Here is a 57,671-nt window from a genome sequence, read left to right on the forward strand (position 1 = left end):
GATTCATTGCGGCGGATGAGCGTCCGTTGCCGATAATGGATCAACAGCACCAGCGCCATAATCGCCAGTACAACATACCCAAATCGCGCGGTGCGGGTAGCATACCAAGGCGTGAACACCGACAAGCTAACTGTATGTATATCACTGAGTGGTTCACCATGCTGATTGGTAGCTTGATACTCCAACTCCGTGGCACCAAACGGCAAATGGTTTAAATAGATATCAAACGGCGGCGCGAGATGTTGCCACTCGCTCTGATTAAGCCGATAGCGCATGCCCACCATGCTGCCGAGTGGCGCGGCAGCAAAGCTCAATTGCACATCGTTGCCGTTGCCAAGTTCGGGCAAGTGTTCCAGATAGGGCACATTAAACACCGAGCTATTAGGCAAGGGTTTATCAGCATGACGAATATTGGCAATGAACGGTGTTACCGCAGTTTGTTCGGGCTGATATGCCGATGGCGTCACTTTGACCACACCGCACAGGCCACCAAAATAGAGATCGCCATTGGCCGCTTTATAGGTCGCTTCAGAATCAAATTCACTGCAGGGCAAGCCATCATCTTCATCGATAATATTCAGCGAGGCGATACAAGCCTGCTGCCCGACACCCTTGTCGCACAAACGTACCACAGCCAGCCCTTTATCTGTGCTTAACCACAGCCGCTGCTGTTCATCCTGCTCGATGCCGTAAATGATATTGGAGGGTAATCCCTGCTGCTCCGCAATTTGCCAGATTAGCTCACCCTCAGTAGAGAAATACTGTAAACCACCACCCCAACTGCCCAGCAAAAAGCCTTCTTTGTAGGTCTTTAATACAAAGGGATAGCGGTTGATGGGTTGATTGTCGTGGATGAAGGTTTCAGTTCCAGTGTTTGGATCGATGAACTTGATAGCAGCCGCTCCGACTTCAGCATGCAGGCCAAACAACCATCTCCCATTAATATTTGCAGCTGCTCTAACTGCTTGTTTCTGAATCAAGTTCCTTTCTAAAATGGGTTGTTCATTAGCAAGTGACCAATAATTAAGAAATCGATAGCCCAATTGCCAAATATGGTCTCCATCGGCATACAACCCGAAAGACTGCTTTTGATCCAATTGTTGCCAGTCGCCATCGGGGCTACGTCGCCATAACCCGTAATAACCTGATGCCCAGAGATATTGCTTCGAATCGATATAAAGACTGCGCCAAGCCGTTTGTCCCTTCTCAGGTGTAATATCCTCGATTAACTGACCACTATCTGAATCGAGGATATAGATTCCTTGATCTTGAGTTGCTACGACTAGGCGTTGCTCATCTAACTGAAGTGTCGAACGTGTTTCATCTGTGGGTAATTCGCTATTTCTTTTATCAAATAGCCTAAGATAAGGAGGCAATAGGCGTCCTTGAAGCAGACCACCTTGAGGCCTAACTAGCCATAATCGATTGTAGACATCCCAAGAGGTCGCATGCACGGCAGGACCATTGGGTTGGGATAAGCCGTTAGTCAATACATCCAGCAGTTCACCATTGCAGATTTGAACAAAACGCCCACTATTTAGGTATAACCACAGCGAATCGCTTGGGCCGAAATGGAAACTTCCACGCGATACTTTATTTGAGACACGCGTCCGCTTGGTGATAGCAAATTGTGAATTAAGTTCAAGCAAAAAAGTTTCGGAATAATCAGTAGCTAACGCATAAAGTACTGCATCTTTAATCTCGATATCTAAAATAGCAAATTGAGAAAGTCCCATAACTTGCTCAAGTTTAAAGTCATCGGGATTGAATCGATAAAAATTTCCCCCAGGCTTAAGGGGTAAGCGAGGATTGAAACTACTTATTGCAACGTATTGATTATTGAATTTAAGGGCACGTGAGATTCGCTTATCCCACGCATGGATGAGGAACAGTTTTAACAACATCGGGTCACGTTCTAACTGTCCATTCCGACTAATCCCCCAATAATCATCTTTATAATCAAATTTGTGTAATTCATTCCCGAGTGTAACAGGCAGTTTATCAATCATTTTAAACGTTTCACCGTTAGGCAAAACTGTTCGGAATGCTGGGAAATCTTTTTTATCAGGATCAACTGGATTTATAGCGTGAGTTATCTTGCCACTGGTCTTATCTATAAGCGATTTAGTTAAACTATCGTGTGAAATAAAGAAATAGTCATCCGATTCGTAGACGCGACTCGTAATAGGAAAGGCTAGTCCCTCTTTACTCCCTGGCTGATAACGTAAGTTGGAAGTGCGGTAACCATCGTAGAGCACAATGCCATTTTCGGTGCCAAGCCAGAGGCGGCCTTTGGTGTCCATGCTGACACCGAGGAGCTGAGCATGGGAGCTGATCCCGGGAATGTGGGGTTCGTCAAAGGTGAGACGGTCGGCAAAACAGGTTTCTAGCGCAAGGCAATGAAAAGCGAGCCAATACAGCAGTATTGCTAAGCCTATTCTTCTCATGCTTTTATCCTTTTAGCGCCTAAACTCCCTACGCCAAAACTGCCTGAAATTGACGGTCTTAACAAGTCTTTAACAGTGACAATCTAGCCAATATCACAGATCAAAATTTCACCTATCAGTGACAGCAAGGGTTATCAATTTTCGGCCCAAAAAAAATCCGGCCGAAGCCGGATTGTAAAGTGTTATTCAGGGCGCAATTTCAGCGCTCAACGCAGCTATTTACTGCGATGTTGGCTCGGTGATTTGCCGAACACAGGTTTAGCGCCGGGGCGTTGATTGCCGCGTTTGCTACTCCCGTTGGCAGGTTTGCCATTCGCGCTCGGCTTTCCACTTCCGCTCTGCTTGCCGTTTGTCCCAGGCTTGCCATTGCTCATCGCTTGGCTTGCGCCTGATGCTTTTCGCTTTTCGCCTTGTTTAGCATTGGCGCTTGGCTTAGCAACGCCTTTATCGAACTGATTGCTGCTAAAGCGGGTCAGGCCTTGCTGGCCTTTGCCAGCTTTGGCGCCGCTCTGGCGGGCAAATTGCTCTGCACGCCCTTCCGGCGGCACCAGATGTTGCGGGCCAGTACCAATCAAATCTTCGCGCTTCATCGCCACTAACGCTTCGCGGATCAACGACCAACCGGCAGGGTCGTGATAACGCAACAAGGCTTTGTGCAGGCGGCGTTGACGGCCTTTTTTGGCAATCGGTACTTCTTCACTGTCGTGCTTGACGTTACGCAGCGAGTTCAGCCCGGTGTGGTACATGGTGGTGGCGTTTGCCATCGGTGAGGGATAGAAGTTTTGCACTTGATCCAGCTTGAACTTTCGCTCTTTGAGCCACAGCGCAAGATTAAGCATATCCTCATCGGTGGTGCCGGGGTGCGCCGAGATAAAGTACGGGATCAAAAACTGCTCTTTACCAGCTTCTTTTGAATACTGGTCAAATAGCTCTTTGAAGCGGTCATAGGTACCCATGCCCGGCTTCATCATTTTCGACAGCGGCCCTTCTTCGGTGTGCTCTGGGGCAATCTTCAAATAGCCGCCAACGTGATGTTTTACCAACTCTTTCACGTAGCGCGGATCTTCAATCGCCAAGTCGTAGCGAACGCCAGAGGCGATCAGCACTTTTTTGATGCCGGGCACATCACGGGCAGCGCGATACAGGTCGATGGTGTGCTGATGGTCGGTATCTAAGTGACCACAAATAGCCGGGAATACACACGACAACCGCCGACAGGTTTTCTCTGCCTTTTCGCTTTTACAACCCAAACGATACATGTTGGCGGTTGGGCCGCCGAGATCGGAAATCACCCCTGTAAAGCCGGGCACTTTCGCTTGGATCTCTTTGATCTCTCGAATAATCGACTCTTGCGAGCGACTTTGAATAATGCGGCCTTCATGCTCTGTGATCGAGCAGAACGAACAGCCACCAAAGCAACCACGCATAATGTTAATCGAGGTTTTGATCATGTCATAAGCAGGGATTTTCTCCTTGCCATACACGGGATGCGGCACGCGCTGATACGGCAGATCAAACACGGCGTCCATCTCGTCCGTATTGAGGGGGAACGCTGGCGGGTTGACCCAAATCCCGCGATCGCCGTGCATCTGGAACAAAGCACGGGCACAGCCGGGGTTGGTTTCTTGATGCAACACGCGCGAAGCATGAGCGTAAAGGAAGCGGTCTTCACTCACGCGCTCAAACGCTGGCAGCAACACATAGGTTTTTTCCCATGGTCGCGGTTTTGGCGGTTGCACGCTAATAGGCTGCGGCGCGTCATTATCAAAAATCTTAGCATCGCTTGGGCCCGATAGGTTCTGGCAACCCACATCGTCAGCGCCATAAGGATTGGGGATTGGATCAATCTTATGCAGTTGGTCGATTTTACGTGAGTCCACCCCGCGCCATTCTGGCAGCGCTTCGCGGCGCAATACCGCCGTGCCGCGAATATTCTGCATCTCATCAATGCTGGCACCCCGTGCATACAGATGAGCCACTTCTGCCAAAGGTCGTTCTGCGTTGCCGTAAATCAGAATGTCGGCTTTGGCATCAAACAGCACGCTACGGCGTACTTTATCTTGCCAGTAATCGTAATGGGCGATACGGCGCAGACTGGCCTCAATGCCACCCAGCACCACAGGAATATCTTTGTAAGCTTCTTTACAGCGTTGGGTGTACACAGTCACGGCGCGATCTGGACGTTTGCCCCCCACGTTACCCGGCGTATAGGCGTCGTCATGGCGCAGTTTACGATCCGCGGTATAGCGGTTGATCATCGAATCCATGTTGCCCGCAGTCACTCCAAAAAACAGATTCGGGCGGCCCAGCTGCATAAAGTCTTCTTTACTGTGCCAGTCGGGTTGAGAAATGATGCCGACGCGGAATCCTTGCGCTTCTAATAGGCGGCCAATCACCGCCATACCAAAGCTAGGATGATCAACATACGCATCACCGGTCACCACGATGATGTCGCAACTGTCCCAGCCCAACTGCTGCATCTCTTTTTTAGACATCGGCAGGAATGGCGCTGGTTTCAAATCGTTACGATAGCGAGGATAGCGGAATAAACTGGATTCAACTTGCATGAAAAACTCAACCCGTAAAATCTGGTGGCTGACAACGCTTGTCAGGGGCGCGGAGTATAACAGCACCCACTGTTTCAGTGTGAACAATATTTAAGCAAATACCGAATTTTTACTCGCTATTAACCTATGCCGTTGTTCGCGGTTAATTCAGCGCCCACAAATAGAGATTAATCCCGCTGAGCAGCAGCAAAACCGCCCAAGTGGAGAGAATGCCCACCAAGCGGCCAAGGTGTACACCGCCCTCTGCTTTGACCATACCGTAAGCATGCAACAAGCGCCCGACCAGCCAGACGATGCCGAGAATATGCAGCCACATCGGCTCAAATTTTGCCACTTCTGCAAGTGCCAGCAGCAACAACACCATCGGCGCATATTCTACGTAATTGCCCTGCGCTCGAATCGCTGCGATTAAGGATGGTTGTTGGCCATCGCCAATGCCGACGTTCTTTTTTACCCGCACCAATACCACCAGCGCACTTAATCCCAGCAGCAATAAACCACTTAGCGCCGCATATAACCCTGAAACATAAAGCGTCATGTTGAAATCCTTCATTTATATCGCCGAGAAAGCGACAACATCACATTAAGTAAATTATATTTTTATGTCATTATTCCTTTTACAAAACATTGGCTTAAAATGCGCGCCGTAACCATATGGTTGCGGTTATTATTGGTCGCGAATAGCAGGGCTTATTGTGGATAATCAAGAATTTATCGAAAAACGGCGCTTTATCATTCAACTTGGTAAAGCGCTGCATAAATTTGGCACACCGGCTTATCGTTTAGAGACGCACCTGCAAACCGTGGCTAGAACTCTGGGGCTGGATGGCTATTTTTTAATTTCGCCCACCTCCATGACCTTTGTACTGCAGCACGACACCGACCAAGAATATAACCATGTAGCGCGGGTCAAACCGGGCGAACTGGACTTAGGCTCACTGGCACGTACCGATGAGTTAGTGGAAGAGTTGCGCACTGGCCAACGCACCCTCAGCGAAGCGATTGCCCGCTTAGAAGAGATCGCCAATAAACCCAATCCATACGGCCCATTGCTCACCCTTGGCGCCTTTGGCACTGCCGCCGCAGCCTTTGCCATGCTAATGGCCACCAGCTGGAATGATGTATTTTGGTCAGGCGTGATTGGCTTGTTAATTTATCCGTTGGCATTTGCCGCCGAACGCTCGAAACGCATGGCGGAATTGTTGGAACCCAGTGCCTCGTTTGTGGCGGGGATCTTGGCCTGCATCATCGCGCAGTTTGATGCCTCGATTAATATTCCGGTGGTGATTCTTTCAGGGGTGATTGTATTTGTGCCCGGTCTGGCGCTCACCCTCGGCTTAGCCGAACTCGCCGCCCGCGACTTGATGTCGGGCACCATGCGCATCATGGACGCCATCATGCTGCTGTTTAAGCTCTATTTTGGCGCGGTGCTTGGGGTGGCGATTGGCACAGCCATTCTAGGGCAATATCTGTTTATTGAGCCAATGCCACTGCCACGTTGGGCGAGTTGGTTGGCGGTGCCACTGTTGTCGGCGGCGCTGGTATTTATTTTTAAAGCGCGCCTTAAAGATGCACCGTGGGGGATTTTTGCCGGGGTACTGGCATTTTTCTCGGCCATGTTTGGCGGTATCTACCTTGGCGATTCCATCGGTATTTTCTTTGGTGCCTTTGTGGTGGGCATCTACGCTAACCTGTTTTCGCGCTGGACCAAATCGCCCGCCTCTATCGCGTTGCTGCAAGGGATTGTGATTTTGGTACCCGGCAGTAAAACCTACATGGGGCTGAATGCCTTTGTCTCCGGCGAAACCCTGCTAAACCAGCCACACCTAGGGCCTCAGCTGTTTTTAATTTTTATGTCATTGATTGCCGGATTAATTTTTTCCAACGTTGTGATTCCTCCGCGTTCAACCTTGTAGCATTTAATCAGCGATCCAATTAACATCTCCATTACAAAAAAGCGTCTATGATTCTATAAACGCGGAGAAATCCTGCATCCGCGTGTAGATGTTTGGAGGTGTGTATGGTTCGAAGCTGCCGAGTTGTACTGCTAATCATGGGGATGATTAGCTTTGCTGTAGTTGCAGCGCAAGCCCCCGCTAATCAGCAAACCGACGCTGCCAGCTACACCGTTGGTAAGATTATTGTGCAAAGCCATCCGATTTTTGATGAGTCGGCAAAGAACGCCATTTTCCTCCATAGCTGGGCCAACACCCTGCATATCAACACCAAAGAACACGTGATTCTCGATCGGCTTAGCTTCCACGAAGGCGACCTCGTTACCCGCAAACAGCTGGATGAAGCGCAACGGATTTTGCGTGCTGAACCCTATTTGCGCGATGCGGTGATCAGCATCGTCCCCGCCGATCCCAGCAGCGGCGCCAACAGCGATAGCGTAAATATTTTGGTGGAAACCTGGGATCAATGGTCATTGCTCCCCACCGTGGATTTTGGCCGTACCGGCGGTGAAAACAAATATTCGCTCGGCATCAAAGACGACAACATTCTCGGCCTCGGTATTCAATCGCAATTTGAGTATCAATCCGATGAAAACCGCAGCGGTTACCGCTTTAATCTGCGTTCCGCCGTACCTTGGGTGGAGCATGGTCAAGTGGCCGCCGACTTTCACAGCAATGACGATGGTAGCGCCGCCTATTTAGCCTTTAGAAAACCGTTTTACACCCTCAGCGGCGAAGACTCCTACGGCGTCAGCTACCTACGCAACGACCGCATCAACACCTTTCGCCAAAATGGCCGTAATATCAGCCAGTATCGTGAATATTTAAAGCAAGTTGGGCTATTTTGGGGCTTTAAGTTGGCCGAAGACGCCGACACCCATCAGCGACTGCTGTTTGGTATCAGCCAAGATTTTCACGAGTTTAGCGAAGAGCTTTACACCTTTATGCCGCTGCCCGAAGACCGTAAATTTGTCTATCCGTGGCTACAGTGGGAATACCTGCAAGATGAATTTGTGGTGATGCAGAATGTGCATCTGATTAATTTTAATGAAGATATCAACTTAGGCTGGCACCACACTGGCCGTATCGGGGTTGAAACCAACGACACCGATGGCTTGGGTTATCACTTGTGGTGGGACACATCGCGCGGTTACAGCAGCGAAAGCCAGTTGTTATTGCTCGACTTTGATATGCAACTCACCCAAGGCACTACTCAACCGGATTACCTGAAACTCGGGAGCGGCGCCGAATACTTCTATCGCTTCAGTCCAAAGTGGACCGCCTATAGCCGGTTACGGATGGTGACCAGCAAAAACCGTTATCTCGATTGGCCATTGGGGCTGGGCGATGACAACGGTGTGCGCGGCTACCCCAACGACTTTCAACTGGGCGATCATCAATGGGTGTTCAGTGCCGAAGTCCGCAACTACCCAAACATCAACCTCTACCAACTCGCTGAACTCGGTTGGGTGGCTTATGTCGATGTCGGCCGCGCATTTGGCGGCGAGTTAGCCCGTGACAATGAAATCAAAGGGATGATTGGTGCGGTCGGTATCGGCGCCCGAATTTACTCTTCCCGCTCCAGCTATGGCAACGTGGTGCATATCGATTTCAGTATGCCGTTTAGCAATAGCGACCACGTGGATGGCTGGGAATGGCGCTTTGAAGTGAAGCGTAATTTCTAACACATTTTTTGTGGCTGCAAATCCGCCGCGGCAGGTTTAGTATGGATAGACTCATCGTTAATCGTGCTCAACTTGCCGGGAGATTTCATTGTGTCCCACCTGTTTCAACCGATTGCGTTCGGCCCTCTGCAGCTGGACAACCGCATCATCATCGCACCTATGTGCATGTATTCCGCCGACAATGGCCTGGTGCAGCCGTGGCACTGGCAGCATTACGGTAACTTGTCGCAATCTGGTGCTGGGTTATTGATTTTAGAAGCCAGCGCCGTTGCCCCTGAAGGCCGTATATCCCATGCCGATATCGGGGTGTGGAATATCCATTGCCAAGATGCGCTGGGAAAATTACTGCAAGATATTCGCCGCGATTCCAACATGCCGGCGATTGTGCAAATCGGTCATGCTGGCCGCAAAGCCTCTTGCAGTCGCCCTTGGCAAGGCGGTACTCAGTTGCCACCGTCGAATATCCATGGCTGGAACACCCTCGCCCCGAGCGCGATTCCGTTTCAAAGCAGTGACGTGCCGCCGCGGGAGATCACCAAGCCGGAAATCAATGATCTGATCCATCAGTTTGTTGCTGGTGCGCAACGCGTACGTGCCGCCGGTTTTGATGGGATTGAAATCCACGCCGCCCACGGTTATCTGCTGCATCAGTTTTTATCGCCGATCAGTAATCATCGTAAAGATGAGTTTGGCGGCAGTTTAGAAAACCGTATGCGCTTGCTGCTCCGAGTATTCGATGCGATTAAAGAAACCCTACCGCATGACTTTATGGTAGGCGTACGCATCAGCGCCACCGACTGGATTGAAGGTGGATGGGATCTCGAACAAAGCGTCGAACTGGCGCAGCTGCTCGACAGTCGCGGTTGTCATTATCTGCATGTCTCCAGCGGAGGCTTGTCACCGGCGCAGCAAATTCCAGTAGGCCCCGACTATCAAGTGCCACTGGCGCAAGCGATTAAAGCCAAAGTGTCGATGCCGGTGATTGCGGTGGGCTTGATTACCGAACCTGAGCAAGCAGAGGCGATTATAGAGACCGGTGCTGCCGATGCCGTAGCGCTGGCGCGCGGTATTTTATACAACCCACGTTGGCCGTGGCATGCGGCAGCAGCGTTAGGTGCTGAGGTGAAGTGTGCGCCGCAGTATTTGCGGTGCCAACCACACGGGTTGAAATCACTTCTACATAAGTAACACTGGCCGATAAAACCGCATAAACACCCCGGTGTAAATCACCGTGGTGAGCGGCAGCAACTCATTCATTCCAGCGGCGTTAGCTTTCAGCGAGCGCCGCTTTTATTTGAGCACTCGTCAACTGTTGCAGATAACCCGCTTGCCGCTCCGGCGAGTTGAGTTCGTTATCGAGTGCGCTGCCCATCACCCCCATAGTAAACAGGTTGAAGTACAAACCACCGATGGCGCACCCAAGGATAGACGCCGGAATTTGCAAGCGCTCCCCAAAACATTGTTGCAAGCGCTCGCTAATAAACACCTCTAACTGCTGCCGAAGCAGACGATTGGCCAATGCCATGTCGCTTCCCAACTGATAAGCCATCGAGCGCCGAAACGCGCTGTTGCTGTTAAAAAAGCGCAGCATCTCCACCACATTGGCAGCAGGCTCCTTAGCCAACCAATCCTCAGCAGTATTTTTGCTGGCAAATAGCTGGCTAAACAGTTGCTCGTGACAGGCCATCAGCACATCTAATTTACGGTTAAAAATGCGATAAAAACTGGTACGGCCAACCTTGGCGGCTTTGGTTAATTCAGACACCGAAATATCACAGTAGTCTTTATTTTTTAATAGCTTGAGGAATTCACGCATCACGCGTTGTTTGATGGGATTGAGTGCTTCACTCAGTTCGCTAACATTGTGCATAACACATGGCGCTAAAGTAAGGTGATGTCACACCCTACCCACTCACTGGCAAATCAACAAGCAAGGCGGAACAAAAACTCTCTTTTGTTCCGTCCGGAACAGTTGCCACTGTTTGTCGCACGCCAACCGCTAGCGCACTGGCTATGATGACCCCCGCTAATCTCAAACGCGATGTTTTAGGAGTCATGATGAACGCTGCCCCAATAACTGTTGGTATTTTTCTCTATCCTGGCATGACGATGCTCGATGCTTATGCACCGCTGCAAATGCTGGCATTTGCCCAAGGTATCGAATGTTTTACCTTTGCCAAAACCGCCCTGCCACTGCCATGTGATGCTGGGGTAGATCTGCTCCCGAATTACAGTTTTGCAGATTGTCCTTCAATGGATATTCTTCTGGTCGCTGGCGGTGGCAACCCGTATCAAGCCATGCAGGATGAAACCACTTTGGCCTTTTTGCGCCAAGTGGGCAGCCAAGCACAATACATTACCTCGGTATGCACCGGCGCGTTGATCTTGGCCAGTGCCGGTTTGCTCAATGGCTATCAAACCACCTGCCATTGGGCCTACAAAGAGGTATTTAAACGCTTTGAACAGGTGGAAGTGGTGGATCAACGAGTGGTGATTGATCGCAATCATATCAGCGGAGGGGGCATTACTGCTGGGTTGGATTTTACACTGACACTGGTTGCCAAACTGCAAGGCGCCGCTGCCGCCCAAGTGCTGCAACTGCTACTAGAGTACGATCCACAGCCACCGTTTGATTGTGGTAACCCACGCTCAGCTGCACCTGAACTCGTCGCTGGCGTACAAGCTGAAGTGCACAAGTTAGCCGCAGAGCTATTTGCTTAAGGTAGTAACACCGAAATCGCCGTTTACCCGTTATAGCAAAGGCGGTTTTGGCACAATTTCAGCGCCTAAACTGTGGGTGTATTTGTCGGGCAGTCCAAGAATTTTCTTGAAGATACCGATTTCAATCGGCAACGATACCCCACTTCCAAATGTTGTGGATAAAATCCACAACATTCCAAATAGTTCCTATCACTTACCCCAATATTTCCTTTTTGAACAAAGACTCACAAAACCCCAGCAAACCGATTTACCTCTAATAGAGTATCATCAAAAATGCTGCTTTATTGCACAATCATGGAAGCATCATCATGACCAACACATGGAAATTACTCACACCATTGTTAGCGGGCGTAGCTGCAAGCACGCCACTGCTAAGTTCGGCCTGCGAGCCCGTGCCACAATTGGTAATGGATACCGTACAAGCTAAACATATCAGCTTAATTGGCGAATCCCACGGCACCAAGGAAACCCCGCAAGCCTTTTATAATCTGGTGTGCAACGTGTTGGAAAAGGCACCGAATGAACCGCTGACCGTCGGTTTTGAACTCTCAGCCATAAAAGACATAGAACTGACCGACCAAGCATCGCTGGATAGCTGGTTAACGGCCGATGATGAATGGGTGGCACCGCACGATGGCCGCAGCAGCGAAGCCATGTATCAGTTACTGAAACGTATGGTACAAACTAAACAAATCCACCCAAACTTGTCCATTTTGCTATTCAACGAGCCAACGGGGAACCGTGATAAGTTAATGGCAAATAACATCATTTCTGCGTATCACGGTCAAAAAATGTTACTACTCGCGGGTAACTTTCATACCCAACTCAAACAGACCGACAATCCAGATTTTGCCAACGCTCCAGCGCCCATGGGATCATATATTTTTACCCAATATCCACAGCAAACCACTAGCATCGTCATCTCTTACGGTGGTGGTACTCAATGGGCTTGGGGCGATGAAGGTAAAGGCGTTTATTCAGTAGGGAAAAGCAAATTAACGCAACCGCTTCAAGCTCGAATACTTAACGCGGCAGAAGCAGCTCGAACCGGCTATGACATGGCGTGGAATGTCGGCGAAGTCCATGCATCTTATCCACACATTCACACGGAAGCTGATGACTCGGCGCGGATGCCAACAAAGGGCTAACTCAGTCACTGCTGCCAAAATGATTGGAGCGGCAACGGTCGCTCACCCTGCTGATTGTCGATTTTGCCAATCGGCAACGCATTTAGCGTAGTTAGTTGCCGCTACGGTACTTGGGTTAGTTGGCTTGTATAGTCAACGGTTGCTGAGAAATCGAAGTAATCATCACCCCAAGATAGCGACCATCTTGTTGCTTAATCATGAGCGTACCGCCTCTCGATAATTTTTTAAATTCTGGGGTGGCTGAGAGACTGTCGAGCGCATCGGCCAGTTGCACTTGATCATTGTCTACCGACTCCAGAATCAAGCCGCACAATTTATTGGAACACTGAAACTCCCGTTGCAACAGTTCACCATGTTGATTGAAATAATCGTTAACACCATCCTGTAACCCAGCCTTTTTGGTCACGGCGTATTGCTCAGTCAGTTGCTGATCCAGATTGGTAATCAGCTGTTCTAATTGGGTGGCAGACATCTGGCTAAGCGCTTTTGCGCGTAAGGCATCGTTGCCTTGGCCGTTATCGGTAAGCAGCTCATCCAACGATTCAACGGCTTCTGGTGCTTGTTCGGGTTTATTCGCGACGACAGAGGCCGTTGATGCAGCAGCAACAGGAGCAGCACTTGGCTGGGGCGCAATAGCCGGAGCTGCGGCTGCGGGCGTCATCTCCGCGGCTACAGGTGCAGCAGGGAGAGACGCGTTAGTTGCTGTAGAGGTCATGCGACCTAGAAATAGCCCCACGAGCAACACTACCACCACAATAACGGCTAATAAGGCTTTATTCATCTGACATCCATTTGATTCAACGGCGGTTTATCTTTTTTGTAGCACTAATGAACTCCAATGAGTAGTGCTTTTTATGACCAATAGCAAGTAAAGCAGTATACATCTCATTGTAATCCAACCATTTTTGCTAGCGCTCCCTATCACGACATTCTTGGATTGGCGAGTTATTTCGCCGAGAAAAATAGCGTACATTTGTGACAACCAGCAAAAATTAATACGAAAAATCAGCCTGATAGACAAAAAAGCTAGACGCACAATGAGTGAGTTACAACAATACTTATCATCAAGCCAACCTGCTAATTAGCACCTCGTCATGAGCTGAATAATAGGCTGAACAGTTTTGTTGCAAAATATTGTTCAGGCGCCTTAAGTAACAGCTGAAGGGCACGACTTGTTCGTCTTTGTTGCTGTTGTTTGCCACCGACCGATGTAGCTAGCACTTTATTGCAATATGTAAAGGACGCATATGGATTACAAATTTGAGCAATGGAAGACCTATCTTGCCATCGATGACCACACCATCAGCACCCTGCAACAAAACTATTGGATTATCGAACAACATATCGATGAGATCGTTGACAAGCTCTACGACAAACTGACCTCTTTTGAGGGCACAAAACTGTTTTACGAACAGCCAGAAGCCATGATGCGTGCCAAACAACATCAAAAGCGCTACTGGAAAGAGTATGTTTTTAAAGGCAATTTAGACCAGAGTTATATCGACACCAGTAAGCGTATTGGTAGAACCCACCATAAGATTGGCGTTGATATGCATTTTTATACCGGTGCCTATAACATCATGATGCGCCATCTGGTACGTAAAGTACGCGAAGCTCTAGGCGACGATATCGAGCAAGAATTTCAATACTTGTCGGCACTGAATAAAGTCATCTTTATGGACATGGGGCTAACGACATCTGTCTATTACAACTCTGTTGCAAGTAACTTAGAAAAGCTAGCAACCGAACTCAATATGGCACTGGCTCGCGCTGGGGAATTTCGCGATAACGAAACAGGGCAACATATTCATCGTATGAGCCGTATGAGCGCTGAACTGGCAAAATGCATCGGCAAAGATAGCCAATGGTGCAACATGATCCTGCTCGCCAGCCCCTTACACGATGTCGGCAAGATTGGCATTCCAGATAATGTGCTGTTAAAACCAGGCAAACTGACAGAGCAAGAGTGGGTCTGCATGAAATCCCACCCTCAGATTGGTGGCGAGATTGTGCCACAAAACAATACCGAAGTGATTCAGATGGCACGCCGCATTGCCCTTACCCATCATGAACGCTGGGATGGCACGGGTTATCCGCTTGGGCTGTCTGGCGAGGCGATTCCGTTAGAAGGTCGAATTGCGGCAGTATGTGACGTGTTTGATGCGCTGTTGTCGGTAAGACCCTACAAAGCCGCTTGGTCTGTCGAAGACGCCGCAAACTACCTCAAACAAAACAGTGGTCAACACTTTGATCCTGAGTTAGTTGAGATATTTCTGGCGAATCTGCCACGAATGATGGAAATTCAGCATCAGTTTAAGGACGCAGATGAGGTAGATGAGTTCAACTTTGCCTAACGTGTCGCAAGAGCGTGAGCTGATTCCCTATAGAACCCAATAGCGAGCCAACCTCATTAGAAAAAATCCAAACTCAAGTTTGGATTTTTCATTTACATCCCCATGATATCAATGCCACTATCGGACTATCGACTTCCAAAAGGATCCTGAATGTTAAGCGTTTATGAAATGGAGCAACTGCTAAAGGTATTAGATGCCAATGCCGAAAAGGGGCTAAGCCTCGCGCAACTTGCTGCCACGACTGACATTCCCGTTTCTCGTCTGCAACAATTCACCAAAGCGCACCGCGAATACTTTGTGATTATGCCCGACAGTGACAGCTACCAACTTAACCGTTTTGGTCAGCTCAAAGGCAATATCGACGCCATGCTGCGTCACTATCAACAACGGCAAACCAAAAAGAAAACCAAACCGAGCAGCTGGATTTGGCTCGCAGTGATTTTTACCACCAGCATGACCTTGTTTACCGCACTGCATAACCAGTAGCCACGATGTTAGACGCGCATGTTAGCCAATGAAAAAAGCAGCTCAATGAGCTGCTTTTCTGTTTGAGCGGAGCGAGTGAATTAGCCGAGCACTTCTTCCAAGGCGCGCAAACACAAGGCAACATTCTCACGACGGGCGCCGTAACCCATCAAGCCGATACGCCATGCTTTGCCAGCTAAGTCACCAAGGCCTGCACCGATTTCAAGGTTGTAGTCATTCAGCAAGCGACTGCGCACCGCTACATCGTCCACGCCTTCAGGAATATAGACAGCATTCAGTTGCGGCAAGCGTGACGCTTCAGCCACTACAAACTTGATGCCGAATTTTTCTAAGCCCGCTTTTAGCAGTTGGTGCATCTGGCTATGGCGTTGCCATGCGTTTTCTAAGCCTTCATCGGCCAATTTGCGCAGTGACTCGTGCAGGGCGTATAAAGCGTTGACGGGTGCAGTGTGGTGATAGCTACGTTTGCCGTTGCCACTCCAATAACCCATCACCAACGATTGGTCAAGGAACCAGCTTTGTACAGGGGTTTTGCGCGCTTTCAGTTTCTCAACTGCCGCATCAGAGAACGACACTGGCGATAAACCCGGCACGCAGGATAAACATTTTTGGCTGCCAGAATAGATGGCATCAATGCCCCACTCGTCCACCAGCAGTTCAACACCGCCGAGGGAGGTCACTGCATCGACAATACTGAGGCAACCGTATTTTTTCGCCAGCGCACACAGGGTTTTGGCATCTGACAGCGCACCGGTTGAGGTTTCTGCGTGTACAAAGGCGAGGAATTTGGCATCTGGGTTGGCTTCGAGTGCTTGCTGCACGTCTTCGACATTCACAGGCTCGCCCCACGGGGTATCAACCACCACGGCAACACCGCCAATGCGTTCAACGTTTTGGCGCATACGCTCACCAAACACACCGTTGCGACACACAATCACTTTCTCACCGGGCTCGACCAAGTTAACAAAGCAGGTTTCCATCCCCGCACTGCCGGGCGCAGATACCGCAATGGTCATCTGGTTTTGGGTTTGAAATGCATATTGGATCAGCGCTTTTAGCTCATCCATCATACCGATAAACAGCGGGTCAAGGTGACCGACAGTTGGACGTGATTGCGCTGCAAGCACTTCAGGATAGATGTCTGAAGGGCCGGGTCCCATCAAAATACGACGAGGTGGATTAAACGCGTTAGTTTGCGGTGCGGCAATCATGCTGGGTCTCCTTGCTGCGTTATCGATACGAATGCTCATACGTGAGCGAAAAACTGAATTGACCATATCACAGATAGCTAATTAGCTCTGCTCGGCTTTTGGCTAACGCTGCACTTCTATTGGCAATGACAGCGTGCAGAAAATTAATCCCCCACGCCGGCGATAACCGCTCGCGGGGGAGATAGAGCGCACCATTTATGGGGCGCTATTTACGTGCAGTTACTTGTGTGCAGCTACTTATGTGCTAGGAACAGCTGATACGCAGGACTGTTGGTTTCGTCTTGATAACCAAAGCCGAGCTCGTCCAAGAAGGTGGCAAATGCGGCATCATCCGCCGCAGGCACTTCAAAGCCCGCCAGCACTTGGCCAAAGGCCGCGCCGTGGTTGCGATAGTGGAACAAACTGATATTCCACTTGCTTTGCAGTGTTTGCAGGAACTTCAGCAAGGCACCGGGATGCTCAGGAAACTCAAAGCTAAACAAACGTTCTTGCAGCGCCTCTGGTGGTAAGCCACCGACCATATAACGCACGTGCAATTTCGCGGTTTCATCTTCGGTAAGATCCTGCACAGCAAAGCCATTGCCCACTAAAGAACTAACTAATTCATCTAACTCTGGCTGACCTTGGTTGACCCGAATTCCGGCAAACACCACGGCGCGATCGCGGCCGCTAAAGCGGTAGTTAAACTCGGTAATTGAACGCTTGCCAAGGGTTTCGCAAAACTGCAAAAACGCGCCAGGACGTTCAGGAATCGTCACTGCCAATACCGCTTCTTTGTGTTCGCCGAGTTCGCAGCGCTCTGATACATAACGCAAACTGTGAAAGTTCACGTTGGCACCACTGAGAATGGCCGCCACTTTACGCTCTTCGCCTTGATGCTGGCTCATGTACTTTTTCAAGCCAGCAAGTGACAACGCACCTGCAGGTTCAGCAATCGCACGAGTATCTTCAAAAATATCTTTGATAGCAGCGCAGATTTCATCGGAGGTCACGGTAATGACTTCATCAACATAGTCTTTAGCCAACCGAAACGGTTCAGCGCCGATGCGTTTTACCGCCACGCCGTCAGCAAATAAGCCCACTTGTTCGAGCGTGACCGCTTCACCGGCTTCCATCGCCGCTTTTAAACAGGCAGCGTCGACCGGCTCCACCCCAACAATGGTGACTTCCGGCTTCACCGCTTTGTAGTAGGCTGCGATGCCAGCAATCAAACCACCACCACCCACAGGCACAAACACCACATCCAGATCGCGCTGCTGTTGCAACATCTCTTGGGCAATGGTGCCTTGACCAGCGATCACCGCTTCATCGTCAAACGGCGCGATATAGACACGGCCTTCATCACGTGCCAGCGACATGGCGTATTCATTCGCTTGGTCAAACGCTTGGCCGTGCAACACCACATTGCCGCCGAGGCGACGTACCGCATCGACTTTAATATCTGGCGTGGTGCTTGGCATTACAATCACCGCGCTGATGCCGCGGCTGGCCGCCGATAACGCCACCCCTTGTGCGTGGTTACCGGCCGAGGCACACACCACACCGCAGGCAGCTTCTTCAGCGCTTAACTCGGCAATGCGATTGTAAGCACCGCGCAGTTTGAACGAGTGCACTGGCTGCATATCTTCCCGCTTGAGGAACACATCGCAGCCGAGCCGTGCCGACAGTTTTTTGAGGTTAGACAGCGGCGTCACCTTCGCAACGTCATAGACGCTAGACAGCAAAATCCGCTGTAGATAGTAGTTGGCCAGTGACAGTTGCGACTGGGACGCGAGCGCTAACATATTAATCCTCCAACATGCTGCGATCGCGCACTGCGCCTTTATCTGCGCTAGTGGCCATTAGTGCATAGGCTTTCAATGCCATCGACACCGGGCGTTGACGTGAAACAGGTTTCCACGCTTGGGCGCCTTTGGCTTCCATCGCCGCGCGGCGGGCTGCCAGCTCTTCAGCGCTCACTTTCAGAGATATACCACGGGTTGGAATATCGATTTCGATGATATCGCCAGTTTCAATCAGACCAATTTCACCGCCCGCGGCGGCTTCTGGTGACACGTGACCGATTGACAAACCAGAGGTACCGCCAGAGAAACGGCCATCGGTGATCAGCGCACAAGCTTTACCTAAACCGCGTGATTTCAGGTAGCTGGTTGGGTACAACATCTCTTGCATGCCAGGGCCGCCTTTCGGGCCTTCGTAGCGGATCACCACCACGTCGCCTTCTACCACTTCGCCCCCCAAAATACCTGCTACTGAATCTTCTTGGCTTTCATAAACTCGCGCTTTACCGGTGAATTTCAAAATTGATTCATCCACGCCCGCTGTTTTTACAATACAGCCGTTGGCGGCGATATTACCGAACAACACTGCCAAACCACCTTCTTGACTGAAGGCATGTTCGCGGCTGCGGATACAACCACTTTCGCGGTTATCATCCAGCGTTTCCCAACGGCAATCTTGGCTAAAGGCCACGGTGGTTGGAATACCGGCCGGACCTGCGCGGAAGAATTCTTTCACTGCGGCATCTTCGGTCACCACCACATCATATTTAGCCAGTACATCCGCCAAAGTACCGCCGTTGGCGGCCACGTGTGGTACGTCAGTGTGCAGCAAACCGGCACGAGCTAACTCACCCAAAATACCCATCACGCCACCGGCGCGATGCACATCTTCCATATGGTACAGCGGCGTAGAAGGTGCCACTTTACACAGGTGCGGCACTTTGCGGCTCAATTGGTCGATGTTTGCCATGGTGAAATCAACTTCCGCTTCCTGCGCGGCAGCCAGCAAGTGCAGTACCGTGTTGGATGAACCGCCCATGGCGATATCCAATGTCATGGCGTTTTCAAAGGCTTTAAATGAAGCGATATTACGTGGCAATGCACTGGCATCATCTTGTTGGTAATAACGTTTTGCCAGCTCCATCACCCTACGACCTGCTTCTAAGAACAGCTCGCGACGATCTGCATGAGTCGCCACCAGCGAGCCGTTGCCCGGCAGTGACAGCCCCAAAGCTTCGGTCAAACAGTTCATTGAGTTGGCGGTAAACATGCCTGAGCACGAACCACAGGTTGGACAAGCGCTGCGTTCAATTTTTTCACTGTCTGCATCCGATACACGGTGATCCGCCGCAGCCACCATCGCATCCACCAAATCGAGTTTGATGATCTTGTCTGACAGCTTGGTTTTACCGGCTTCCATTGGGCCGCCAGAAACAAACACTACTGGAATGTTGAGCCGCAGCGCAGCCATCAGCATTCCCGGGGTGATTTTGTCGCAGTTAGAGATACACACCAGCGCATCGGCACAGTGGGCATTGACCATGTATTCCACGCTATCAGCAATCAGCTCGCGTGATGGCAGCGAATACAGCATGCCGCCGTGACCCATGGCGATACCATCATCCACCGCAATGGTGTTGAACTCTTTGGCAATACCGCCCGCTTCTTCGATGGCAGATGCCACCAACGCGCCCATGTCTTTCAGGTGCACATGGCCGGGAACAAACTGAGTAAATGAGTTGGCGATGGCAATAATCGGTTTGCCGAAATCATTGTCTTTAACTCCGGTGGCACGCCACAGGGCGCGAGCTCCGGCCATATTGCGGCCTTCGGTACTGGTGGCAGAACGTAATTTCGGCATTGCTAACTTCCTTTATTTCTTAATGCGTTATCGTGATGGCGGCGTTTGCTTGCATCTCAACCATTCACGGTTTGTGACATGGCGGCGGGCGTGCTAACCACGCAGTGCGTCACATCTAATAATTTGTCCAATTGGCGGCTGAGTAACTCTACTGCTTTATCGCTATCGACCGCCAGATTCAGTTGCAGGTATTTATCATCCTGCTCGGTCATGTTCATACTACAGACGCGAAAACCACGGTGACGGACGACGCGCAGCACGCGTTCTAACACTTCGGGGCGTTGCTCTAAAGTCAGGGCCAGATGATGGATCATGGTTACGCCTCCAAATCTTCAATCATGTCGCTGTTGGCCGCGCCGGGTGGCACCAGCGGCCAAACGTTATAGGTTTCGTCGATACGCACGTGCAGCAGAAAGGCACCCGGCGCATTGAGCATCTCATCCAGCGCGCCGTCAACTTCAGCCGCTTGGGTAATGGTGCGCCCCGGAATATCAAACGCCGATGCCAAGGTGACAAAGTCTGGGTTATCCGACAGGTTGGTTTCGCTGTAGCGCTCGTTAAAAAACAGCTGTTGCCACTGTTTTACCATGCCTAAGCGCTGGTTATCGATCAGCACAATCTTCACCGGCAGTTTACGGCGTTTGATGGTGGTCAGCTCTTGCACGTTCATCATGAATGAGCCATCACCTGAAACGGTCACTACTTTGGCTTCTGGACGAGAAATCTGCGCGCCAATGGCAGCGGGTAGACCAAAACCCATAGTGCCGAAGCCAGCGCTGGAGAGATGATCTTCTGGTTTGCGGAACCACATATGTTGCGCCACCCACATCTGGTGCTGGCCCACATCACAGCTCACCACGCTATCGTTGGGAAGTTTATCGGCCAACTGTTTCAACAGCGCTGGGGCGTAGATCAGTTCGCCCGGACGGTCATAACGCCATGCATATTGCTCAGCAAGTTCGGCCACATGTTGTTGCCAAGGTTTGATGTCCAGCGCGGCGCCTAATTGCGGCAGTAATGTTTGCAGTTCACCGGTCAAGGTGACTTGCGGCTGACGCAGTTTGCCTTGTTCGGCGGCGTCGATATCTAAGTGAACCACTTTGGCGTGCGGGGCGAAGGTATTGAGTTTACCAGTTACGCGGTCATCGAAGCGGGCGCCGACTACCACCAGCAAATCACTTTCTTGTACGGCGTGGTTCGCGGCCTGATTGCCGTGCATCCCGAGCATGCCCAAGTAACCCGCAGTATGCGGTTCAACCGCACCGAGGGCTTTTAAGGTACACACAGATGGCATGCCAGTACGGGCGATAAAATCTCGCAATTGAGGTACCGCGCCGGCCATACCAACCCCGCCGCCAACATACAACATCGGCTGTTGCGCATTGGCAATCAGCGCATTGGCTGCAGCTACTGCGGCACTATCCACCGGGATTTGGGCGGCAACGGATTGTAATGGGGTTTTATATTCGAGTTGGGCGACTTGGATATCGCGTGGAATATCCACCAGCACAGGGCCCGGACGACCAGCAGCTGCAATTTCAAAGGCGCGATACAGCGTCGGTACCAGTTCGTCTAGGCTGGTGACCATAAAGCTGTGTTTAGTGCAGGACAAACTCATGCCCAACACATCCATCTCTTGGAACGCATCAGTACCAATCACCGCAGACGACACTTGGCCGGTAATCGCCACTACAGGCACTGAGTCCATCATCGCATCGGCAAGGCCAGTGACAAGGTTAGTGGCACCGGGGCCTGAGGTAGCAAAACAGACACCGACTTTACCGCTGGCACGGGCATAACCCACCGCAGCAAAGGCTGCACCTTGTTCGTGACGACAGAGCAGGTGTTGTACCGAACTGCCATAGATTGCATCGTAAATCGGCATGATGGCACCACCTGGATAACCAAATACCGTATCAACTCCGTGGGCAGCCAGAACTTCAATTACTGCCTGACTACCGCTGATTGTCTGCCCTTGTTCCATTCGTTAGGTTCTCGTTTTGCCCGTTAATCGCCCCAGAAATGAAAAACCCCCGATCCTTTCGGAGCGGGGGTTTCGATGATTCTCAGGACCTTTAGGTCAATCTTCCTGCCATGCGCCACCCCCGCGGTGACTTAATAATCACTGCGATAATAATCACGAGGAGGAGGTTGAGGCTGAAGTTCATGTTTAGATGACCAATCCTGCTGATATAAAAATTGCTTATTTGCTAGCGCGGAGCCTAGCTCCCGCGGTTCAGTAAATAAGCAATATCATAAAGGCTTTTATGAACACAATAAAAAATTTGCAAATCTGTTAAATTTTTTACTGCTATGACTCCCCGTTCACAAAAAAATCGTCAACGGGTGCCGCGTACGGCAACCCGTTGACCTAAGCGTCAAGAGTCTAAGCTAATACGTTTCATATCAGTCATATAACCGCGCAGTTCTTCACCGATATATTCCACATCGGTATTGCGGATTGCGCTGTTAACTTCGATCAAGCGTTGGTTGTCGACTTGGTTTGAGGTTTCTTTCAAACCTGCCCCCAAATACTCTGGTGACATTGCATTGACGTAGTCACGCAGCATTGGAATCGCAGCATGGTTGAACAAGTAGCAACCGTATTCTGCAGTATCAGAGATCACCACGTTCATTTCGTACAAACGCTTACGTGCGATAGTGTTAGCAATCAATGGCGTTTCATGCAGTGATTCGTAGTAAGCCGATTCTTCGATGATGCCAGAAGCCACCATGGTATCGAACGCCAACTCAACACCCGCTTTGATCATCGCTACCAAGAAGATGGCTTTATCGAAGTATTCTTGTTCATCGATGTGCTCATCACACTCAGGTGCTTTTTCAAAACCCGCGTTGTTGGTGTCTTCACGCCAGCCCAACAGATTTTTATCGTCGTTAGCCCAGTCTTCCATCATCACGCGGGAAAATTCGCCGCTGATGATGTCATCCATGTGTTTTTCAAACAGCGGTTGCAGAATACCTTTCAGCTCTTCAGCAATTTCAAACGCTTTGATTTTGGCTGGGTTGCTCAGACGATCCATCATGTTGGTGATGCCGCCGTGTTTCAGCGCTTCAGTGATGGTTTCGTAGCCTTGTTGGATCAACTTAGCGGCATAGCCAGGTTCAACACCGTCAGCTACCATTTTGTCGTAGCCCAAGATAGCGCCAGTTTGCAGCATGCCACACAGGATGGTTTGTTCGCCCATCAAGTCTGATTTCACTTCTGCAATGAATGATGATTGCAGTACGCCGGCACGGTCACCACCGGTAGCACTGGCGTAAGCTTTGGCGATTTCCCAGCCATCGCCATTTGGATCGTTTTCTGGGTGAACCGCAATCAGCGTTGGTACACCGAAACCACGCTTGTATTCTTCACGTACTTCAGTACCTGGACACTTAGGTGCAACCATCACAACTGTGATGTCTGGACGCACTTGCATGCCTTCTTCAACGATGTTGAAACCGTGTGAGTAGGCCAACACTGAGCCTTGTTTCATCAGTGGCATTACCGCACCAACGACTTTGCTGTGCTGTTTGTCTGGCGTCAGGTTCAGTACCATATCCGCCGTAGGGATCAGCTCTTCAAAGGTACCCACTTTAAAGCCGTTTTCGCTGGCGCGTTTGAATGAAGCACGTTTTTCAGCAATCGCTTCTGGGCGCAGCGCGTAAGAAATATTCAGGCCTGAATCACGCATGTTCAAACCTTGGTTTAGACCTTGAGCACCACAACCGAGAATGACGATGTTCCAGTCCTTGATATATTCGCAACCGTTCGCAAATTCACTGCGATCCATGAAGCGACATTGTCCCAATTGCGCCAATTTTTCGCGCAAACTCAGTGTGTTGAAGTAATTTGCCATTGTGCTCACCTGTGTGACTAAATTCGGTTGCCGCATCCCCCAAGGACGCGGCGATGGAGCTAATATAGACGATGATTATGATTGCGAAAATTGATATATTCGGCATACTACGTTGCAAATTATGCAACATAATACCTAAGTATTAAGGGCACTCGGCAATGGATATTCGTGCGATACGGCTTTACCTCGATCTCTGCGAAACGCTGCACTTTGGTCAGACCGCTGCCAACCTGCACGTCAGCCCATCTACCCTAAGCCGGGTGTTACAGCGTTTAGAAGAGGAAGTCGGCAGTAAGTTGATGGAGCGAGATAATCGCACTGTCTCGCTCACCCACGCGGGTAAGCTGTTTCGCCAATATGCCCAAGACACTCAAAACCGCTGGTTTCAATTACGCCAAGAGTTGGATTCGGACAAAAATTTGCTGCGCGGCACACTGCAACTTTATTGCTCGGTGACCGCCGCCTACAGTCATCTGCCAGCGCTTATTGATAAGTTTCGTCGCCAGCAACCGCTCGTCGATATCAGCTTGATCACCGGTGATGCAGCCAACGCGGTACGCGAACTGCAAAACCAGCGCGCCGATATCGCCATTGCCGCACTGCCAGAAGATTTTCCTAGCCAACTGCACTTTTCGCCCATCGGTAAAGTCGCGCTGTCGGTGATTGCGCCGGCGATTCAATGTCAATTGCAAACCCTGCTCAATCAATCCCCTATTCCGTGGGAAAAGCTGCCGTATATTGTGCCTGACCATGGCCCTGGGCGGTTACGGATGGAACGCTGGTTTGCGGCGATGGGGATTAACGCCAACATTTATGCTCAAGTGGGCGGCCATGAAGCGATTGTGCCGATGGTGGCAGTGGGATGTGGCGTCAGTATCACGCCGCAAGTGGTGGTCAACAACAGCCCGATGATGGATCGCATTCGACAGCTAGAATCGCCTATCGCCATCGCCCCGTTTGAACTGGGCTGTTGTTGCAAGAAAAAGCGCATGAAAGACCCACTGATTAAGGCCTTTCTCGATATCCTTTAATTGCGCTATGACTTACTCGGGTCGAGTTTGACTGGCACAATCTCTTCCACATTGATACGGGTCACCAACAACTGATCAACCTTGTAGCTGTCGATATCGACCACTTCAAACTTGTAACCCGCAAAGTTAACCGAGTCGGTCCGCTTCGGAATTTTACGCAGCATATACATCATAAAACCGGCCACGGTTTCATAGTTTTGGCTCTGCGGAAATTCGTCAATATTGAAGGCACGCATCACGTCGCTGATCGGGGTTACCCCGTCCACCAGCCATGAGTTGGCATCACGGGCAACAATCTGCTCTTCGGTTTCATGCAGCGACCAAGCGCCCATCACCGCACTTTGCAGGTCGTTCGAGGTAACAATCCCCACCACTAACGCATATTCGTTCATCACGATAGCGAAATCGGTGCGTTGCTGACGGAAATACTCCATCGCCTCTGACATGCTCAGCGTGTCCGGCACAATCAGACTCGGATGCACTAACGAACTGTCATTGAGGTCAATCGGCTTACCGTTAATTACTCGTACCAGCAACTCTTTCGCATCCACATAGCCTTTGATGTTATCCAGCGGGCCATCACACACAAGGAATTTACTGTAAGGATGCTCACTGATCTTGGATTTAATCACGTCTTCTGTTTCTTGCAGACGAAAGAACACTAAGCCTTCACGGGCGGTCATCGCCGAGGTCACGCTGAGCGATTGCATCTCAAATACGTTTTCAATCATCTGCTGCTCTTCTTTATCGAGCACACCGGCCTCAGCGCCTGCATCCATAATGGCGTAGATATCATCTGAAGTGATTTCATCTTTACGCACCATCGGCAGATGAAACAGTTTCATAATGGCGGTCGCCAAGCTGTTGAACAGCCACACCAGTGGCCGCAGCAACTTGATACACACCAACATTGGCCCCACCAGATTGACCGCGATGCGCTCCGGCATCACCATCGCAATACGCTTTGGCATCAGATCAGCCAGCAAAATAAATAAGCTGGTCACCATGATAAATGACAAGGCAAAACTCACCTGCGCGAGCCAAGGTTCAGGTAAAACACCTGCTAACAGTTGGGTAAAATAGGGGGTAAAGGCACTTTCGCCCACAATACCGCCCATGATAGCCACCGCATTAAGGCCAATCTGCACCACGGTAAAGAAGTTGCCCGGTGCCGCTTGCAAGGTCAGCACCTTTTCGGCGCGAATATCACCCTCATCCATCATCTGCCGCAAACGGATCTTACGCGCAGCCGCTAAGGCAATTTCCGACATCGAAAATAAACAGCTAACAGCAATTAACACTATGACTAATAAAAGATTTTCAAACACACTCATAAATCACCTGAAACAGGCGCAAATTCTGAGTTGTTGAATTTGCGCTGCTCTTTTTTGAAACTGGCACAGGTTCTTGCTGCTAACCACGATGGCAATGAACAGGCCTTGCTCACTATTTGAGGAGGGAATACTTAAAAAACGTACATATTATAATCGGTTACTCGTTAAAAGATAGCATCCAATTATGTGCGCTGTGAGCATACAGGTGAAAGATGAAGCGAAGATGTCAAACGCGCTCTCAGGACTTAGGCAGCGTTTCAATGCGACGGTAGCCCATCTCATTCAACTGGTCATTGACGCAATCGAGCAGATAATCAGCCAACTCGTCTTTAATAATTTCATCTTCTACTGCCATCTGCTTACAGACTTGCAGTAACTGCTTAACGTCAGCCGCACTGGCTTCAGGTAAAGCTTCATCTTCTGCAAACACCGCAGGGGTCGCCACCAATAACACGGCTAACAGCGCCAACGCTCTCATATCGTCTCCTTGCATCGACACACACATCGGCTGACATACCCATGCCAGCCTTCATTTGCGCACAATCTATCACTGCGCTAGGCGCCAAGATAACGAAATATTTTCACCGTGACTGACAGTAAATTTGCTCAGTGCCAATCATGCTAATTTGCTGAATTTTAGTAAAATTTGTCTGATTAATCGCCATTATCAGCCACATTATTCAGCCATTGATTGATGAGTGTTCAACGGCAGTTTACAAAATTACTGCTACACTGAATTAGCACCACCTAAAACAGTACAAAAATCATCGAAAATTCATAGACAAAGGGAATTGTCATGGCAATAGCTCGCGTTGCCACCCGTGCAGCTAACGGTGTGGATGCTCCACAAGTGTGGGTTGAAGCCCACCTCGCAAACGGCTTACCAGCCTTTACCTTGGTTGGCTTACCCGAAACCTCCGTTCGAGAAGCCCGCGAGCGGGTTCGCAGTGCCATCATCAATGCCGGCTTCGAATTCCCGATGCGGCGCATCACTATCAATCTCGCTCCAGCTGATCTGCCCAAACAGGGTGGCCGTTATGATCTGCCAATAGCCATCGGCATTTTGGCGGCATCCGGCCAGTTGCCGATTAAATCGCTCGAAGGTTGGGAGTTTGTCGGCGAGCTGGCGCTAAGCGGCGAGGTGCGTGGCTGCAACGGCTTGCTGCCAGTGATTATTGAAGCGCGCAAACTCGGCACCAGTTTGATCATGCCGCAAGCTAACCGCAATGATGCCGAACTGGTGGGCTATCAACAGGTACAATTGGCAGCCCATCTGCAACACATCGTGGCGTTTTTGCATGGTCAACAGCAACTGCCGGGGATTAATGCCAGCCCAGATTGGGTCTCACCACCGCCAGCAGCCGTCGGCTGTTTAAGTGAAGTTATCGGCCAATACCAAGCTAAGCAGGCGTTAGAAATCGCCGCCGCAGGCAATCATAATCTGCTGTTTCTTGGCCCACCGGGGACTGGCAAATCGATGCTCGCCAGCCGGATTCTCTCCTTACTGCCAACAATGGATTACGAAGAGGCGCTGCAAGTATCAGCGATTCATTCGGTGGCGGGCATGCCGCTCGCCCCACAGCAGTTTTTTCAGCGGCCATTTCGCGCGCCACATCATACGAGTTCGGCGATTTCACTGGTTGGCGGCGGCAGCATTCCCAAACCGGGCGAGATCTCGCTGGCGCATTTGGGCGTATTGTTTTTGGATGAAGTGGCCGAGTTCCCGCGTAAGGTGCTCGATTGCCTGCGTGAGCCGATGGAAACCGGCGAGGTAGTGATTTCGCGCGCCGCCGCTAAGCTCAAATTCAATGCTAGGTTTCAGCTAATTGCCGCGATGAACCCAAGCCCCTGTGGTGATTCAGGGCCAGAAAGCCGCGCCTCACCAGAGCAGATTCGGCGTTACCTATCCCGCCTGTCGGGGCCATTTATTGACCGCTTTGATTTGACCGTGGAAGTGCCCAAACTGCCACCCGGCACCCTCACCGCCGATAGCGGTGATGGCGAAACCAGTGCCAGCATTGCCCAACGTGTCGCCAGAGCACGTCAAACCCAACTGCAACGAGCAGGAAAATTAAATAACGAACTGTCGGGCAGCGAGCTAAAACAAGCAGGGTTTGCCGCCGCGGATCTGGTGTTTTTAGAACAGAGTGTCACCAAATTAGGCTTATCAGTCCGCAGTTTTCATCGCTTGCAGCGTGTTGCCCGTACGATTGCAGATTTGGCCGAATCGCCCATCGTGGAACGGCGCCATATTGCCCAAGCATTGGGTTATCGCGCCATGGACAGGCTGCTGGCCAACCTGTCCCGCCAGTAACCGTTATGCTGTTACTCGGTGACCATTAGCTGATGACGCCGCCGCAGCTTAGGCTAATAATTTACGCGCGGCGGCAACGACGACGCTAATCGCTTTGGTTTCAGTGGCTTTGATGACCGCTTCATCAGGGATCTCTTGCTGAGTGCGGTTAACAATCACCCCAGCGACACAGGCAGCACGCCAGCCTTGACTGGCACACATAGTAAACAAGGTGGCAGATTCCATCTCGTAGTTGAGTACCCCAAGCTCCTGCCAGTGTTTCAATGAACCTTGGAAACGTTGGGTCACGCGGCCATTAACCGTGTCATAACGCTCTTGCCCTGGATAGAAGGTATCTGATGAAGCCGTAATACCCACGTGCGGCTCAACACCTTGCTCACGTGCGGCAGCCACTAATGCTGAAGTACAGGCAAAATCCGCCACCGCTGGGTATTCCAGTGGTGCAAAGTGCTGACTGGCCCCATCAAGCCGTACTGACGCCTGTGACACAATCAAATCGCCCACATTCACCTTACTCTGAATTGCACCAGTGGTGCCAATACGCAGGAAGGTACGAATGCCCAACTGGGCTAACTCTTCCACCGCAATCGAGGTCGAAGGGCCGCCAATACCGGTAGAGCAGATCACTACTGCTTGGCCATCAAGCTTGCCTAAATAGGAGGTAAATTCGCGCTGACTCGCAAGAAACTGTGGCTCATCAAGTAACGCGGCGATGCGTTTAACCCGTTCAGGATCACCAGGAATAATGGCTAATTCGGCACCTTGCAGCATGTCGCGGGTTAAGCCCAAATGAAATACATCCGCCATAAATACAACCTTTTCAAAAAGTTAATAAACGATACAGGCGAAGAAAGCGCGCTGAGGAGTAAGATTACCTGAATCAATCTCGGAACGCTATTGACCATATAAATAAACTTGCGTTCAAATTTAAAGACAATAACCAATTTGAAGGCTTTTTTTGAAGGCTGATTAAAACACGCTACTATTAAATTCTTGCTGTTTTTGTTAGGCAAAGGAGTTAGCCCAAAATAGCGAAAACAGTAAGCGTCACTTCCATTCAACGTAAAGGAGTTGCCTATGTTTTCAGAATACAGCGCGTTGGTTGATCAGCTCAAAGCCGACGATAGCCTGTTCCTCAAGTTGTTTAATGAACACGAACAGCTGGATAAAGAGATTCAGAAAAAGGAACGCCATCCTGCGAGCGAATTTACTTCCGAACTAAAACAGTTGAAGAAACGCAAGCTAGAACTTAAAGAACAACTCTTTGATATTTTGAAGGAACAACCTGCATACAAGCATTAAATGACAAGGGCGCCAGCGGCGCCCTTGTTGATCTCTAGCATAAACTTACAGGTAGTAAGCGTGCAGCGGAGGGAAACCGTTAAAGCAAACGGCTGAATAAGTGGTGGTATAAGCACCGGTGGTTAGCCAGTACAAACGGTCACCAATCTCTAGATCGTTCGGCAGACCGTAAGCATATTGCTCATACATGATGTCAGCACTGTCGCACGTTGGTCCAGCGATAACACAACGTTCCAAATCACCTTTCTTCTCAGTGAAGATCGGGAATTTAATCGCTTCATCCATGGTCTCGATCAAACCACTGAACTTACCTACGTCGGTAAATACCCAACGCTCAAGCGCCGTGTGCGATTTACGGCTAATCAATACCACTTCAGAGACCAATACACCGGCATTGGAGATCAGTGAACGACCTGGTTCCAAAATGATACGCGGCATATCTTCACCGAAATCTTCCATCAGGAAGTAGTGGATCTGCTCGGCATAAGTTTGCAGGCTGTTGGTTGGGTCAAGATAGTTTGCAGGGAAACCACCGCCCATGTTGATCATCTGCAGCACGATGCCATGCTCGTCACGCAAACGGTCAAAAATCATCTTTACTTTGGCAATTGCCGCATCCCACGCACCGATATCACGTTGCTGAGAACCCACGTGGAAAGAGATGCCGTAAGGCTCCAATCCCAGCTCTTTGGCCAGTACTAACAGTTCATATGCCATTTCGTTTTGGCAACCAAACTTACGTGACAGCGGCCAATCGGCAGTTTCTGTACCTTCAGTCAAAATACGCACGTATACGCGAGAACCCGGTGCTTCTTCAGCAATCATACGTAGATCTGGCTCTGAGTCAGAGGCAAACATACGCACGCCGCGGTTATAAAACTCACGCACATCTTTACGCTTTTTGATGGTGTTGCCGTAACTGACACGATCAGGCGTTACACCAATATCCATCACCATATCCAACTCGTAGATAGACGCGATATCAAAGTTTGAACCTTTATCACGCAGTAACGAGAGGATCTCTTTGGCAGGGTTCGCTTTAACAGCATAAAACACGTCAGCTTGTGGAAAAGCACCCACCATATCATCGTACTGTTTAGAGATGATATTGGTATCAATCACCACAAATGGCGTTGGTTTGCTGTCAGCAAACGCCTTAATTTTGCTAAAAGTTTCGCTGTCGTAGTAATCAGCTACGTCAATAGCATGGAATTGGCTCATTAGCCTTCATTCTCCTTAAGTGATGCGGCGATAAATACTAGCCGTGTCAGGTTGAAAAACGTGCGCAGTAGACGACATTTTTCTCTGTGATGCAATGAATTTTTGCCGTCAAAGAGTAAATTTTTATGCAGTTTGGCAATCGATTTTTACAACCTCAAAAAACGCGCTTAAAATCAATTTATTACCAATCAAAAGCAGCTGACTTAACTAACAACGTTATGCAATAAAGCACCACATTTATGTAACAAAATCCTGCTACTGCGCTGCACTCAACCGTCGCACTAACTGCAGAGTATAGATGATGGGGAGGTGATCTAAATGACAAGCCGATGTTTGCTAAGGAAAAGGAGTAAACAGAACTGAACACTCAGCGCCGTCAGAGCCTATGAATGGCCCACGGCGCACGGTTTGACGATTATTTCATTAGCTCAGTGAGCACATATTTCAGTGCCTCGGCTTTATCAAAATAGCGGATTTGGGTGACCTGCATTGCATCAACATCTAACAGTGCCGCAGTGCCTTTTGCTGCAGGGTAAAATTTAGTGGCCTCGCCCTCTTTATCAAGCGCAATCACGTAACTAAGTTCCTGCATTTTGGGTTGTGCCACAAATTTCAAAATGAGAGATGGCATGCCGCTGACATCGGCGACATACACCAAGCCTAACTGTTGCAACTGTGCAGTGGTCATGCCCTCTAGCGCGGTTCTGGCAACCTCGGCGCCATCCATCGATCGAGAAAATAAAATCCAGCGGGTTTTACTGTCAACCACGATGGGTTGCTCAAATTGGTCTGCTAAAGCCAGCTCCGTCAAATGATCACCAATGGCGTACTCGCTTGCAGTGGTTAGCGAGCATTGCAACATAGTCAAAAAAAACAGCATTAGCTTTACTGATTTCATCTCTTACCTTTGTCGTTCGTTGTATATTGAGAGCGCCAAATTGGCTAAAAATCACCATAGCACAATCTAAATTAATAAACTGCGGCTTAAGGAGCAAAGCATGGCAGAAAATGGAATAGGTACTGAAATTGCCCAGTTACAACAAGTTTATCAAGTAGTTGTTGAATTTTTGGTGAATTACAGCTTTCAAATTATTGGTGCGCTGATCATCTTTTTGCTGGGTCTCTGGGTAGCAAATAAAGTTGCCACCCTTGTACGTAAGCAGATGGATAGCCACGATATCGACGTGACCCTAACGAGTTTCGTTAGCAATCTGGTGCGGCTGATTGTGATTATCATGGTGGCGGTGATCTGCCTCGGTAAACTGGGGATCAGTGTGACGCCTATGGTGGCCGCGATTGGTGCCGCATCGCTCGGTGCTGGTTTGGCGGTACAAGGCATGCTATCCAACTATGCCGCAGGGATTACCATTATCGTCACTCGCCCATTCGTGGTGGGCAATACCATCACCATCAAAGAGATTACTGGGCAGGTGGAAGAGATCCATCTTGGGGTCACCACCCTCACCAATGAAGAAGGTGAGTTAATCAGTATCCCCAACAAACATATTGTGGGTGAAATCCTGCATAACTCATTTGAGAACAAGTTGGTTGAACTACATTTCAATGTCGATTTTCAGACAGATCCGCAACAGGTGATCAGCCTGATAGAACAGGTATTGCGAGCATTCAACCAAGTCGATACTTCGAAGCCACTGCAAGTCGGCATTAATGATTTTTCAGACGCAGGATTTGGCTTTGGCGTGCGCTATTGGGTACCGACTGCCAGTTATTTTCAGGACAAATATAAAATAAATTTGGCGATTTGGAATGCGCTACAACATGCTGGCATCAACATTTCCACCCCTGTGAGAACGGTTATAATTGTGGAAAATCGGCCAAAAATTGACTGAGTTCAATTTATTGACGAATTGTTGTATTTCGGACTGGCTTACGTTGGCAAAGCTAGGTAAATTGTCTCTGCTCATTAAGTGAGCTGCAGCTAATTTTTGCTGCTCCGTCTTTAATCTATTGGCATCAATTATCAACCAACAGAAGACAACAATTTATGGTCCATCTACAAGAAAAATACCAAGAAAGGCGACGGACCGCCGTGCCAAATGAGGAAGTTTGGCATTCGCTCAATGCAGAGCAAAAAATGGCATTATATCGACTACAGGGATACGGTTATCGTTTGCTGTTTGTCAGACAGTTGTTCGCTGGTCCTTTAGCGATTATCGCTCAATTTGACCAACTGGCAACGATAAGCAGTGATGGTGCTGTCGATTTATCACCATCTATAACCTTGCGCGCCTAGCGCAAAATAAAAAAGGGAAGCTCGGCTTCCCTTTTTTATTTATATCGCGTCATCAACTCGCTTATTTCTTCGCGGCTAACGCTGCTTTCACTTGTTGTACCGCAGTACCACCCAACACATCGCGTTTCTGCAAACAGGCTTCAATGGTCAGGTTCGGATAAACATCCTCGCCAATGACATTCGCAAAGCCTTGCAGTTGCTCCAGTGGCAACTCTTCAATCGCTTTACCTTCGCTAATAGCTTGCACCACCACTTCGCCTACCACATGGTGCGCTTCGCGGAATGGCATGCCTTTACTCACCAAGTAGTCAGCCAATTCGGTGGCGTTAGCATAACCTTGCTGTGCCGCGGTGCGGGCGTTGTCGCGGTTCACTTTTACGCCTTCGAGCACCAATGCCGCCATTTTCAGACACAAGCTCCAGCTGTCGATTACATCAAACAGCCCTTCTTTGTCTTCCTGCATGTCTTTGTTGTATGCCAGCGGCAGTGCTTTCATGGTGGTGAGAATGCCCACCAGCGAACCATAAACCCGCCCGGCTTTACCGCGGATCAGCTCCAGCGCATCGGGGTTTTTCTTCTGTGGCATCAAAGATGAGCCGGAAGTGACGTTATCCGCCAATTCGATAAAGTTGGCTTCGCCAGAGTTAAAGAAGATCATATCTTCTGCCATGCGGCTCAAATGCAACATGCTGATTGATGCGTTGGAACACAACTCAACCACGTGGTCACGATCCGACACGCTATCTAAGCTGTTCAGTGTTGGCCCTGCAAAATTGAGGCTTTTTGCCAGCGCATAACGATCAATCGGATAAGCGGTACCGGCAAGTGCGCCGCTACCGAGTGGGCAAGTATTGAGGCGATTCATGGTGTCTTCGAGGCGAGAAATATCACGCTCAAACATCTCCACATAGGCCAGCGCCCAATGACCAAAGGTCACAGGTTGTGCCCGTTGCAGATGGGTATACCCAGGCATGACGGCATCGACCTCACGCGCAGCGACGGCGAGCATCTCTTGCCGTAAGCCTTGCAGTAATTCAAGCACAGCAGCGCCTTCCTCTTTACACCAGAGTTTCAAGTCAGTCGCGACTTGGTCGTTACGTGAACGGCCGGTGTGCAGCTTTTTGCCGAGATCGCCGACCTTTTCAATCAGCTTTTGCTCCACGAAACTGTGAATATCTTCGGCGCCGGAAGCAACGATCTGTGCTGGTTCAGCGCGTACTTCATCGAGCAGTTCCGCCAATGCTTGGTGCAACGCGCTTAGCTCATCGCTGGTCAGAATGCCGACACTAGCAATCGCCGTTGCCCACGCAACAGAGCCTTGAATATCTTGCTCAACCAGTCGATAGTCCACTGGCAATGAGTCGTTGAACAGTTGAAACAGCTCGCTGCTAGGACCGCTGAATCTGCCACCCCATAACGCCATGATAAATCCCTCGTATTTGGTTCAATAAAAAAGGGCGCCGCGGCGCCCTTGCGCTTTACTCGCTTACTTTTGGCTGTTAAGTGCGCGGATGCGACTGGCCAGTGAGTACAGACGGATAAAGCCCTCAGCATGACTCTGATCGTAAACAACATCAGCACCAAAGGTTGCAAATGCTTCAGAATACAGGCTGTTAGGTGATCTTTTCTTAACTGCGGTGACTTGGCCTTTATAGAGTTTCAAGACCACTTCGCCGTTCACGTCTTTAGCTAAGGCTTCAGACGCCGCCACCAACGATTCACACAGAGGGGTGAACCAACGGCCGTCATACACTAAGTGCGACATTTGACCGGCAATCTGCTCGCGCCACGCGCGGCATGTTTTATCGAGTACCAACTCTTCAATCGCACGCAGTGCTGCAACCATGACGGTGCCGCCCGGAGTTTCGTAGCAACCACGAGACTTCATCCCCACCATGCGGTTTTCGGTGATATCGACACGCCCAACACCATGTGGCGATGCAATAGCATTCAGCTTCAATACCACTTGATACGGTGTTAACGCTTCGCCGTTCACTTCAGTCACGCGGCAGTTTTCTACTTTCAGTGTGACGTATTCAGCTTCGTTTGGTGCGTCTTCTGGATCGGTCGTCCAAGTCCATACGGCTTTTGATGGCTCATTCCAAGTGCTTTCCAACTCGCCACCTTCGGTAGAGATGTGCCATGCGTTAGCATCACGGCTGTAGATCTTCGTGGCTGAAGCGGAGGTTTTGATATTACGTTCAGCCAAATAATCCAACAGATCTTCACGGCTTTCCATGGTCCATTCACGCCATGGGGCGATGACAGCTAGATCCGGAGCTAGCGCGGCAAAGCAGCTTTCAAAACGGACTTGGTCGTTACCTTTACCAGTACAACCGTGACACAGTGCATCGGCGCCCACTTTGCGTGCCACTTCCACTTGCGCTTTGGCAATGATTGGACGCGCCATTGAGGTACCCAGCAAGTAAGTACCTTCGTACACAGCGCCAGTCGCGATGGTTGGGTAGATGTAGTCTTTAACCAGCTCTTCTTTTAAATCAACGATGTAACATTCAGAAGCGCCTGATGCTAATGCTTTTTCTTTCAAGCCCACCAGCTCTTCTTCGCCTTGGCCTACGTCAGCACAAAAGGCAACGATTTCGCAGTTGTTATAGTTTTCTTTCAGCCACGGGATAATGGCAGAAGTATCCAAGCCGCCGGAATATGCCAATACGACTTTTTTAACTTCGGTATTTTTCTTTGCGATAGACATGATTATTTCCTGAATTACAAGGCCGCAGCCATCAACTTAATAGAGTTACCAGCACCGCATTTTGCGCATGCATCCGGTTTTGCGCTTGCTGAAGGATCAGCGAGCCTTCACCATCCATCACTTCATCGGTGACTTCAACGCCGCGGTGGGCAGGAAGACAGTGCATGAAGTATTTAACGTTGTACTTATCCATCATTTCGCGGGTCACTTGGTATTGACCAAATTTAGCCGCGATATCAGAAAGCTTGGTGTTATCACCCATGGATATCCAAGTGTCGGTATACACCGCATCACACTCTTCCAGTGCCGCAACATCAGACGTCAGCAGCAAACTGCCCCCGTGGGCGGCCGCTAACTGTTGTGCTTGGGTCACGACAAAACCATCTGGGAAGTGACCTTCTGGGCAGATCACTGTCATCCGCATACCAAGCACAGCCGCACCTAACATCAGTGAATGGGTCACGTTGTTGCCATCACCGATGTAGGCCAAGCTGACCTTCTTCAAATCACCTTCGTTTTCATACAAGGTGAGAAAATCCGCCAAGGCTTGGCATGGGTGAAACAGATCTGACAGCGCATTAATCACCGGCACCGAGCCATATTCAGCCAGTTCTTCAATGGTGACATGGCTAAAAGTACGGGCAACGATGGCATCGGCCCATTGAGAAATATTACCTGCAAAGTCGGCTACCGACTCACGCTTACCTAAAGCACCGTTTTGCTGATCCATGTAGACACAGTGGCCACCTAGCTTGTTGATCCCGATATCAAAGCTGACGCGAGTACGCAGTGAGGGCTTTTCAAACAGCATGACCACACTTTTGCCATCGAGCGCGGTGCGGTATTCCTCAGGTGCGGCTTTCATCTTCGTCGCCAGCTCTAACAGAGCCAACAGCTGCGACTGACTCAGTTCTTTCAGAGACAACAGGTGCTTCATAATTCTTCCTTTCTATGGTTGTATTTGCGTGCCGATGTGCTCTCCCCGGGCCAGCGCAGCTAATTGTGCTGCATCTCGCCATGAAGCAACCTGAACCGGCTGCCCCATCTGCTCGGCCACTTCTAATGCGGCCTCCACTTTCACTTTCATGCCTTTGGCAATCACGCCTTGAGCCACCAGCTCAGCAATCTGTGCACGATTCAAACTACGCAACAGTTCACCCTTGCCATCAAGTACACCGGGTACATCTGACAACAGAATTAACTGACCATGCACTAACTTAGCCAACACAGTGGCGGCATCGTCGGCATTAACGTTGAGTAGCTCACCGTCAGTGGTCATCGCAATCGAGCTGACAATCGGCAACCAGCCTTGCGATAAAATAAATTTCAAATATGTGCCATCTTTTGGTGCGACCTGACCCACCATGCCCAGTCTTGGATCTTTGATGGTGGCATCAACCAAATTGCCATCGGCTAAACTCAGGCCCACCACAGTGGCACCTGCTGCCGTTGCGGCACCTTGTAAGACTTTGTTTGAGGTACCGGCTAACGCCCCCACGACGACCGGCATATGTTCTTTCGGGCTGACCCGCAGGCCATCGACCTTTTCAGAGACCATGCCGTTCGCTTGCAGCTGTTCATCCACCAGATAACCGCCGCCATGCACCAGCACAACTTTGCGGCCAGCGTTGACCATGTCCGCGGCGGTTTTCATCAAACCTTGCATGCCTTCAGGGCTTTGCATCAATGCGCCACCCACTTTCAATACCAATACGGTGTCATTCGTGCTCATGAGAATCTCTCCGAAGGCGTCACATTAAGCCAATTGGTAATGAATCTTTATGCATTGCAATGCTTGGCTTGCTGCACCTTTCATTAAATTATCGATGGCGCTTGATACCACCAGATAACCGCTTTGCTCGTCATACTTCCAACCCAGAATGCAGTTTGGGGTCAGTACAACGTCGTCCACTTTCGGGAAACGGTTATGCATTACTTTGACAATTTTAGAGTCATCGTAGACCGCATAGGCTGCGCTGATCTGCTCCGTGGTCGTGCCAGGCTTAAGTTGCACGGTAATGGTTGCCAAAATGCCACGCTTAAAATTGCCCAAGTGTGGGGTGAAAATCACTTCTTGCCCCAATTGCGTTGCAATTTCAGGTTGATGACGATGGCCAAGCACGCCATACGGTGTTAATGACACTTCACAAAAACTGGTATGCAGCTGCGCTTTACGGCCTGCACCGGTCACGCCACTCACGGCATTGATCACCGGATAGGCATCAGTTAAAAATGGCTTCAATGGTTTAAGCGCGGTTAATGACGCAGTCGGATAACAACCGGGTACCGCAATCATGCGGGTGTTTTTTACCGCTTCGGCGTTCCACTCAGCCAAACCATACACCGCCTGGGCCAACACCTCAGGTTGGTTATGCTCAAAGCCATACCATTTTGGATATTGCGCAGCATCGCTAAAACGATAGGCACCACTTAAATCAAATACGGCTAAACCTTGCTGATAAAAATAAGCAGCGAGTTCTAAACTGATCACATGTTCTGTAGCTAACACCACAGCATCGGCTTCATTCACAATGGCCGCTTTTGCTTCAGCTGTCAGTGGCTGTAAGCAATGAGTCACCTGCTGATAAACAGGATATAAGTCTGACAAGGCCTTGCCCTTATCCAGACTATTTTCCGATACATACAACCCTTGGATAGAGAGTTCAGCTTCCGCTTGAATAAGGGCTGTGATTTGGGCGCCGGTGTATCCGCTCGCACCGATAATGGCAATATTTTTCATCGCACTCGCATCGCTATCTGATCAATAAAAATGGGCAGCATGCTACTGCCCAATAAAACTGCACGCTGTTTAGTTTAACGCCACTAGGATTATTCGCAGCTATTATTTTTATGGTTCTGTGTTTAAGGCCGCGTTGACTAAACATGCTGCAGCATCAGCTTTCTGATGACACTTATCAGAATTGTTTGCTAGACTACCACAAAAGCCTATTTATGCAATATATGTGAATAGATATATTTGGAGTGTTTTTAACAAATGCGCAATAAACAGCCAACCCTCGCCCAAAGTTTTGCTGCGCTTCTCGCCGCACCGTCTATCAGCGCGATTGATGCGAGCCAAGATCAATCCAATAAGCCCGTACTTGACTTGTTATGCAATTGGTTTGGCGACTTAGGCTTTCAATGCCAACAACAAGCGGTGGCCAATACGCGCGACAAACACAATTTTGTGGCCACCCTTGGTCAAGGGAACGGGGGATTGTTGCTTGCGGGGCACACAGATACCGTGCCGTTTGATGAGGGTCAGTGGCAAGTAGATCCCTTTAAGCTGACCGAAAAGGATGGCAAGTGGTATGGCTTAGGTAGCTGCGATATGAAAGGCTTTTTTGCACTGATATTAGAAGCACTCAAAGAGATACCGCTCGATAAACTGCAACGACCGCTGCATATTTTGGCCAGTGCCGACGAAGAAACCACCATGAATGGTGCAAAGGCCTTTGCAGCTAATGCCGCAATCAAGCCTGAATATGCCATCATTGGCGAACCCACCAGTTTGCGCCCGGTGTATATGCATAAAGGGCATCTTGCCCAAGGGATCCGCATTGTCGGCCGTAGCGGTCATTCATCCGATCCCGCCAAAGGACTAAACGCCATTGATATTATGCATTTGGTGATTGGCCAACTGCTGAAACTACGCCAGCATCTGGCAGAAAATTACCGTGAAAACGCCTTTAGCGTGCCCTATCCCACCATGAACTTTGGCCATATTCATGGGGGTGATGCCGCCAACCGGATCTGTGGTTGCTGCGACCTGCATTTGGACATTCGGCCACTACCGGGGATTGCCCTGCAAGATTTGGAACTGATGCTGCATCAATATCTGAAGCCGGTAGTCAGCCAGTATCCGGGGGCAGTTACCATTTCAACTTTATATCCGGGCAATGAAGCGTTTAAAGACTCGGCAGATTCTGCATGGAGTCAATTAGTGGCATCACTCGCAGGCAATGCGCCGGAAGTGGTGAACTATGCGACTGAAGCCCCATATATTCGCCAGTTAGGTTGCCATACATTAGTGTTAGGGCCTGGCAGTATTGAGCAGGCGCATCAACCCGATGAATATATGGCACAAGATCAACTTAAGCCCACCGTTGAGTTACTTCGCAAACTTATTTGGCATGCCTGCATAAAGGATTAACATAGCTTTAGCGAATGCCGCAGCAGTTAGCGAATAATGCAGCCTGCGGCAATATTCCCAGCAAAAAAATATCGATTCTGCAACGGCGCTCGTCACATTTGTATTACAAGTTGACCAACAGGCAGGTGGATAGGTATCGTGGTGGGTTCTGGTTTTTACTTACCAAAGCCCTTCATTAATGGAGTGAGAAACAATGGTAGATATGTATGCGTCGCTGCGCGCCAATGTGAATATGTTGGGGCAAATGCTCGGTGAGACCATGAGCACTGACCTTGGGGAATCGTTTTTAGAAAAGGTTGAGCAGATCCGCCAGCTCGCCAAAAGATCCCGCCAAGGTGATACTCAGGCACGGGATCAGATGCTGGCGCTATTAACCGCCTTGCCGGACAACGAATTAGTCCCCGTCGCCAAAGCCTTTAACCAATTTCTCAACTTAGCCAATATTGCCGAACAGTTTCATACCATCAGCCGTAACTGTGACGAGATGGTGTGCGTACCTGATCCGGTTGAGCAACTGCTGGGCAAAATGCTGGACGATGGCCGCGTTGATCAACAACAACTGCAACAATGCTTACGCAATCTCGATATCGATCTGGTGCTCACCGCACACCCAACCGAGATCTCGCGTCGAACGCTGATCTATAAATATGCCGCAATTGTTGATTGTCTCGCCGCGTTAGAAAATACCCAGCTGAGCGAACGTGAACACAGTCAATTACGGCTGCGCTTACGCCAGTTGATTGCGCAGATTTGGCACACCAATGAGATTCGTGAAGAGCGCCCAACCCCAGTTGATGAAGCGCGTTGGGGCTTGTCGACCATTGAAGCCTCACTGTGGCACGCCATTCCTGACTTTTTGCGACAACTGAACGACAAAGTGCAAGACCGTACTGGCGAACAACTGCCCATCGATTTTGCCCCAATCCGCTTCTCAAGCTGGATGGGCGGTGACCGCGATGGCAACCCGTTTGTTACCGCCAAAGTGACGGCAGAAGTCTTAGATCGTAACCGCCACGCCGCGGCGCGTTTGCATCTTAAGGATGTCGTGCTGTTGGTCGATGAGTTGTCGATGTCAAAAGCCAACGCTGAGCTGATGGCTTACACCAATAACAGCCCAGAGCCTTATCGTGTTGTGTTGCGTGACTTGCGCCAAAAGCTGCGCAACACCATCGATTATTTGAATGCGCGCATTGCAGGGCATCACCCAGAAGTGGACGAAACCAGCATCATTTGGCACGAAGAGGATCTCAAACGGCCATTGATGATGCTTTACACCAGTCTTTACGACTGTGGAATGCGCCTGATCGCCAATGGTTTATTACTGGATATGCTGCGCCGAATCGCCAGTTTTGGGATTCACATGGTGCGCTTGGATATTCGTCAAGATTCCGGCCGCCACGAAGAAGTATTAAGTGAGCTGACCCAATATCTGGAGATGGGTGATTACGCCAGCTGGAATGAGGAAGAGAAACAAGCCTTCCTGCTGAAAGAGCTGCGCGGCCGTCGGCCATTAATTCCGAACACCTGGAAGCCATCGGCTGACGTCAATGAAGTGTGGTCAACCTTTAAGTTGATTGCCTCACAGCCGAGTCGCTCGTTAGGTTCGTACGTGATCTCCATGGCCAGTAAGCCATCTGACGTGTTAGCGGTATTACTGCTGCTGAAGAAATGCGGTTGTAAACATCCGATTCGCGTCGTGCCGCTGTTCGAAACATTAGAAGATTTGACTCACGCGGCTGATGCCATTCGCCAATTGCTGAGTATCGATTGGTACAAAGATTACACCCACGGTATGCAAGAGGTGATGATTGGATACTCCGACTCAGCTAAAGATGCCGGGGTTATGGCGGCTGGCTGGGCACAATATCAAGCACAAGAGCAGTTAGTGGACGTCTGTAAAGAAGCAGGTGTGAAACTGATGCTATTCCATGGTCGCGGCGGTACGGTTGGCCGCGGTGGCGCACCAGCACACGATGCGATTTTATCGCAACCACCGGGCTCAGTTGATGGCCGAATCCGCGTCACTGAACAAGGTGAGATGATCCGCTTTAAGTTTGGTTTGCCTAAACAAGCGGTGCAATCGCTGGCGCTGTATACCTCAGCGGTAATGGAAGCCACGCTGTTGCCACCACCAGAGCCAAAACCTGAATGGCGCGCCTGTATGATCCGCGTCGCCGCAGATTCCGTAACCGCCTACCGCGATGTGGTGCGTAACGAACCTGATTTTGTCCCTTACTTCCGCGCCGCAACACCAGAAATCGAGTTAGGTAAACTGCCACTTGGCAGCCGACCAGCCAAACGTAAAGTGGATGGGGGCATCGAAAGCTTGCGTGCCATTCCGTGGATCTTTGCTTGGTCGCAAAACCGCTTGATGCTGCCGGCATGGTTGGGCGCAGGTGAATCACTGAAAATGGCCGTTGATCGTGGCGAAGAAGCATTACTCAAGGAAATGGAGCGCGAGTGGCCATTCTTTAGCACCCGCATCTCGATGATGGAGATGGTATTTGCCAAAGCAGAACCAAACTTAGCGCGTTACTACGAAAAATGCTTAGTGCCTGCATCATTGCATCATTTAGGTGACACCCTGATTGAACGCCTGCAACTCGGTATTGATGTGGTGAAGCAACTCACTGAGAGCGATGTATTGATGTCGCACACGCCATGGAACCGTGAATCAGTGCAACTGCGTAACCCGTACATTGATCCGTTGAACTTCCTACAGGCTGAGCTGTTAGGCCGTACTCGTAAGGAAGCGCAACCCAGTGCTAAACTGGAGCTGGCATTGATGTTAACTATTGCGGGTGTTGCCGCCGGCATGAGGAATACAGGTTGATCAAACGGTTATTTTTATTACCGCTGCTACTCTGGCTGGACGGTTGTGCCAGCCAGTACAGCATTTCAGAGCAGCAAGTGCAGCAATATCTCAACGACAAAGTGGTCAAACAGATCAAGCTGGATAGCGAAGGGATGAAGCTGCAATCTGGCATTACGCGGCTTGACGTGAAACTCGGAGAGCAAGCGGAGCGGATTTCGGTGACGGCGTTTGGCGAGTTGAAGTTGGAAACACCGCTGTTCCCGCTGTACGCCAGTATGCAAACCCGCTTTAGCGCAACGCCGCGTTATCAGGCAAGTAACCACAGTTTATATCTTGACGATATGCAGATTGAAGATGTGCTACTGACGCCAGAGAAACTGCAATTGCTGATTGGGCCAGTAGCACGACAGATGGCCAATCAAGCCAAGGACTTACTGCAAGACCAGCCAATTTATGTGCTGGATACCGATAAGCCCAAAGAGGCTAAGATTGCCGAGATGACCCAGAGCATTAAGGTTGAACCGGGTAAATTAACCCTGCTATTCAAATGATGGGTTATCCCGTCCTGAGATGGGTTAATAACAAAGGGCACTCACAGTGCCCTTTTTGTTGCATCAACCATGCTTATTTCGCGTAACGACTGATCGAGCTGTAATCGACAATCACCGCCTCGTTTTCCAGCTCTCGTCTTAGCATATCGTAAGCGACCGCGGCACTGAGCGAACGCACAAGGTCACGCGAGCGACCCGATATTTTCACCATCTGGCTATAGACCGCGTTGCGCGTTGCCAGTGCGATAGCCACGGTTCCCACCGGCTTTTCATCACTACCACCATCCGGCCCCGCAATACCACTGGTCGCCAAGGCATAGTCGCAGTCCAACAAACTACGAGCACCGCGCGCCATCTCTTCTACCACGGGAATTGATACGGCGCCGAAATCATCCAGCGTCTGCGGCTTCACGCCTAAGACTTTCACCTTACTTTCGTTGGAGTAGGTCACGAGACCTTGTTGCAGGTAAGAGGAACTGCCGGCAAACGACACTAACTGGCTAGTGATCAAGCCGCCAGTGCACGATTCAGCCGCGCTAAATGTTTTACCGGAGCGATATAGCTTGCTGTGGATCTCCTCGGCTAAGGTGGCTTTATTCTCAGCCACAACGGCAGTGCCAAGCACCGCTTTTACTTGGGCGGCCACTTTCGGTAATTGCGCAATTGCCGCTTCGCCACGAGCAAATAACTTAATCTCAATATGCGGCATCGAAGAGCGATACCCCAAGGTAATGCCTTGCGTTAAGGTGAGCGGTTCCAACTTTGATGCTAATAACGACTCGCCGTGGCCGAAGGTAAGAATTTTATGCAACGCCACATTGGCGTTAATGCCAAATTCCTGCTGCACAAACGGCAAAAACTGCTCTTGTACCATGTGCTTCAATTCAAACGGCACACCTGGGGTAAAGAACAACCAAGCGCGATTAAGTTTGACCCGAAAACCACAGGCGGTGCCGACAGGATTGTCGATCATCACCGCGGATTCAGGCAGCCAAGCTTGCTTGAGGTTATTGGCTGACATCACCCGATTATTGCGAGAAAACCACGCTTCAAGGTGAGCACGCCACTGTTGATTTTCGACGAGTGGCTCGCCTTTTGCCTTGGCCATCGCTTCTGCAGAAAGGTCATCCGACGTCGGCCCAAGGCCACCATTAACCAAAATGACATCGGCGTGGTGACTGCGCTCTTGAAAGACAGCAATCAGATCTTCCATGCGATCACCAACGGTCACGCGCCGCTGTACTTCAATGCCGTGTTCCATCATCAGATTGGCAAACCAGGCCGCGTTGGTATCGACTATCTGCCCAGATAAGACTTCCTCTCCGGTGCAAATCATTTCCAGCTTCATTCATGCTCCTGCGTGTAATCGATATTGCTTATAAAGAGTACGCCAAAAGCATGACAAAAGGTATGAAAGTTGGAAATTAGCACCCACAAATAAGCTCAGTAAAATGGGCATAAAAAAGCGCCTGCTCTGTGCGAAATTAGAGTGTTCAGGCGCCTTATTGGTAACGCAGAATCCGTTAAAGTCCGAGTGACGCCACAATTCCTTCGGCGGCGCGGCGACCATCAGCCATCGCTGTCACAACCAAATCTGCACCACGCACAATATCGCCACCGGCGAAAATTTTAGGATGGCTGGTTTGATAGGCAAATTCAGAGGTGGCTTCAGCCTCAATCAAGCCCCAGCCGTTGAGCTGCACACCCGCGTCAGCCAACCATGGCATGCTGTGCGCACTAAAACCAAAGGCGATGATCAGCGCATCGGCCTCTAAACTGAATTCTGAACCTGCCATCACTTGCGGACGGCGACGGCCTGACGCGTCAGGTTCTCCGAGTTCAGTGCGTACAAACTGCACGGCCGCCAATTGTCCTTCATTATCGAGCTGGATCGCCGTGGGTTGCACATTAAAAAGGAACTCAGCGCCCTCTTCGCGCGCGTTTTTCACTTCTTTGACAGAACCCGGCATATTGGCTTCATCGCGGCGATAAGCGCAAGTTACAGACGCAGCGTTTTGGCGCAGCGCGGTACGCAAACAGTCCATTGCGGTATCGCCGCCCCCCAATACCACAACCCGCTTATTGGCAAGGTTGATATACGGCTCATCGGCTTGCTCAGCTAAGCCCATCAGCTGCTTGGTATTAGCGGTCAAATAAGGTAGCGCCTCATAAACCCCTGGCGCATCTTCATGCTCAAGCCCAGCTTTCATCGATTGATAAGTACCAGCGCCAACAAACACTGCATCAAACTCGTCAAGCAACTGATGCAAGCTGATATCGCGGCCAATCTCAGTATTAAGGCGGAACTCAATCCCCATGTCGGTAAACAGTTCCCGACGATGAATCATCAACTGCTTTTCGAGCTTAAAGGATGGAATACCAAAGGTGAGCATGCCGCCGATCTCAGGTTGCCGCTCAAACACCACAGGCTGAACACCATGACGCGCCAACACGTCTGCACAGCCAAGCCCAGCAGGCCCAGACCCAATAATTGCCACCCGTTTACCGGTCGGTGTTACTTCAGCGATCTGCGGCTTCCAGCCCTGCGCGAAGGCCATATCGTTAATATAACGCTCGATATTACCAATGGTGACCGCACCATACTCTTGCTTCAGGGTACAACTGCCTTCGCATAATCGATCCTGCGGACACACTCGACCACAGATCTCAGGCAGTGAACTGGTACTGTTAGAAAGTTCTGCCGCTTCAATAATCTTGCCTTGCTTCGCTAACGCTACCCATTCAGGGATCTGGTTATGTACTGGGCACGTCCATTCACAAACAGGATGATCACTGCATTTAATACAGCGAGCGGCTTGTGACACGGCTTGCGCGCTAGAAAATGTTTTATAGGTCTCGACAAAGCTTGTTTTACGTTCCGCCAATGCGGTTTTCAACGCTTCTTGACGCGGCTGACTCGCAACGCGCTGCATTAATTGATGCAACTGGTTAAACCGAGGCGCCTGAGCGGAAACTTTTCCGCCCACAGTATTCAGCTGCTTGGTACGACGAGCTTGCGCCAATGAGGCATCTGTTTGAAGCGTTAATGATTTTGTCGGGCAAGCGGCGACACATGCTGGGCCTTGGTCGGTGTCATGGCAAAGATCGCATTTTTGCGCAAGCGTTTGGTGAGACTGAGTGCCCTCAGCCATCTCAATCGCCCCAAATGGGCAAGCCAATACACAGTTACGGCAACCAATGCAGCGCTCTTCACTCAGAGACACCACACCGTCTTTTTGCTCAATCGCGGCAACAGGGCAAGAGGCAAGACATGGAGCATTTTCGCAGTGATGACAAGCAGCAACAGCATTATATGGCTGAGCCTTTATCACATTGATGCGAGGCCGAAACAACGCAGAGGTAGGAGGATAGACCCCATTATTATGCGACAGTACGCAGGCAACTTCACAGGCGCGACATCCTAAACAGTCGCGAGCACTTGCAACGACAAACTGATTCATATGCTTCAATGACCCCATTATTCTTATAGATTAGTATGGTTCAGCCTCATTCCCCTCACGCATAAACATGCGTTCCCCAGGAGCGAAAATTAGCGAACTTAGCCATTCTAGGAAGATAGATTGCAGAAATCGTTGATGTGAGTCAGAGTTACTAACGAAAGCCTAATTTATAATACAATTAAATAGTGAATCAATATTCACTATCGCATCAATGAGCGGAAGTTGGCTAGCAAAAGACAGATGACGAGGGCGGGACAGACAAGAAACAAAAAGGCCTCGTCATAAGACGAGGCCTTTTTGTGTTGGCGGAGCGGACGGGACTCGAACCCGCGACCCCCGGCGTGACAGGCCGGTATTCTAACCAACTGAACTACCGCTCCAACGCTTTTTCCCACTATGTGGTACTAAACTTTTTTGATTCCACTTTTTTCAAGTGTAAATCTAATTAGGCGTCTGGCGATGACCTACTCTCACATGGGGAAACCCCACACTACCATCGGCGCGATTGTGTTTCACTTCTGAGTTCGGGATGGGATCAGGTGGGACCACAATGCTATTGTCACCAGACAAATTCTTTTCTGTTTCCGCCTTCTAGGCAAAAACAATAATTCGGAAAGCTGCTTTTTTCTAGTAGTTCGTTCTCATACTTCAAATCAAGTATTTCTTTATTCTATCAAGGTTCACCAAAACCCATCGGGGTTGTATGGTTAAGCCGCACGAGTCATTAGTACAGGTTAGCTAAACGCCTCACAACGCTTACACACCCTGCCTATCTACGTCCTGGTCTTGAACGGCTCTTTAGTAGACTTAAAGTCTAAGGGATGACTCATCTTGAGGCTCGCTTCCCGCTTAGATGCTTTCAGCGGTTATCGATTCCGAACGTAGCTACCGGGCAATGCCATTGGCATGACAACCCGAACACCAGCGGTTCGTCCACTCCGGTCCTCTCGTACTAGGAGCAGCCCCTCTCAATCATCCAACGCCCACGGCAGATAGGGACCGAACTGTCTCACGACGTTCTGAACCCAGCTCGCGTACCACTTTAAATGGCGAACAGCCATACCCTTGGGACCGACTTCAGCCCCAGGATGTGATGAGCCGACATCGAGGTGCCAAACACCGCCGTCGATATGAACTCTTGGGCGGTATCAGCCTGTTATCCCCGGAGTACCTTTTATCCGTTGAGCGATGGCCCTTCCATTCAGAACCACCGGATCACTATGACCTACTTTCGTACCTGCTCGACGTGTCTGTCTCGCAGTTAAGCTGGCTTGTGCCATTACACTAACCGTACGATGTCCGACCGTACTTAGCCAACCTTCGTGCTCCTCCGTTACTCTTTAGGAGGAGACCGCCCCAGTCAAACTACCCACCAGGCACTGTCCCTAACCCCGATTAGGGGCCAAGGTTAGAACACCAACACTGCAAGGGTGGTATTTCAAGGTCGACTCCATCAGGACTAGCGTCCTAACTTCATAGTCTCCCACCTATCCTACACATGCAGGGTCAATGTTCAGTGCCAAGCTATAGTAAAGGTTCACGGGGTCTTTCCGTCTAGCCGCGGGTATACGGCATCTTCACCGCAATTTCAACTTCACTGAGTCTCGGCTGGAGACAGCCTGGCCATCATTACGCCATTCGTGCAGGTCGGAACTTACCCGACAAGGAATTTCGCTACCTTAGGACCGTTATAGTTACGGCCGCCGTTTACCGGGGCTTCGATCATGAGCTTCTCCGAAGATAACCCAATCAATTAACCTTCCGGCACCGGGCAGGCGTCACACCGTATACTTCCTCTTGCGAGTTCGCACAGTGCTGTGTTTTTGATAAACAGTTGCAGCCAGCTGGTATCTGCGACTCCCGTCAGCTTAGAGAGCAAGTCTCATCACCAACAGGAGCGTACCTTCTCCCGAAGTTACGGTACCATTTTGCCTAGTTCCTTCAGCCGAGTTCTCTCAAGCGCCTTGGTATTCTCTACCCGACCACCTGTGTCGGTTTGGGGTACGATTCCTACTAACCTGAAGCTTAGAAGATTTTCCTGGAAGCTTGGCATCAACCACTTCATCACCTTAGTGACTCGTCATCAGCTCTCAGTGTAAATGTGCCCGGATTTGCCTAAGCACAACACCTACTACCTTAAACGCGGACTACCAACGCCGCGCTGGCCTAGCCTTCTCCGTCTCTCCATCGCAGTTAGCAGAAGTACGGGAATATTAACCCGTTTCCCATCGACTACGCCTTTCAGCCTCGCCTTAGGGGTCGACTCACCCTGCCCCGATTAACGTTGGACAGGAACCCTTGGTCTTTCGGCGTGGAGGTTTTTCACCCCCATTATCGTTACTCATGTCAACATTCGCACTTCTGATACCTCCAGTGTGGGTTACCCCTTCACCTTCAACGGCTTACAGAACGCTCCTCTACCGCACATACAAAGTATGTACCCGTAGCTTCGGTGTATTGCTTAGCCCCGTTACATCTTCCGCGCAGGCCGACTCGACTAGTGAGCTATTACGCTTTCTTTAAATGATGGCTGCTTCTAAGCCAACATCCTAGCTGTCTAAGCCTTCCCACATCGTTTCCCACTTAGCAATAACTTTGGGACCTTAGCTGACGGTCTGGGTTGTTTCCCTTTTGACGACGGACGTTAGCACCCGCCGTCTGTCTCCCGAGTAGTACTCATTGGTATTCGGAGTTTGCAAAGGGTTGGTAAGTCGGGATGACCCCCTAGCCTTAACAGTGCTCTACCCCCAATGGTATTCGCTCGAGGCGCTACCTAAATAGCTTTCGAGGAGAACCAGATATCTCCCGGTTTGATTGGCCTTTCACCCCCAGCCACAGGTCATCACCGTCTTTTTCAACAGACGTGTGTTCGGTCCTCCAGTTGATGTTACTCAACCTTCAACCTGCCCATGGCTAGATCACCGGGTTTCGGGTCTACACCTAGCAACTAAACGCGCAGTTAACACTCGGTTTCCCTACGGCTCCGCTATTCGCTTAACCTTGCTACTAAATGTAAGTCGTTGACCCATTATACAAAAGGTACGCAGTCACGGTCTCAAGAACCGCTTCCACTGCTTGTACGTATACGGTTTCAGGTTCTATTTCACTCCCCTCACAGGGGTTCTTTTCGCCTTTCCCTCACGGTACTGGTTCGCTATCGGTCAGTCAGGAGTATTTAGCCTTGGAGGATGGTCCCCCCATCTTCAGACAACATGTCACGTGTGCCGCCTTACTCGTTTTCACTTAAGGTTAGTTTTCGTGTACGGGACTGTCACCCTGTACCGTTGCGCTTTCCAACGCATTCCACTAACACCCCAAAAGCTTAAGGGCTGGTCCCCGTTCGCTCGCCGCTACTAGGGGAATCTCGGTTGATTTCTTTTCCTCGGGGTACTTAGATGTTTCAGTTCTCCCGGTTTGCCTCATTAAGCTATGTATTCACTTAATGATACTTACTTATGTAAGTGGGTTGCCCCATTCGGAAATCTCAGACTCAAGCGGCTTTTACTGCCTCATCTGAGCTTATCGCAAGTTAATACGTCCTTCATCGCCTCTGACTGCCAAGGCATCCACCGTATACGCTTAGTCGCTTAACCATACAACCCGGATGAGTTTCCTCGACCGAATCGCATGCACGACCCATATGGTTTGTTTTCGCCTTGATTGTGTCCTTTCGAACACATGAATATCCAAAACACTTGATTGAAGTATTTTGAGAACTCAATTTCGATTAAATATCGCTATTTAATCTCTACTATCAGCTTTCCAAATTGTTAAAGAGCACATTAGTTAACAAGAACTAATGACTTGCTTCATCAGCAAGCAATCTGTGTGAACACTCATCAAATCATATATCGCTTAGGTAAGGAGGTGATCCAGCCCCAGGTTCCCCTAGGGCTACCTTGTTACGACTTCACCCCAGTCATGAATCACACCGTGGTAAACGCCCCCCCGAAGGTTAAGCTATCTACTTCTGGTGCAACCCACTCCCATGGTGTGACGGGCGGTGTGTACAAGGCCCGGGAACGTATTCACCGCAACATTCTGATTTGCGATTACTAGCGATTCCGACTTCACGGAGTCGAGTTGCAGACTCCGATCCGGACTACGACCAGCTTTAAGAGATTGGCTCCACCTCGCGGCTTCGCATCCCTCTGTACTGACCATTGTAGCACGTGTGTAGCCCTACTCGTAAGGGCCATGATGACTTGACGTCGTCCCCACCTTCCTCCGGTTTATCACCGGCAGTCTCCCTAAAGTTCCCGGCATTACCCGCTGGCAAGTAAGGATAAGGGTTGCGCTCGTTGCGGGACTTAACCCAACATTTCACAACACGAGCTGACGACAGCCATGCAGCACCTGTCTCACAGTTCCCGAAGGCACTGAGGTATCTCTACCAGATTCTGTGGATGTCAAGAGTAGGTAAGGTTCTTCGCGTTGCATCGAATTAAACCACATGCTCCACCGCTTGTGCGGGCCCCCGTCAATTCATTTGAGTTTTAACCTTGCGGCCGTACTCCCCAGGCGGTCTACTTAATGCGTTAGCTTGAGAGCCCAGTGTTCAAGACACCAAACTCCGAGTAGACATCGTTTACAGCGTGGACTACCAGGGTATCTAATCCTGTTTGCTCCCCACGCTTTCGTGCATGAGCGTCAGTCTTTGTCCAGGGGGCCGCCTTCGCCACCGGTATTCCTCCAGATCTCTACGCATTTCACCGCTACACCTGGAATTCTACCCCCCTCTACAAGACTCTAGCTTGCCAGTTCGAAATGCAATTCCCAGGTTGAGCCCGGGGCTTTCACATCTCGCTTAACAAACCGCCTGCGCACGCTTTACGCCCAGTAATTCCGATTAACGCTCGCACCCTCCGTATTACCGCGGCTGCTGGCACGGAGTTAGCCGGTGCTTCTTCTGCGAGTAACGTCACAGCTAGCAGGTATTAACTACTAACCTTTCCTCCTCGCTGAAAGTGCTTTACAACCCGAAGGCCTTCTTCACACACGCGGCATGGCTGCATCAGGGTTTCCCCCATTGTGCAATATTCCCCACTGCTGCCTCCCGTAGGAGTCTGGACCGTGTCTCAGTTCCAGTGTGGCTGATCATCCTCTCAAACCAGCTAGAGATCGTCGCCTTGGTGAGCCTTTACCTCACCAACTAGCTAATCCCATCTGGGCCTATCCATTCGCGGAAGGTCCGAAGAGCCCCTCCTTTCCCCCGTAGGGCGTATGCGGTATTAGCAGTCGTTTCCAACTGTTATCCCCCTCGAATGGGCAAGTTCCCAGACATTACTCACCCGTCCGCCGCTCGCCGGCAGAGTAGCAAGCTACTCCCCGCTGCCGCTCGACTTGCATGTGTTAGGCCTGCCGCCAGCGTTCAATCTGAGCCATGATCAAACTCTTCAATTGAAAGTTTTGACTCTAATGAATTCTGTTCGTATGAACACTCTTCATAAAGTCGATAAATCGTTTGTCGATATATCAACCTGAGAGTGCCCACACAGATTGCTTGATAACTTGTTAAAGAGCAGCCTGAAGAACTCGCTTCAGGTCAGGGCTGCGTATTCTACACTTCCCCGTTCAGGCGTCAAGCTTGATTTCAAACTTATTTTCGCCTTGCGATGAGTCATCCTCATCACTACCTCAACCGCCTTTGCTTTCGCGCTGTGCCGTCTCAGTGGGTGCGCATTATAGGGATATCAAAAAACCGCGCAACCCCTTTTTGCAAAAAAAAGATCGCTTGCCGATCTTTTCAGCAATAAGCGATCTTTTTCATCAATTTAGGGCTTATTTGACGGTTTTAGTGGTGGAATTACCGCTATTTTGGTGCTTTTCGGCAAGCTGACGGATCTTTGCTTCTACGATAGGATCGTCCCAATCGACGTAACTACGCACAAACGCCACTAAGGTGCCGTTAGGATCGAGGATGAAAGTGGCAGGTATCGTATCCAACGGAAAGATTTCACTGAGCTTCATCTGTGGATCATAAAAGCTACTGAACTCCTGCATACCACGTTCATCAAGAAAAGCGCGGACTTCTGGCTGCTCTATTTGATCAATAGAGATAGGGACAAGAACGACGTTATCGTCCTTTAACCGTTGACTGATCCGGTTCAGCGCAGGTAACTCGCGCACACATGGTGGACACCAGGTGGCCCACATGTTGACGATAACCACTTTGCCGCGATACTGACTGAAGTCATGTGCCTTACCGTCGGCATCATGAAAAGCCACTGTCTTTAATGGAAAGCCATGGGGCAATACATTAATGCGTGCGGCAGTGGACTCCACGTCTTGTTGTGGATGAGCTGCAGACGAGCTGGTTGCAGCAGTTGCCGTCGAAACAACAAATGCTGCAACTAACGCAAACAACAGTTGCCGTACTTTCATTAGCGATTCTTCAACAGTTCAGCGAGCTTTTGCTGGTCTTCGTCGGAGATCTCTTCGACGGCGACAGCACCGCGTTGCTTACGAATAAAGATGAAAGCGACCAAGCCACCTAACAACAATAGAATGATTGGACCAATCCACAGGATATAGGTTTTGCTGTCCAGACGCGGCTTATACAGCACGAAGTCCCCATAACGACTGGTCATGAATTGGATAATCTCTTCATCACTCTTACCCGCATCCACCATTTGGTAGACTTCCATCCGCAGGTCACGAGCAACTGGCGAGTTAGAGTCAACAATATCTTGGTTTTGACATTGCGGACAACGCAGCGTACGCGCAAGATCCATTGCATGCTTTTGGTTGGCGTCGTTTTTAAACTGATAAGTATCTACTGGTGTGGCGTTAGCCATCAGGCTAACACCGAACACCAAGGCAATGCTCATCAGCACACTGATTAGCTGTGATTTCATGATGCTTTACCTGCTGCCGCTTCTTGCTTGAGTTGCTGGATCATTGGGAAGATGGTTTCTTGCCATACTTTCATATCAATCGGTCCGGCATAGCGGAAACGAATGATGCCGTTGTGGTCCACAATAAAACTCTCTGGCGCACCATACACCCCGAGATCTAACCCCAAACGGCCGTCTGGATCGTAGATGTTTTGGGTGTAAGGATCACCTTGGTGTTTCAACTCTTCCACCGCTAACTCACGTTGGTCGCGGTAGTTAATGCCGTAAATAGGCACAATGTTCTGCCGCGCAAGTTTCAGCAAATACGGATGCTCATACTTACAAGACGGACACCAAGTTGCCCAAACGTTCATGATATACACCTGACCTTTAAGATCGTGGTTGGTGATCTTAACGCCGGCATCGTCCAATGTTTCAAGATTGAACTCGGGTACTGGACGGCCTTCCAAGGCAGAGTCGAGCTCTTTTGGATTCAGGTATAAGCCCTGATACAAGAACACACCCAGTACCACGAACAAAATCAACGGAATAAAAAGTACTAACTTTTTCATATCTCACTCTTTATTCAATTAGGCAGACGCTAAATCAGCTTTTTTATCAGCAGCGGCATTCTCTTGTGCCACAGCATCTTTCGCTTTAATGCGATAGCGCTTGTCTGACGCAGCTAACAAACCACCAATCATCATGAAAATGCCACCGAACCATAGCCAACGTACGAAAGACTTATAGTTAAGGCGCACAGCAAATTCGGTGTTACTGATTGGGTCACCCATAGTGATATACAAATCGCGGAACAAGCCCCAATCGATACCCGCTTCGGTCATGTCCATAGTGCGTACATTGTATTGGCGACGATCAGGCTTCAAGAAAGCCACCTCTTTGCCATCTTTCGTCACACGCACTTGACCTTGCTTGGCGGTATAGTTCGGACCAGCAATGTTTTTAGTTTCGAGATAATGGAAGGTATAACCTGCCAGTTCTTCACTAATGCCTGGGCCCATACGCACACTTTTCTCAACTGAGTAGTTTGACACCATAGTGGCACCCACTACTGACACTGCGATACCTAAGTGCGCAATCACCATACCGAGTTGTGAACGACCTAAACGGCTCATGTTCACACTACCGTCACTGCCTTTAACAATGCTAACCGCAGCTTGAATCGTAGCTAACAACACCCACATCGCGGTGCCCATACCGAACACAACCCACAGATTCAACTCACCACCGGCGATGAAAGGAACTGCGAGGCCAAAGACCAACGATACGATGGCAGGGATCAACAGTTTACGTTTCACTTCACCCGCTTTGGCTTTCTTCCAGCGGATCACTGGACCAATACCCATAAACATGAAGGCAACAATGGCCAACGGCACAAATACTGCGTTGAAGTATGGCGGGCCTACAGAGATTTTACCCATACCCATTGCGTCGATCAGCAGTGGGTACAGAGTGCCCAGCAATACAGTGGCACACGCGACAGTCAGCAGCACGTTGCACACCAGCAGCATGGTTTCTTTTGACCAGAGTTCAAACCGTGCTGGGCTGCTCATTTCACTGGCGCGGAAAGCGAACAGGGTCAACGAACCACCGATGGTGATACCTAACAGCAACAGAATGAACAAACCACGGCTTGGGTCTGCAGCAAACGAGTGTACCGAGGTCAACACCCCTGAACGTACGATAAAGGTACCGAGCAAACTCAAAGAGAAGGCAAAGATTGATAACAATACCGTCCAGTTACGGAACGCGCCACGCTTCTCGGTTACAACCAGTGAGTGCAGCAATGCTGTACCTACCAACCAAGGCATAAATGAGGCGTTTTCTACTGGGTCCCAGAACCACCAACCGCCCCAGCCGAGCTCGTAATATGCCCACCATGAACCTAATGCGATACCACCAGTCAGGAAAATCCAAGCAGCTAATGTCCATGGGCGCGTCCAACGTGCCCACGCAGCATCGAGACGACCGCTCATCAATGCCGCAATCGCAAATGCAAATGGCACAGAGAAACCCACGTAACCGAGGTACAGCATTGGTGGGTGGAAAATCAAACCAACGTCTTGCAGCATTGGGTTCAAGTCACGACCTTCCATCGGCGCAGGAATCAAGCGCTCAAACGGACTTGAGGTCAACAACATAAACAGCGAGAAACCGATAGTAATGATCGCAAGGATGGATAACACGCGGGCGGTCATCACTTCTTCCAAACCTTTACTGAAATAAGCAACCGCAGCGCTCCATACAGAGACTGAGAACACCCAGAACAATAAAGAGCCTTCGTGGCCACCCCACACTGCCGCGATTTTGAAGAAGATTGGCAGCTCTGAGTTGGAGTGTGCTGCTACGTAAGCAACGGAGAAATCGTCAGTGGCGAACGCGTAGGCGAGCGACAAGACCGACAGAGTGATAAAGAAAGTCATACCGTAACTTAATGGCCACGCGTAGCGCACCAAGTATTGGTCTTTTCGGGCTACACCTACAAGCGGCACAATTGCCAATAACACAGCAAATGCAACACCGATGATCAGTGCAAAATGTCCAAGTTCTGGGATCATGGTTATTCCTCAGGTTTAGTTTCCGTTATCAAACCATTGAAATGACAAACGGACACACGACTAAACAGCTCATACAAAACATTGAATTACATGAATAAAAATCTTTATTAACTAGCTTAACTTAATTGAGCTTCGGCTCATTTTAGTATTTGCTATTGTTCGTGTCTGCCACTTTCAATCAAATATGGGTTTCGGCTCTCATTCTCCGCACAGCACAACGCAACTTACAAGACAGGCAGAACTCTTGGCTGTGACCGGACATTGTCACAGAAGTTTCATCCATTTATTAAGTAAAATAAGAACTGTGAAGCAGTCCCCAAACATGACGATTGGATTTATCGCACTGGGTTATATTACTGTTCAATGAATCATCTTTACGTAATAATTCTGAGCCATTAGCAGCGACATCCAATCGTCCCCGTATCACCAACCTAGTGAATGTGAATAATGACTACCTTCTGGATTTTCATCGTGATTGTAGTGCTAGTGAGTCTAGCGCTGATTTGGATCCCACATTTTCGGCAGCAAAAATTGCTTGAAGCCGGTGAGACTGGTGTGCGTCAGCAAACCAACCTCGAACTGTTCAACGAACGTTTAGCGGCGTTAGAAAAAGAGCTAAACGACAACATTCTGGATCAACAAGAGTTCGATTCACTTAAGAAAGAACTCGAAGTGAGCTTGCTACAAGATATTAAGCAAGGTCAGGATGAATCGTTGAATGTACAGGGTAAACGTAAAAGTGCGCTGTGGCCGAGCTTAATGTCGGTTATCGTCATTATTGTGGCAGGCTTCATGTACCAGCGTTTAGGCGCCTATCAAGAGATGGAAAATACTGCCGCAGCAACGCCAGCCAACCCTCATGCGGGGATGTCACCAGAGCAGCTGATGCAGATGCGAGTAGAAATGCTTGAAAAGCAGATCATGGCAGAACCTGAAAACAGCCAAGCTTGGTTTAATCTCGGCCATGCTTACATGCAAGCCGGCGATTTTGATAAGTCGATATCTGCATTTGATAAAGTGATCAGCTTAGT

The 57,671-nt window shown here is 49.9% G+C and carries 44 protein-coding genes, 1 tRNA gene and 3 rRNA genes (2 of these 48 only partly in view); 16 read left to right on the forward strand and 32 right to left on the reverse strand.

Annotation, left to right across the window (positions count from 1 at the left end):
- The 3 genes from JYB87_RS17025 to JYB87_RS17035 all read right to left on the reverse strand — a co-directional run.
- Positions 1 to 2,447, reverse strand: the 5' portion of a protein-coding gene (locus JYB87_RS17025; protein WP_207354629.1) for a hybrid sensor histidine kinase/response regulator transcription factor. It extends 1,567 nt beyond the left edge of the window; the window shows 2,447 of its 4,014 coding nt (coding positions 1-2,447); the start codon lies at positions 2,445 to 2,447; its stop codon lies off the left edge, out of view.
- Positions 2,448 to 2,662: 215 nt separating this feature from the next.
- Positions 2,663 to 5,014, reverse strand: coding sequence for a YgiQ family radical SAM protein (locus JYB87_RS17030; protein ID WP_207354630.1), 2,352 nt, complete (start codon positions 5,012 to 5,014; stop codon positions 2,663 to 2,665).
- A 142-nt stretch (positions 5,015 to 5,156) separates the two neighbouring features.
- A complete protein-coding gene (locus tag JYB87_RS17035; RefSeq protein ID WP_207354631.1) occupies positions 5,157 to 5,552 on the reverse strand; it encodes an MAPEG family protein in 396 nt (131 codons plus the stop codon).
- Between the two features lie 157 nt (positions 5,553 to 5,709).
- Here JYB87_RS17035 and JYB87_RS17040 point away from each other — a divergent pair, with 157 nt between their 5' ends.
- The 3 genes from JYB87_RS17040 (at position 5,710) to JYB87_RS17050 (ending at position 9,842) form a co-directional block, all read left to right on the forward strand.
- Positions 5,710 to 6,930: a threonine/serine exporter family protein gene (locus tag JYB87_RS17040; RefSeq protein ID WP_207354632.1), complete on the forward strand. Its 1,221-nt coding sequence runs from the start codon at positions 5,710 to 5,712 to the stop codon at positions 6,928 to 6,930.
- Between the two features lie 104 nt (positions 6,931 to 7,034).
- Positions 7,035 to 8,654 (forward strand): BamA/TamA family outer membrane protein, encoded by a 1,620-nt coding sequence (locus JYB87_RS17045; RefSeq protein WP_207354633.1) that lies wholly within the window; start codon positions 7,035 to 7,037, stop codon positions 8,652 to 8,654.
- A 90-nt stretch (positions 8,655 to 8,744) separates the two neighbouring features.
- Complete coding sequence (locus JYB87_RS17050) at positions 8,745 to 9,842, forward strand: NADH:flavin oxidoreductase/NADH oxidase (RefSeq protein ID WP_207354634.1); 1,098 nt, start codon at positions 8,745 to 8,747, stop codon at positions 9,840 to 9,842.
- Positions 9,843 to 9,921: 79 nt separating this feature from the next.
- Here the strand turns inward: JYB87_RS17050 and JYB87_RS17055 are convergent, their stop codons facing one another.
- The gene (locus tag JYB87_RS17055) at positions 9,922 to 10,524 is read right to left on the reverse strand and encodes a TetR/AcrR family transcriptional regulator (RefSeq protein ID WP_207354635.1); all 603 of its coding nucleotides are present in this window, start codon (positions 10,522 to 10,524) and stop codon (positions 9,922 to 9,924) included.
- 188 nt (positions 10,525 to 10,712) lie between these two features.
- Here JYB87_RS17055 and JYB87_RS17060 point away from each other — a divergent pair, with 188 nt between their 5' ends.
- Positions 10,713 to 11,375, forward strand: coding sequence for a DJ-1/PfpI family protein (locus tag JYB87_RS17060; RefSeq protein WP_228729901.1), 663 nt, complete (start codon positions 10,713 to 10,715; stop codon positions 11,373 to 11,375).
- A 30-nt stretch (positions 11,376 to 11,405) separates the two neighbouring features.
- Here JYB87_RS17060 and JYB87_RS17065 read toward each other — a convergent pair whose 3' ends face one another.
- Entirely contained in the window at positions 11,406 to 11,549 is a 144-nt protein-coding gene (locus JYB87_RS17065) for a hypothetical protein (RefSeq protein WP_207354637.1), read from the reverse strand.
- 134 nt (positions 11,550 to 11,683) lie between these two features.
- Between JYB87_RS17065 and JYB87_RS17070 the strand changes: the two genes are divergently transcribed.
- Entirely contained in the window at positions 11,684 to 12,523 is an 840-nt protein-coding gene (locus JYB87_RS17070) for a TraB/GumN family protein (RefSeq protein ID WP_207354638.1), read from the forward strand.
- A 115-nt stretch (positions 12,524 to 12,638) separates the two neighbouring features.
- Here the strand turns inward: JYB87_RS17070 and JYB87_RS17075 are convergent, their stop codons facing one another.
- The gene (locus tag JYB87_RS17075; protein WP_207354639.1) at positions 12,639 to 13,304 is read right to left on the reverse strand and encodes a hypothetical protein; all 666 of its coding nucleotides are present in this window, start codon (positions 13,302 to 13,304) and stop codon (positions 12,639 to 12,641) included.
- 466 nt (positions 13,305 to 13,770) lie between these two features.
- Here JYB87_RS17075 and JYB87_RS17080 point away from each other — a divergent pair, with 466 nt between their 5' ends.
- Positions 13,771 to 14,877, forward strand: coding sequence for an HD domain-containing phosphohydrolase (locus tag JYB87_RS17080; protein WP_207354640.1), 1,107 nt, complete (start codon positions 13,771 to 13,773; stop codon positions 14,875 to 14,877).
- A gap of 150 nt (positions 14,878 to 15,027) precedes the next feature.
- Complete coding sequence (locus tag JYB87_RS17085; protein WP_207354641.1) at positions 15,028 to 15,363, forward strand: hypothetical protein; 336 nt, start codon at positions 15,028 to 15,030, stop codon at positions 15,361 to 15,363.
- Between the two features lie 80 nt (positions 15,364 to 15,443).
- On the opposite strand, the gene JYB87_RS17090 is transcribed toward JYB87_RS17085, so the two are convergent.
- The 6 genes from JYB87_RS17090 to ilvC all read right to left on the reverse strand — a co-directional run bounded on the left by JYB87_RS17090 (position 15,444) and on the right by ilvC (position 24,076).
- Complete coding sequence (locus tag JYB87_RS17090) at positions 15,444 to 16,574, reverse strand: pyridoxal-phosphate-dependent aminotransferase family protein (RefSeq protein WP_207354642.1); 1,131 nt, start codon at positions 16,572 to 16,574, stop codon at positions 15,444 to 15,446.
- A gap of 233 nt (positions 16,575 to 16,807) precedes the next feature.
- On the reverse strand, positions 16,808 to 18,358 hold the full coding sequence (gene ilvA, locus JYB87_RS17095) for a threonine ammonia-lyase, biosynthetic (protein ID WP_207354643.1): 1,551 nt from the start codon (positions 18,356 to 18,358) through the stop codon (positions 16,808 to 16,810).
- A gap of 1 nt (position 18,359) precedes the next feature.
- Positions 18,360 to 20,216 (reverse strand): dihydroxy-acid dehydratase, encoded by a 1,857-nt coding sequence (ilvD, locus tag JYB87_RS17100; RefSeq protein WP_207354644.1) that lies wholly within the window; start codon positions 20,214 to 20,216, stop codon positions 18,360 to 18,362.
- Positions 20,217 to 20,272: 56 nt separating this feature from the next.
- Positions 20,273 to 20,530: an acetolactate synthase 2 small subunit gene (gene ilvM, locus JYB87_RS17105; RefSeq protein ID WP_207354645.1), complete on the reverse strand. Its 258-nt coding sequence runs from the start codon at positions 20,528 to 20,530 to the stop codon at positions 20,273 to 20,275.
- A 2-nt stretch (positions 20,531 to 20,532) separates the two neighbouring features.
- Positions 20,533 to 22,200, reverse strand: a complete 1,668-nt coding sequence (gene ilvG, locus JYB87_RS17110; RefSeq protein ID WP_207354646.1) for an acetolactate synthase 2 catalytic subunit — start codon at positions 22,198 to 22,200, stop codon at positions 20,533 to 20,535.
- Positions 22,201 to 22,594: 394 nt separating this feature from the next.
- The gene (gene ilvC / locus JYB87_RS17115) at positions 22,595 to 24,076 is read right to left on the reverse strand and encodes a ketol-acid reductoisomerase (RefSeq protein WP_207354647.1); all 1,482 of its coding nucleotides are present in this window, start codon (positions 24,074 to 24,076) and stop codon (positions 22,595 to 22,597) included.
- Positions 24,077 to 24,234: 158 nt separating this feature from the next.
- Between ilvC and ilvY the strand changes: the two genes are divergently transcribed.
- Positions 24,235 to 25,107, forward strand: coding sequence for an HTH-type transcriptional activator IlvY (gene ilvY, locus JYB87_RS17120; RefSeq protein WP_207354648.1), 873 nt, complete (start codon positions 24,235 to 24,237; stop codon positions 25,105 to 25,107).
- Between the two features lie 5 nt (positions 25,108 to 25,112).
- On the opposite strand, the gene JYB87_RS17125 is transcribed toward ilvY, so the two are convergent.
- Positions 25,113 to 26,441 carry a hemolysin family protein gene (locus tag JYB87_RS17125; protein ID WP_207354649.1) on the reverse strand — a complete coding sequence of 443 codons (1,329 nt, stop codon included), beginning with the start codon at positions 26,439 to 26,441 and terminating at the stop codon, positions 25,113 to 25,115.
- 238 nt (positions 26,442 to 26,679) lie between these two features.
- Positions 26,680 to 26,919, reverse strand: a complete 240-nt coding sequence (locus tag JYB87_RS17130; RefSeq protein WP_207354650.1) for a hypothetical protein — start codon at positions 26,917 to 26,919, stop codon at positions 26,680 to 26,682.
- A 318-nt stretch (positions 26,920 to 27,237) separates the two neighbouring features.
- Between JYB87_RS17130 and JYB87_RS17135 the strand changes: the two genes are divergently transcribed.
- Positions 27,238 to 28,755 (forward strand): YifB family Mg chelatase-like AAA ATPase, encoded by a 1,518-nt coding sequence (locus tag JYB87_RS17135; protein ID WP_207354651.1) that lies wholly within the window; start codon positions 27,238 to 27,240, stop codon positions 28,753 to 28,755.
- A gap of 48 nt (positions 28,756 to 28,803) precedes the next feature.
- Here JYB87_RS17135 and udp read toward each other — a convergent pair whose 3' ends face one another.
- A complete protein-coding gene (gene udp, locus JYB87_RS17140) occupies positions 28,804 to 29,562 on the reverse strand; it encodes a uridine phosphorylase (RefSeq protein WP_207354652.1) in 759 nt (252 codons plus the stop codon).
- A 270-nt stretch (positions 29,563 to 29,832) separates the two neighbouring features.
- Between udp and JYB87_RS17145 the strand changes: the two genes are divergently transcribed.
- Positions 29,833 to 30,057 (forward strand): YdcH family protein, encoded by a 225-nt coding sequence (locus JYB87_RS17145; RefSeq protein ID WP_207354653.1) that lies wholly within the window; start codon positions 29,833 to 29,835, stop codon positions 30,055 to 30,057.
- Positions 30,058 to 30,102: 45 nt separating this feature from the next.
- Here JYB87_RS17145 and JYB87_RS17150 read toward each other — a convergent pair whose 3' ends face one another.
- A complete protein-coding gene (locus JYB87_RS17150) occupies positions 30,103 to 31,278 on the reverse strand; it encodes a type III PLP-dependent enzyme (protein WP_207354654.1) in 1,176 nt (391 codons plus the stop codon).
- A gap of 415 nt (positions 31,279 to 31,693) precedes the next feature.
- Positions 31,694 to 32,176: a hypothetical protein gene (locus JYB87_RS17155; RefSeq protein WP_207354655.1), complete on the reverse strand. Its 483-nt coding sequence runs from the start codon at positions 32,174 to 32,176 to the stop codon at positions 31,694 to 31,696.
- Positions 32,177 to 32,276: 100 nt separating this feature from the next.
- On the opposite strand from JYB87_RS17155, the gene JYB87_RS17160 reads away from it, so the two are divergent.
- Together JYB87_RS17160 and JYB87_RS17165 are read left to right on the forward strand one after the other, a co-directional pair.
- Positions 32,277 to 33,128 carry a mechanosensitive ion channel family protein gene (locus JYB87_RS17160; protein WP_207354656.1) on the forward strand — a complete coding sequence of 284 codons (852 nt, stop codon included), beginning with the start codon at positions 32,277 to 32,279 and terminating at the stop codon, positions 33,126 to 33,128.
- 200 nt (positions 33,129 to 33,328) lie between these two features.
- Positions 33,329 to 33,532: a hypothetical protein gene (locus tag JYB87_RS17165; RefSeq protein WP_228729902.1), complete on the forward strand. Its 204-nt coding sequence runs from the start codon at positions 33,329 to 33,331 to the stop codon at positions 33,530 to 33,532.
- A 61-nt stretch (positions 33,533 to 33,593) separates the two neighbouring features.
- On the opposite strand, the gene argH is transcribed toward JYB87_RS17165, so the two are convergent.
- The 5 genes from argH to argC all read right to left on the reverse strand — a co-directional run bounded on the left by argH (position 33,594) and on the right by argC (position 38,985).
- The gene (gene argH / locus JYB87_RS17170; protein ID WP_207354658.1) at positions 33,594 to 34,955 is read right to left on the reverse strand and encodes an argininosuccinate lyase; all 1,362 of its coding nucleotides are present in this window, start codon (positions 34,953 to 34,955) and stop codon (positions 33,594 to 33,596) included.
- Positions 34,956 to 35,018: 63 nt separating this feature from the next.
- A complete protein-coding gene (locus JYB87_RS17175) occupies positions 35,019 to 36,245 on the reverse strand; it encodes an argininosuccinate synthase (RefSeq protein WP_207354659.1) in 1,227 nt (408 codons plus the stop codon).
- A 31-nt stretch (positions 36,246 to 36,276) separates the two neighbouring features.
- Positions 36,277 to 37,182 carry an ornithine carbamoyltransferase gene (locus JYB87_RS17180; RefSeq protein WP_207354660.1) on the reverse strand — a complete coding sequence of 302 codons (906 nt, stop codon included), beginning with the start codon at positions 37,180 to 37,182 and terminating at the stop codon, positions 36,277 to 36,279.
- 12 nt (positions 37,183 to 37,194) lie between these two features.
- A complete protein-coding gene (argB, locus tag JYB87_RS17185; protein WP_207354661.1) occupies positions 37,195 to 37,977 on the reverse strand; it encodes an acetylglutamate kinase in 783 nt (260 codons plus the stop codon).
- 24 nt (positions 37,978 to 38,001) lie between these two features.
- The gene (argC, locus tag JYB87_RS17190) at positions 38,002 to 38,985 is read right to left on the reverse strand and encodes an N-acetyl-gamma-glutamyl-phosphate reductase (RefSeq protein ID WP_207354662.1); all 984 of its coding nucleotides are present in this window, start codon (positions 38,983 to 38,985) and stop codon (positions 38,002 to 38,004) included.
- 255 nt (positions 38,986 to 39,240) lie between these two features.
- Here argC and argE point away from each other — a divergent pair, with 255 nt between their 5' ends.
- The 3 genes from argE to JYB87_RS17205 all read left to right on the forward strand — a co-directional run bounded on the left by argE (position 39,241) and on the right by JYB87_RS17205 (position 43,764).
- Complete coding sequence (gene argE, locus JYB87_RS17195) at positions 39,241 to 40,398, forward strand: acetylornithine deacetylase (protein WP_207354663.1); 1,158 nt, start codon at positions 39,241 to 39,243, stop codon at positions 40,396 to 40,398.
- Positions 40,399 to 40,591: 193 nt separating this feature from the next.
- A complete protein-coding gene (ppc, locus tag JYB87_RS17200) occupies positions 40,592 to 43,231 on the forward strand; it encodes a phosphoenolpyruvate carboxylase (protein WP_207354664.1) in 2,640 nt (879 codons plus the stop codon).
- Entirely contained in the window at positions 43,228 to 43,764 is a 537-nt protein-coding gene (locus tag JYB87_RS17205) for a DUF1439 domain-containing protein (RefSeq protein WP_207354665.1), read from the forward strand. Before ppc ends, JYB87_RS17205 begins: the two co-directional genes overlap by 4 nt.
- A 73-nt stretch (positions 43,765 to 43,837) precedes the next feature.
- Here JYB87_RS17205 and JYB87_RS17210 read toward each other — a convergent pair whose 3' ends face one another.
- From JYB87_RS17210 to JYB87_RS17255, 10 genes are all read right to left on the reverse strand, one after another.
- Positions 43,838 to 45,112, reverse strand: a complete 1,275-nt coding sequence (locus tag JYB87_RS17210; protein WP_207354666.1) for a CinA family nicotinamide mononucleotide deamidase-related protein — start codon at positions 45,110 to 45,112, stop codon at positions 43,838 to 43,840.
- 175 nt (positions 45,113 to 45,287) lie between these two features.
- A complete protein-coding gene (gene aegA, locus JYB87_RS17215; protein WP_324032312.1) occupies positions 45,288 to 47,243 on the reverse strand; it encodes a formate-dependent uric acid utilization protein AegA in 1,956 nt (651 codons plus the stop codon).
- A 285-nt stretch (positions 47,244 to 47,528) separates the two neighbouring features.
- Positions 47,529 to 47,605 (reverse strand) — tRNA-Asp (locus tag JYB87_RS17220).
- Between the two features lie 71 nt (positions 47,606 to 47,676).
- Positions 47,677 to 47,792, reverse strand: a 5S ribosomal RNA gene (gene rrf / locus JYB87_RS17225).
- Between the two features lie 136 nt (positions 47,793 to 47,928).
- Positions 47,929 to 50,818: ribosomal RNA gene (locus tag JYB87_RS17230) — 23S ribosomal RNA — on the reverse strand.
- A gap of 267 nt (positions 50,819 to 51,085) precedes the next feature.
- Positions 51,086 to 52,628, reverse strand: a 16S ribosomal RNA gene (locus JYB87_RS17235).
- The 16S, 23S and 5S rRNA genes sit together here with 1 tRNA gene alongside, the layout of an rRNA operon.
- 378 nt (positions 52,629 to 53,006) lie before the next feature.
- On the reverse strand, positions 53,007 to 53,609 hold the full coding sequence (locus JYB87_RS17240; protein ID WP_207354668.1) for a TlpA family protein disulfide reductase: 603 nt from the start codon (positions 53,607 to 53,609) through the stop codon (positions 53,007 to 53,009).
- Complete coding sequence (gene nrfF / locus JYB87_RS17245) at positions 53,609 to 54,055, reverse strand: heme lyase NrfEFG subunit NrfF (protein WP_407695854.1); 447 nt, start codon at positions 54,053 to 54,055, stop codon at positions 53,609 to 53,611. The genes JYB87_RS17240 and nrfF overlap by 1 nt, the downstream gene beginning before the upstream one ends.
- Before the next feature lie 23 nt (positions 54,056 to 54,078).
- The gene (locus tag JYB87_RS17250) at positions 54,079 to 54,633 is read right to left on the reverse strand and encodes a DsbE family thiol:disulfide interchange protein (protein ID WP_207354670.1); all 555 of its coding nucleotides are present in this window, start codon (positions 54,631 to 54,633) and stop codon (positions 54,079 to 54,081) included.
- An 18-nt stretch (positions 54,634 to 54,651) separates the two neighbouring features.
- Complete coding sequence (locus tag JYB87_RS17255; protein WP_207354671.1) at positions 54,652 to 56,640, reverse strand: heme lyase CcmF/NrfE family subunit; 1,989 nt, start codon at positions 56,638 to 56,640, stop codon at positions 54,652 to 54,654.
- 447 nt (positions 56,641 to 57,087) lie between these two features.
- On the opposite strand from JYB87_RS17255, the gene ccmI reads away from it, so the two are divergent.
- A protein-coding gene (ccmI, locus tag JYB87_RS17260; protein WP_207354672.1) for a c-type cytochrome biogenesis protein CcmI crosses the window boundary here: on the forward strand, positions 57,088 to 57,671 show its 5' portion. 697 nt of this gene lie beyond the right edge of the window; only the first 584 of its 1,281 coding nucleotides appear in the window; the start codon lies at positions 57,088 to 57,090; the stop codon falls past the right edge of the window.

Origin of the sequence: Shewanella avicenniae (assembly GCF_017354945.1) — a bacterium.
GTDB classification, from domain to species: domain Bacteria; phylum Pseudomonadota; class Gammaproteobacteria; order Enterobacterales; family Shewanellaceae; genus Shewanella; species Shewanella avicenniae.

Coding starts and splice junctions, on each gene's coding strand:
- JYB87_RS17155 (WP_207354655.1), bottom strand. CDS start 32,176: ATGAAATCAGTAAAGCTAATGCTGTTTTTTTTGACTATGTTGCAATGC.
- aegA (WP_324032312.1), bottom strand. CDS start 47,243: ATGGGGTCATTGAAGCATATGAATCAGTTTGTCGTTGCAAGTGCTCGC.
- JYB87_RS17055 (WP_207354635.1), bottom strand. CDS start 10,524: ATGCACAATGTTAGCGAACTGAGTGAAGCACTCAATCCCATCAAACAA.
- ilvM (WP_207354645.1), bottom strand. CDS start 20,530: ATGATCCATCATCTGGCCCTGACTTTAGAGCAACGCCCCGAAGTGTTA.
- JYB87_RS17255 (WP_207354671.1), bottom strand. CDS start 56,640: ATGATCCCAGAACTTGGACATTTTGCACTGATCATCGGTGTTGCATTT.
- ilvY (WP_207354648.1), top strand. CDS start 24,235: ATGGATATTCGTGCGATACGGCTTTACCTCGATCTCTGCGAAACGCTG.
- JYB87_RS17210 (WP_207354666.1), bottom strand. CDS start 45,112: ATGAAGCTGGAAATGATTTGCACCGGAGAGGAAGTCTTATCTGGGCAG.
- JYB87_RS17045 (WP_207354633.1), top strand. CDS start 7,035: ATGGTTCGAAGCTGCCGAGTTGTACTGCTAATCATGGGGATGATTAGC.
- JYB87_RS17145 (WP_207354653.1), top strand. CDS start 29,833: ATGTTTTCAGAATACAGCGCGTTGGTTGATCAGCTCAAAGCCGACGAT.
- JYB87_RS17070 (WP_207354638.1), top strand. CDS start 11,684: ATGACCAACACATGGAAATTACTCACACCATTGTTAGCGGGCGTAGCT.
- JYB87_RS17075 (WP_207354639.1), bottom strand. CDS start 13,304: ATGAATAAAGCCTTATTAGCCGTTATTGTGGTGGTAGTGTTGCTCGTG.
- JYB87_RS17175 (WP_207354659.1), bottom strand. CDS start 36,245: ATGTCTATCGCAAAGAAAAATACCGAAGTTAAAAAAGTCGTATTGGCA.
- argE (WP_207354663.1), top strand. CDS start 39,241: ATGCGCAATAAACAGCCAACCCTCGCCCAAAGTTTTGCTGCGCTTCTC.
- ilvC (WP_207354647.1), bottom strand. CDS start 24,076: ATGGCAAATTACTTCAACACACTGAGTTTGCGCGAAAAATTGGCGCAA.
- JYB87_RS17065 (WP_207354637.1), bottom strand. CDS start 11,549: ATGTTGTGGATTTTATCCACAACATTTGGAAGTGGGGTATCGTTGCCG.
- ilvG (WP_207354646.1), bottom strand. CDS start 22,200: ATGGAACAAGGGCAGACAATCAGCGGTAGTCAGGCAGTAATTGAAGTT.
- argB (WP_207354661.1), bottom strand. CDS start 37,977: ATGAGCACGAATGACACCGTATTGGTATTGAAAGTGGGTGGCGCATTG.
- JYB87_RS17180 (WP_207354660.1), bottom strand. CDS start 37,182: ATGAAGCACCTGTTGTCTCTGAAAGAACTGAGTCAGTCGCAGCTGTTG.
- JYB87_RS17090 (WP_207354642.1), bottom strand. CDS start 16,574: ATGATTGCCGCACCGCAAACTAACGCGTTTAATCCACCTCGTCGTATT.
- JYB87_RS17035 (WP_207354631.1), bottom strand. CDS start 5,552: ATGACGCTTTATGTTTCAGGGTTATATGCGGCGCTAAGTGGTTTATTG.
- JYB87_RS17160 (WP_207354656.1), top strand. CDS start 32,277: ATGGCAGAAAATGGAATAGGTACTGAAATTGCCCAGTTACAACAAGTT.
- argC (WP_207354662.1), bottom strand. CDS start 38,985: ATGAAAAATATTGCCATTATCGGTGCGAGCGGATACACCGGCGCCCAA.
- ilvA (WP_207354643.1), bottom strand. CDS start 18,358: ATGTTAGCGCTCGCGTCCCAGTCGCAACTGTCACTGGCCAACTACTAT.
- JYB87_RS17125 (WP_207354649.1), bottom strand. CDS start 26,441: ATGAGTGTGTTTGAAAATCTTTTATTAGTCATAGTGTTAATTGCTGTT.
- JYB87_RS17085 (WP_207354641.1), top strand. CDS start 15,028: ATGTTAAGCGTTTATGAAATGGAGCAACTGCTAAAGGTATTAGATGCC.
- JYB87_RS17150 (WP_207354654.1), bottom strand. CDS start 31,278: ATGAGCCAATTCCATGCTATTGACGTAGCTGATTACTACGACAGCGAA.
- JYB87_RS17250 (WP_207354670.1), bottom strand. CDS start 54,633: ATGAAAAAGTTAGTACTTTTTATTCCGTTGATTTTGTTCGTGGTACTG.
- JYB87_RS17060 (WP_228729901.1), top strand. CDS start 10,713: ATGAACGCTGCCCCAATAACTGTTGGTATTTTTCTCTATCCTGGCATG.
- argH (WP_207354658.1), bottom strand. CDS start 34,955: ATGGCGTTATGGGGTGGCAGATTCAGCGGTCCTAGCAGCGAGCTGTTT.
- JYB87_RS17080 (WP_207354640.1), top strand. CDS start 13,771: ATGGATTACAAATTTGAGCAATGGAAGACCTATCTTGCCATCGATGAC.
- JYB87_RS17030 (WP_207354630.1), bottom strand. CDS start 5,014: ATGCAAGTTGAATCCAGTTTATTCCGCTATCCTCGCTATCGTAACGAT.
- JYB87_RS17135 (WP_207354651.1), top strand. CDS start 27,238: ATGGCAATAGCTCGCGTTGCCACCCGTGCAGCTAACGGTGTGGATGCT.
- JYB87_RS17240 (WP_207354668.1), bottom strand. CDS start 53,609: ATGAAAGTACGGCAACTGTTGTTTGCGTTAGTTGCAGCATTTGTTGTT.
- JYB87_RS17130 (WP_207354650.1), bottom strand. CDS start 26,919: ATGAGAGCGTTGGCGCTGTTAGCCGTGTTATTGGTGGCGACCCCTGCG.
- ilvD (WP_207354644.1), bottom strand. CDS start 20,216: ATGCCGAAATTACGTTCTGCCACCAGTACCGAAGGCCGCAATATGGCC.
- ppc (WP_207354664.1), top strand. CDS start 40,592: ATGGTAGATATGTATGCGTCGCTGCGCGCCAATGTGAATATGTTGGGG.
- nrfF (WP_407695854.1), bottom strand. CDS start 54,055: ATGAGCATTGCCTTGGTGTTCGGTGTTAGCCTGATGGCTAACGCCACA.
- udp (WP_207354652.1), bottom strand. CDS start 29,562: ATGGCGGATGTATTTCATTTGGGCTTAACCCGCGACATGCTGCAAGGT.